This is a genomic window from Thermosyntropha lipolytica DSM 11003 (genome assembly GCF_900129805.1).
Classification (GTDB): Bacteria; Bacillota; Syntrophomonadia; order Syntrophomonadales; family Syntrophomonadaceae; genus Thermosyntropha; species Thermosyntropha lipolytica.
The window spans coordinates 1-56,065 of the sequence record NZ_FQWY01000011.1 but is presented as its reverse complement, the minus strand read 5'-3'; the positions used below and the strand labels follow the sequence as shown (position 1 = coordinate 56,065).

The window sequence follows — 56,065 nt, the reverse complement described above, 5'->3', positions numbered from 1 at the left end:
ACTTCACCATTTTTAACTGTGGCATATGCATCTTTAAGATTGCCTTTTCCCAGGCGCAAAGATTTTACCTCGGTTCCTACCAGGACCAGGCCCGCTTCCATCGTTTCCTTTATATGATAGTCATGCCGGGCCTTGCGGTTATCTATAACCTGTTTAATTCCTTTTTCTTTAGCCATACTGCACCTCAAAAATAATCCCTCGCCCTTCCTCCAGGACCAGGGAATCTATATCCAGGCACTTTATATTGTATCCCTTTTTTTATTACCTGTCAAGAATATATGTTCGGTTTAATATTCGGTAAGCTCAAAATCAATCTTGGCATCATCTACATCTACCCTTACCAGCTGCACCTTTACCTCGTCTCCAACGGAGAATTTGCGTCCCCGGTGAACTCCTATAAGGCTGCATGAGCGTTCATTGAACTCATAGTAATCATCTTCGATAGTCGAAATATGCACCAGCCCTTCCACTGTATTATCAAGTTCGACAAAAAAGCCAAAAGGCTGTACCGAAGATATCCGCCCTACAAATTCCTCACCTATAAACTGCTGCATATACTGAGCTTTCTTGATACTCTCAAGTTCTCTCTCCGCCTCCTCGGCTCTTATCTCCTGCTGGGTAGACTGTTCTCCATAAAGAGGCATCTTTTTTTCCAGAGCTATCCTCTTCCTGCCTTTCCATCCGCCTTCTAAAAGCAGGGTTAAGACCCGGTGGACGATAAGATCAGGATACCTCCTTATCGGGCTCGTAAAATGACAATAGTATTTGGAAGCCAGGCCAAAATGTCCCAGAGGCTCCGGCATATAGCGCGCATGCTTCATAGAGCGCAGGAGTATCATAGAAAGCAGTCCTTCTTCCGGCTTGCCTTTTATCTCCTCCAGTATCTTCTGATAAATCCTGGGTTCTACCCGGGCATGAGGAGGTATTTTATAGCCAAAAACCCCTAAAACCAGATTTACTTTGGCTAAAGCCTCTTCATCCGGCTTTTCATGCACCCGGTACAGAATGGGAACTTCCTGCCAGTACATATGTTCAGCTACTACCTCATTGGCCCTGATCATAAAATCTTCGATAAGCATCTCGGCCGGTCCGCGCTCCCGCTTCTTTATTTCGATAGGCCGACCTTTTTCATCTACTATTATTTTAGCTTCCGGAAAATTAAAATCTAAAGCTCCTCTTTTCATGCGCTCGGCGCGGATTATATCGGATAATTCCTTCATCAGGAAGAAATCTTCCACCAGGTAAGCATATTTGGCCTTCGTCTCTTCATCATTTTCTACCAGGATTTTATTCACATCCGTATAAGTCATGCGTTCATTAACATTTATGACTGATTTGCACAGATCATAAGCAACAACCCGTCCTTTTTCATCAATATCCATAATGCAGCTTATAGCCAGCCGGTCCTCTCCGGCATTAAGGCTGCATATATCATTGGAAAGCTCCGGAGGCAGCATCGGCAAGACCTTGTCCACCAGATAAACACTGGTTCCCCGGAGGAAGGCTTCCTTATCCAGCTTGCTGCCTTCCCTTACATAATGGGAAACATCCGCAATATGCACCCCTAAACGGTAGCCTTTTTCGGTTTTTTCGATCGATACGGCATCATCTAAATCCTTGGCATCCTCACCATCGATAGTTACCATCCGCACATGCCGCAAATCTTTGCGCCGGGCTATCTCTTCCCGGCTAACAGGTTTGGCAACTTCCCTGGCTTCTTTTATTACCTCCGGGGGAAATTCTGCCCGCAGGTTATGCTTCTTTATAACTACCTGCACATCAAGTCCTACTTCCCCTTTACGGCCCAATACTTCCAGGATCTTGCCCTCCGGATACCTGTCTTTATCCGGCCAGGCGGTTATCTTTACCAGAACTTTATCGCCATGGCTGGCCTTTATTTTACGGGAGGGCTTAACATAAATAGGATAGATCTGGCGGGGATCATCAGGCACTACCTGCAGGGTATGCTTGCCTTTCTTTACCGTCCCTACCAGTTCTTTGTTAGCCCGGCTTATAGCTCTTACCACTTCTCCTTCCGGCCTTTGTCCCCCTATCCGCTCCAGGCTGTGTACCCTGACCATTACCTTATCGTTGTGCATGGCTCCATTAAGATTCCGACCATAAACAAATATTTCCCCTATCCGGGGGTTATCCGGCACCAAAATACCATAGCCCCAGGGGCTAAGCCTCATAGTCCCTTTAACCAGATTCATCATCTCCGGCAGCCCGTATTTGTTCTTGCGGGTTTTTACTATTTCGCCCTCTTTTTCTAAACGCCCCAGGAGCTTGGCAAATTTAACCATGTCTTCTTCCTTAATAGCAAATACCTCCAGCATCTCCTCATAAGTAAGCGGACGGTAGCTTTCCTGCTGCATATACGCAAGCACTTCTTCTCTCGTAACCATATAATCCTCCTTAATCTGCCTCCATGAGCTTTTTACTATATTAATCCCCTTGGAGAGCGGTTTTTAATCTATAAACCTAAATCATCAGCAATCTTCTGCATACTTCTTAAAGCAATTTCTAAAAACTCATCTAATTCCAGTCCCAATTCGCTACAGCTGGCCATTTGCTCCCGGCTGGCCCCTTTAGCAAAAGCCTTTTCCTTAAACCGCTTTTTAAGAGATTTTACATCAACATAAGCCAGTTTTTTCTCTGGCCTTATGAGAGCTGCTGCGATTATAAATCCGCTTACCGGATCTGCTGCCCACAAAGCCTTATCCATAAGGCTTTTTCTTTCCAGATCATGATATTCATTGTGAGCTTCTACCGCATAGGCTACATCTTCCGGCACCCCATGATCCCTTAATATTTGAGCCCCCAGCAAGGAATGCAGCTTGGGATCATCAGCTGTGCTGTCATAATCTATATCATGCAAAAGGCCAGCCAGGCCAAATTTCTCCACATCTTCCCCCAGCCGCTCGGCCAGACCGCGCATAACAGCTTCTACCGCCAGGGAATGTTTAATAAGATTTTCATTTTTAAGATACCCTTTTAAAAGGTCTAATGCTTCATTTCTTTCCACAACCATTCTCCTCCTATCTTATTTTTTTCCCTCATATAAAGCTGATGATTTCTTCAGCTACCTTTTCCGGCTCTTCCATAGTAGCTATATGTCCGGAATGATAAAGCTTTACTCCTTTGACTTCCGCTTTCTTGATATTTTCAATTATAAAAGAGAGGCTTTTTACATCTACTGCCTCATCATAAACCGACTGCAAAGCCAAAACGGGAACTTCTATAAAAGGAAGCTCCTTTACCACCAGAGCCCGCAAATCCTGCATACTGCGGAAAGCCCTGACTGGATGGCATCTATAGGCAAATCTACCCTTCCTTTCTAGCTCCTGCATCCTTTTATCCTTTTTTTTGGGAAAATACGGCTTTATCCACTGTATAACCGGAGCCAGCCAGGTCAAAACCGGATAGCGGTTATATATAGGGGCATTTATAGTTATAACCCCTTTTATCCCGGGTAAAGAAGCGGCCGCATGTAAAGCCAAAAGCCCTCCCATGGAAAGTCCAGCCAGATAAACTTCGGCATAATGGGCCAAAAGATAAGACGCTTCTTGTTCAACAGCTCGGTACCAATCCTGCCAGGTAGTCTGGTTTAAAAATGCGGGATGAGTTCCATGCCCGGGGAGCAAAATCCCGCTTACCGTAATCTTCTGCTTTTGGTGCAGAATCTGCGCTACAGGCAAAACTTCGGAAGGCGAAGCCGTAAAGCCGTGTATAAAAAGGAGTCCTATCTCTTTTCCTCCGGCCAGAAAAAAAGGCTTTGCCTGAGGATGGACATAAATCATATCTTCCCTCTCCACCTTTTTTCATGATCATATGCTAAAAAGCAGGCAGAAAAATTTCCACCTGCTTTTTATCGCTCTTTTATAGTTCCTCAATTTTATAATAACGGGGCCATCAATACCAGAGAAACTATAGCCATAAGTTTCAGAAGGATGTTGAGAGACGGCCCGGCCGTATCTTTACAGGGATCGCCGACGGTGTCTCCTACTACCCCGGCAGCATGGGCTTCACTGCCTTTACCTCCATGGTTGCCAGCTTCGATATATTTCTTGGCATTATCCCAGGCTCCACCGGCATTAGCCAGCAAAATAGCCAGGCAAACCCCAGCAGCTATTGCTCCGGCCAGCATTCCTGCCAGAGCTTCTCCTCCCAGCAGCAGTCCTACTATGATAGGGGCAACTACCGCCAGCACGCCGGGGAAAATCATTTCTTTTATCGCTGCAGCAGTACTTATATCTACACAGCGGGCATAATCGGCTTTAGCCTTTCCTTCCATGAGCCCAGCAATTTCTCTAAACTGCCTTCTTACTTCGTCTACCATCTGGGAAGCAGCCCTTCCTACTGCTCCCATAGCTAAGGCACAGAAGAAGAAAGGAAGCATAGCTCCGACAAGAAGCCCTATAACTACATAAGGATCAAGCAGATTGATATTTTCAATACCGGCTACATTGGCAAAAGAAACGAGCAGGGCCAGAGCTGTTAAAGCTGCCGAACCTATGGCAAAACCCTTCCCGATAGCAGCCGTAGTATTGCCTACCGAATCAAGCCGGTCCGTAGTCTGTCTTACATGGGCAGGCAGTTCTGCCATCTGGGCAATCCCACCGGCATTGTCGGCAATAGGCCCATAAGCATCAACTGCCACTACCATGCCCGTAGTAGCCAGCATACCTACTGCTGCCAGGGCTATGCCATATATCCCAGCAGTAAAGTAGCCCAGGAAAATAGCAGCTACGATAATCAAAATCGGAATCATGGTCGAGCGCATTCCTACTCCCAGTCCGGAAATGATAGTTGTAGCCGGCCCGGTAGTACAAGCCTGAGCAATTTCCCTTACCGGTTTATATTCATCCGAAGTATAATATTCAGTTACAAAACCTATCAGCACACCTGCTACCAAACCGCCCACCAAAGACCAGAATACGCTGAACATATCAGCTGGCAGTATATATCTTACCGCAAAGAAAGCGCCAATAACCAGAAGAACAGCCGAGCTTACCGTACCGGCATTAAGCGCTTTAAGCGGATTAGAATTCTCATCTGTGCGCACAAAGAAGGTTCCTATAATAGAAGCTACTACACCGATAAAGGCGATAACCAGAGGCAGGATTACCGGTCCTAAGCCTAAAACCGGAGCTTTAGCTACCATAACTGCTCCCAGGGTCATAGCTGCTATGATAGAACCGACATAAGATTCAAAGAGGTCAGCTCCCATTCCCGCTACATCGCCTACGTTATCTCCCACATTGTCGGCAATAACAGCCGGATTGCGGGGGTCATCTTCCGGAATGCCTGCTTCAACTTTTCCTACCAGGTCAGCCCCAACATCAGCAGCTTTCGTATATATACCTCCACCTACACGGCCAAAGAGGGCAATAGAGCTTCCCCCCAGAGCAAAGCCGTTTACTATGGTCGGATCTTTAAATATAAGGTAAAGTATACCTAATCCTAAAAGCCCCAGACCAGAAACAGACATGCCCATTACCGCTCCTCCGGAGAAAGCTACTCCCAGAGCGGCATTCTGGGAAGTCCGGGCCGCGCTGGCCGTACGCACATTAGCTCTGGTAGCTATGGACATGCCTATGTAGCCTGCGGAAGCAGAACAAACCGCCCCTACCAGGAAGCAAACCGCCGTCTGCCAATCGATAGCCAGAAGAAGCACCACAAATATTATAGCCACAAACACGGCCAAAGCTTTATACTGCCGGGAAAGAAAGGCCATAGCTCCTTCATGGATATAATCGGAAATTTCCACCATTCTCTCCGTTCCCGGATCCGCCTTTTTTATTTTCGAAGCCAGATAAACCGCAAACAAAAGGGCTAATGCCCCTCCGGCTGGAGCAAACATGACCAGATTATCCATAAACTTCCCAACTCCTTATTAAATTTTTATGTGTATATGTGATTAAATTAAAGCTAAAGCCAGAGTAGTAATTATAAAAACTGCTGCCACCCATCCGGTTATCTTTTCTAGAAATTCGTTTACCGTCTTGGCTTTGCTGCCAAACAAGGCTTCACTTCCTCCTGCTATGCTGCCAGATAATCCCGCACTCTTACCCGGCTGCAGCAGAACAACGGCTATAAGAGCCAGAGCCGAAATTATCTGCAGGATAAGGACTAATACTTTCATATATTCACCTCCATTACCTTTTACCAGGCCAAACTATATTCTAACACAGGTATACAAAATTCAACAAGATTTATCCTGTTAAGTTTAGCGGTACAAATTATAAAAAGCCTTCAGGCCTGGATATCTGGCTACCAGGTCCAGATCTTCTTCAATCCTTAAAAGCTGGTTGTATTTGGCCACCCGGTCGGTGCGGGCTGGAGCCCCGGTTTTTATCTGTCCCGCATTCACTGCCACTGCTATGTCGGCAATAGTAGAATCTTCCGTCTCTCCGGAACGATGGGAAATTATACAGGTATAGCCTGCTCTTTTGGCCATTTCTATCGTTTCCAGGGTTTCCGTTAAGGTGCCAATCTGGTTAACCTTTATAAGTATGCTATTACATACCCCTTCTTTGATACCCCGGGAAAGCCTTTCCGTATTGGTTACAAAAAGGTCATCTCCTACCAGCTGGACTTTATCCCCCAGTCTATCTGTAAGCTCTTTCCATCCCTCCCAGTCATCTTCCGCTAGTCCATCTTCGATGGATATTATCGGGAACTTATCTACCAGTTTAGCATAAAAATCGACCATTTGCGAAGAAGTTAAAACTTGACCTGTGCTGCTCAAGTGATACTTGCCATCTTTATAAAGCTCGCTGGCTGCTGCATCAATGGCCAGGTATATATCTTTTCCCGGCTGGTATCCGGCAGCATGAATAGCCTCCACAATCACTTCCAGAGCTGATTCATTGGAAGGAAGATCGGGAGCAAAGCCTCCCTCGTCTCCGATAGCGGTAGATAAATTTTTGCTGCTCAATACCTTCTTTAAGGCATGGTAAACTTCTACCCCCATACGCAAAGCTTCGGCAAAAGTTTCCGCTCCTACTGGAACAATCATGAATTCCTGGATGTCCACATTATTATCAGCGTGTTTCCCGCCATTAAGTATGTTCATCATAGGAACGGGAAGCTCTTTGCCATTAACCCCGCCGATATACTGATAAAGGGGAAGGCCCAGATAATTGGCAGCTGCTCTGCTTACCGCCAGAGAAACCCCTAAGATAGCATTAGCCCCCAGCCTTGATTTGTTCGGGGTCCCGTCCAGTTCTAAAAGGAGGGCATCGATTTCTGCCTGTCTGGTTACATCCATACCGATAACTTCTGGAGCAATAATGTTATTTACATTATCAACCGCATTAAGAACCCCTTTGCCATTATACCGGCTCTTATCTCCATCCCGCAGTTCTACTGCCTCATAAGCCCCGGTGGAAGCACCGGAAGGAACTATAGCCCTTCCCATAGTACCATCTTCCAGAACTACTTCTACCTCCACCGTGGGATTTCCGCGGGAATCCAGCACTTCGCGGGCATAAACATCAACAATTGTGCTCATATCGGTAAAACCCCTTTCTTTTATTATTTTCTCCTCAACAGCGGTTTTCCTGTCATTTCCTGCGGTATTTCTATTCCCAGCAAATGGAGCATAGTAGGAGCAATATCCCTTAAAGCTCCTTCCTCTTGCAAATTATATCCTATATAATCATCATCTACCAGTATAAAAGGAACTTTTTCACAGGTATGGGCCGTAAAAGGCTGTCCCGTAACCGGACAAACCATCACCTCACAATTGCCGTGATCAGCTGTAATTATGAGGCTTCCTCCCTTTTCCCTGACCTTTTCTATTACCCTTCCTAGGCATTCGTCAACCGCTTTAACCGCCTTTACCGCCGCTTCTAAAACCCCGGTATGTCCTACCATATCCGGATTGGCATAGTTGAGGATTATCACATCATAGACGTCTTTGTCTATTTCTTCCAGTACCCGCTGGGTAACTTCATAAGCACTCATTTCCGGCTTCAGGTTATAGGTTTCTACTTGGGGAGAAGGAATAAGTATGCGGTCTTCTCCCGGGTTAGGCTCTTCCACGCCGCCATTAAAGAAGAAAGTCACATGAGCATATTTTTCCGTTTCCGCAATCCTTAACTGTCTTAAACCTTCTTTCGCCAGGACTTCTCCCAGAGTATTGCTCAAATCCTGCGGGGGAAAGGCTACCGGCGCATCTATGGTTATATCATACTGGGTCATGCAGACAAAATAAACCCGGGGATGTTTTTCTCTTTTAAAACCGCTAAAATCCTGATCAACAAAAGCCCGGGTAATCTGCCGCGCTCTATCGGCCCGGAAATTAAAAAATATTATGCTATCCCCATCTTTAACTAAACCTACCGGTTCTCCCTTTTCATCCGTTATTACCGTAGGTTCTACAAACTCATCGGTAACCCTTTTTTCATAACTGGCCTGCAAAGCAGCGTAAGGATTAGGAGCTTTAAGCCCTTCTCCCATAACCATAGCCCGATAAGCCTTTTCTACCCTTTCCCAGCGCTTGTCCCGATCCATGCCGTAAAAACGGCCGCCGATAGTAGCAATTTGGCCTACTCCCATAACCTGCATCTTCTTTACCAGTTTGTCTATGTATTCTTCTGCCGTCTTAGGCCCTACATCCCTTCCATCCAAAAAAGCATGAATATACACCTTATCTAGGCCCTGCATTTTGGCAAAGCGCAAAAGAGCAAAAAGATGATCAATATGGCTGTGCACTCCACCATCAGATAAGAGCCCCAGCAAATGCAAAGCCCCTCCATTAGTGCGCGCATATTCAGCTGCTTTTAAAAACTGGGGATTGGTAAAAAAGGTTTCATCTTCTATGGCCCGGGTTATACGGGTTATTTCCTGGTAAACTATCCGTCCCGCCCCTATATTGAGGTGTCCTACTTCCGAATTCCCCATCTGTCCGGCGGGCAAACCTACATCCAGACCTGAACATCGCAAAAGCGTATGAGGATATTTTTCCCAACAGGAATTAAAATTTTCCGGACGGGCCAGATAAACAGCATTAGCCTCTTCTTCCTCCCGATATCCCCAGCCATCCAGAATAACCAGCATCATCGGTTTTTTACGCATAAACACTCAACCTCACTATCTCGGCAAAGGAATAAGGATCAAGGCTGGCTCCTCCTACCAGGGCTCCATCAATATTTTCTTTCTGCATGAAAAGGGATATATTTTCAGGTTTTACACTTCCTCCATATAGTATGCGTAGGCGGGAGGAAATTTCTCTATCCCACCAATCAGCCAGCAAACCTCGGATAAAAGAAGCTATTTCTTCAGCATCTTCCGGACTGGCATTAAGGCCACTGCCAATAGCCCATACCGGTTCATAAGCAATAACCAGATTTTCGGTCTTTTCTACTCCCTCTAGAGCCTCTTGAAGCTGTTTTCTTACTACTTCCTTCGCCTTTTTTTCCTGCCTTTCTTTCAGGGTTTCTCCTACGCAGAGGACCGGCAGCAAACCGTATTGCAAGGCAGCTTTTACCTTGCAGTTTATCATGGCATCAGTTTCGCCCAGAATAATTCTGCGCTCGGAATGGCCTATTATGACCAGCTCACATCCTGCATCTACCAGCATAACTGGAGATACCTCACCGGTATAGGCCCCCTTTTCCTCCCAGAACATATTCTGGGCTCCCAGCTTTACCGGAGAAGATGCCAAAAAGCTTTTGACATGAAAAAGGCAGGTAAAAGGAGGGCATATCGCTATATCTACCCTCCCGCCATCTTTTACCCGCGGCAAAAAATCCCGACAGAAGCTTTCTGCTTCCCCCAGAGTTTTGTGCATCTTCCAGTTAGCAATCAAAAAAGGCTTTCTTATTTTAACCACCACGCTTTCCTTAACTTGGGATACAAAAAAGCTCTACTTTTATAAACCCCTAAACGGTATACACTTCAGAAATATCTTCTCTTTCACATACAGCTACCCCCGGAAGCTCTAGCCCTTCCAAAAACTCCAGAGTAGCTCCTCCTCCTGTAGATATATGAGTAATAGCCGAAGCCAGGCCCAGTTTTTGCACGGCAGCAGCTGAATCTCCTCCGCCGATCACGCTTACGGCATCAGACTCGGCTACGGCTTTAGCCACTCCATAAGTACCCTGAGCAAACTGCTCATATTCATATACTCCTAAAGGCCCGTTCCACACAATAGTATGGGCTTTTTTAATAGCTTCGCCAAATATTTTCACCGTTTTGGGACCTATATCTAAAATCATCATATCATCAGGGATATTATCTACATCTACGACTTTTCCTTCCGCCTCAGCTGATAGTTTAGCCGCTACTACCGCATCAACTGGCAGCAGGAATTCTACCCCTCGCTTAGCGGCTTCTTGCAGTATCCTCTTTGCCTCATCTAAAAGCTCATCTTCGCAAAGAGATTTGCCGATATTTTTTCCCTGGGCCTTGAGGAAAGTATTGGCCATCCCGCCTCCAATAAGTATTATATCCACTTTTTCCATAAGATTATTAATAAGGCCCAATTTGTCTGCCACCTTAGCTCCCCCCAGTATAGCCATGCGCGGGCTTTGCGGAGCATCAAGGACGGCTCTTAGCATCTTTACTTCCTTTTCCATCAGGAGTCCAGCATAGGCCGGTATAAAACGGGCAATCCCTTCGGTAGAAGCATGAGCCCGGTGAGCCGTACCAAAGGCATCATTTACATATATATCTCCCAGCAAAGCCAGTCGGCGCGCAAAAGAGGGGTCATTTTTCTCCTCTTCCTCATGAAAACGCACATTTTCCAGAACCAGAATTTCTCCCGGCTTCAGATCAGCAGCTAAAGCCTCGACTTCTTCACCCACACAATCAGGTGCCATTTTTACAGGATAAGATACCAGACCGCTTAAACGCTCAGCCACCTTTTTAAGGCTGTATTTCTCATCTCTTTTTCCTTTCGGTCTTCCCAGGTGGCTCATCAGAATAAGAGCCGCTCCCTCACGCAAAATATATTCAATAGTAGGCAAAGCAGCCCTGATCTTGGTGTCATCAATGATTTCATTATCTTCATTCATCGGCACATTAAAATCTACCCGCATTAAAACCTTTTTCCCCTTAATATCAGCCTGGCGCAAAACCCGCATAGCTAAACCTCCCATTTAGTATAACTCTTCCCCATTAAAATCCTTGCGCAGCCATATAGAGAACTACATCTACTACCCGCATGGAATAGCCCCATTCATTATCATACCAGGCAATAATCTTGGCCATATTATCTCCCATGGTCATAGTTAGAAGCCCATCTACTACTGCCGAATGATTTTCTCCCCGGTAGTCGCTGGACACCAGTGGTTCTTCCGTATATCTCAATATCCCTTTAAGATAAGTCTCGCTGGCTTCTTTAAAAGCCGCGTTGATTTCTTCCCGGGTCCCCCTTTTTTCCAGTTCTACAGTCAAATCAACCATAGATACGGTAGGGGTAGGAACCCTCACTGCCATGCCATCCAGTTTGCCCTTAAGTTCAGGTATTACCAGCCCTACGGCAGTAGCTGCCCCCGTGGTGGTGGGAATCATAGAAAGACCTGCCGCCCGGGCTCTTCGCAAATCATCATGCTCCAGATCCAAAACCCGCTGGTCATTGGTGTAAGAATGGATAGTATTCATAAGCCCTTTTTTAATGCCGAATTTATTGAGGAGGACTTTGGCCACCGGAGCCAAACAGTTAGTGGTACAGGAAGCATTAGATACTACATGGTATTCCGGCTTATAAGCCGTATGATTTACTCCCATGACTATAGTTAAATCTACATCCTTACCCGGAGCGGTGATAACTACTTTTTTGGCCCCGGCCTCCAGATGCTTAGCAGCTTTATCCCGTTTTCTGAATACCCCGGTGCTCTCCACTACTATTTCTACCCCTAGATCTTTCCAGGGAAGATTTACCGGGTCTTTTTCATTAAGGTATTTTATCTTCTTCTCATCAATCACCAGATAATCCTCATCTGCTCTTACCTCACCCGGATAAGCTCCATATAGAGAATCATACTTGAACAGGTGGGCAGCTGCTTTTATATCCCCTAGATCATTTACCGCCACCAGCTCAATATCTTTATTACTAAGAGCAATCCTTGCCACCAGACGTCCAATGCGTCCAAAACCATTAATCGCTATTTTAACCGCCATTTAAACATCCCTTCCCTTCATCATACTCACTATTTTGCTCGCTGCTCCTTCATCAGTTATCAAAACCTTGGGCCCCCCATGGCGCAAAACGGCCGCAATCGCTTCCGCCTTGTTTCTCCCTCCCGCTACGGCAATAACCTTTTTAATATGCAAAAGATCTCCCAACTCCAGCCCTATGCCAGGTACGGCATAAACAATATTACCATCTCCATCCAGATAATAACGCAAAGCCTCCCCTACCGCTCTCTTTTCTTCCAAACGGTTTATCTCCTCCAGGGTAAGCCCGCGGCGGGCTGCCATTTCCATAGCTGATCCTATGCCGTGAATCAGGATATCACATGCTTTTATCCGGGCCACTACATCTTTTATGTGCACATCTTCCTTAAGTATCTCGGCGGTATTCTCTTCCAGATTATCCGGAATATGAAGCAGCCTGTACTGAGCTCCTATGGCTTTAGCTATCTTGGCCGCAATGGTACCTGCCTGCAGCTCCATTTCTTCACCCAACCCTCCCCGGGCTGGAACTACCAGGATATCCGGGTATAAAACATCCGAACCGACAGCTTCTGACATTTCCGCCAGGGTAGTTCCCCCGGTAACCGCTATAACGGCACCTGGATAGAGCACCTTTTGCAGATAGCGGGCCGCAACCCGCCCCAGATCTTTTTTCGTTACATAATCCGCAAACGAATCGCCGGGAACAATAATGACCTCTTCCAGGCCGAAGCAGTTTTTTATCTGTTTAGCCAGATACTGGGTATTGAACAAAAACGGCATTACTTCATCAATTTCCCGCAAAAGCTCTTCCCCATATGGAGTTAAAATAATGCCGGCCGGTAAAATATTAACTGCACCCCGCGCCTTAAGCATATCTATTTCGCGGCGTATGACCCTTTCAGTACAATCCAGATCCTTTGCAATCTGCCTGCGTCCTACTGGCGCCTTATGCTTTATCTGCCTTATAATCTGATACCTTATCTCCAGCATCTCCTTAGCTTCCGGTACCAGACGTTCCAGGATAGTAAAAATCCTCTCCATAAATAGCATCCTCTTAGTATTGATATTCCAAGCAGGACAAAAATGTCCCTGTGGGATAAATGAGTCCCATTGGCTCGAAAAAAAACATCTCTTCCGTTGCCTAATTATTATATCATATTTATACTAAAATGATACACAAAAAAGCCAAATAAGTTCAATAAATCGTCATAATGACACTTTGATCACTAAAGGGACGGTTTGCGTGGTCCCCTATTACAAATTTTCAATGTATATATAAAAATCAGATATTATATTGATTACCTTTAATTATTTGGGCAAAATATATATGTAAATTTTTCTGCCTTTATTATTTTTAAAAGGAGGAGTATATCATGTCTGGTACCAAAAGAAAAATACTATCTCTTCTGCTTCTCGCCGTTTTCCTTCTCACATCAACGGTTGGATGCGGAAAACAAACCCAAACCCCACCCCCTGCTACCCCGGAAGTAAAAACCATCACCAGTGAAGAGCTAAAAGCTAATCTGGACAACCCGGAGTATGTAATCGTTGATCTTAGGCCTGATGAAGCCTATAACGGATGGAAAATCGACGGAATCAGCCGGGGTGGACATATCAAAAATGCCGTGCATTTTACTTCTTCCTGGCTTAACGAAGTACAGGAAAATGAACTCCCCAAACTTTTGGAAGAAAAAGGATTGAAAAAGGATAAAAAAATCGTCCTTTATCACAGCCAAAAAGAAGAAATTGACAAAATGGCAGAAAAACTTGCCAGTTTAGGTTACACAGAAGTCTATAAATTTGAAGAACTTAAAAAATGGGCTGATGAAGATATGCCTATGGCATCACTCCCCAATTATCAGATACTGGTTTATCCAGAATGGGTAAACCAGCTGATAAAAGGGGAAAAACCTGATACCTATCAGGGCAAAAATTTTGTCATCCTTCATGCTTCCTGGGGCGAAACTTCTGAGGATTATAATAAAGGACATATACCGGGATCTTTTCATTTCAACACTGATAACATAGAAACTGAACCGGACTGGAATTTAGGCCCGGCCGATAAGGTTAAAAAATCTCTGGAAAAATTCGGCATAAGCACTGATACTACAGTGGTAGTCTATTCCGAAGATATATCCGCCGCTTCCCGGGTAGTTTTCGCTCTCCTCTGGGCCGGGGTAAAAGATGTAAGGCTTTTGAATGGAGGCATGAAAGCCTGGCAGGAGGCAGGACTTGAAGTAGAGACCAAAGAAAACAAACCTACTCCGATTGCTGATTTTGGGGCTAAAGTTCCAGCACGTCCCGAATTATCACTTCCTTATCCTGAAGATGTGCTGGCTAAGCAAAAAGATCCTAATTTCCGTTTAGTCAGCATAAGAAGCTGGGATGAATTTATCGGCAAAACCAGCGGCTATGACTATATTGAAAAAGCAGGCGAACCTAAAGGAGCTGTCTGGGGACATGCCGGAAGCGATGCTTACAGTATGGAAGATTACCTTGATGTTGACGGCACCCTTCGCAATCCTTATGAAATCGAAAAGCTGTGGGCTGAATGGGATATTAAGCGGGATAATGAAGTAAGCTTCTACTGTGGAACCGGCTGGCGGGCAACTGTTGCCTGGATAGTAGCCCATATGTTAGGATGGGAAAAAATAACAGTATATGATGGCGGCTGGCTCTTATGGTCAAAAGACCCTAAGAACCCGGTACAGATTGGAGACCCCAGGAAACAATAACTCTGGCTGGACAGGGGACTACGATCCCCTGTCTTTATTTTTTATCCTGCCTTATCTGTTTCAGCATAAAAAGCAAAGCACTCAGGGCAAAAAGGGTTAAAAGCCCCCAGACCAAAGTTCTGGCACTTCCTGCCAGCATATCTCCTGCATATGAATAGATAAGGGTAGCAGGAAGCTGGCCTAAACCGGTTGCCCACATAAAAGACCAGAAGCTCATGCTGGTAAGGCCGGCGGCATAGCTTACGATATCAAATGAAACAAAAGGTAAAAGCCGGGCCATAAGTACCGCCCATTTGCCATAATGCTCAAAAAATATATCGACTTCAGCCAGAGCTTTAGAAGGAACCAGTTTTTCTACGGCTCCCCGTCCATAAAAACGGGCAATAGCAAAACAGAGAGCGGCTCCTGCCATAGCACTGGTCCAGGAAAGAATAGCCCCTTTAACCCAGCCAAAAAGCCCGGCATTAGCAAAAGTTATGAGAAAAGCCGGCAAAGGAGCTGCTACGGACTGCAAAACCATGAGCAAAAACGAGATCACCGGTGCCCATATGCCAAAAGAAAGAATATATTCTTTAACCCCCTCCAAATCGAGGCTGGTGAGAACTACAACTCCCTGGCGGACAGCTTCTCTTAGCGGGGATATAAAAAAATAGGCTAAAATCAAGACTACAAGAATCCCAATTTTTATAGCTAAACTTTTCCTTTCCTTTTTCTCCATTGCCATATCTTACTTCTCCTAAATAGCTAATTTTTAAGGCTTATAAAAACCCTTATAAACTGCACCACCAGGCTGGCTCCCAAAGCGATCAGGAGATAATATAAACCCCGTACGGCATTTACATCTCCTGTAAAAAGGTAAAACCCGGTCATAAACAGCAAAAATAACAGCAAAACTACATTAATCCAGCGGTAATATCCTTTGATATTTATCCATTTTGTAATAACCAAAACCACAGCTCCTGCTGCTAAAACCAGCCACAAGCCTTTATATACCGTCATCCAGTCAGGAGTAAAAAAAGGTGCCCACTTCTGGTTTTTATACACCAGATAGCGAAACATCCCCATACGACGGGTAGAAAAATACTGCACGATAAAAGCCCCGGTTATTAAAAGCAGCTGCAGGACATAAACCAAAACATCCAGCCCTATTTTAAGCTTTTTATCCAAATCCTTTAGCCTCCCTCACAGCTTTTTTACATCCTCTAAATAAGTTTATCCTTAAATGCACATATTAGGGTATAACATTATTTTATTTTATCATTTACTTTATTTAATGCTATAATTCTTATGCCGTAAAACACAATAAAAATAAAACCTTTAAATCATGGATAGCTAAATAATTTTTTCAGGGTGAAAGTATGTCGTCTATAATCTTATCAGAAAATTTAACCGGCCTTTTTTTTAAGGAAGCGGAAAAATGCATTAACTGCGGGGCATGCACTGCCGGCTGTCCCCTTTATGCATATTCCGGCTTAAGCCCCCAGGACTTGCTTTCCCAAATAGCCAGAGAGGGGCAAATAAGCCTTGATATCCCTTATTCCTGCACCCTGTGCGGATACTGCAGCCATATCTGCCCGGAGGGAGTAAAACTAGACCAGTTAATGCGCGAACTTCGCTCTTATGCCTTTAACGAAAAAGGCAGGCCAGCCAGAGGAATAAACTATGCCCCGGTGAAATCTCATCAAAAGTACAGTTTTTCTCCTCTATTCAGCACTACCCGGGTTCCTTCCAACTATAATGGGGTAGTTTTTTTCCCGGGCTGCAGCCTGCCCTCCTTCCGGCCGGATTTAACGGAAAAGACTTATCTTTATCTGCAGGAGAAAATGAGCGGTACCGGCATAATGCTCAAATGCTGTGCCGGGCCTACTTTAGCCATGGGAGATGAGAAAAAATTCCAGCAATATTACCATGAACTAGAACAGGAATTTGCCCAATGGGGAGTAAAAAAGGTCATCACTGCATGTCCTAATTGTTATAAAACTATAAAAGAAAACAGCGGGCAAATAGAAGCAGTTTCTCTCTGGGAAATATTAAGAGAAATCGGCATTCCTGAAGGTGCGGCAAACAGAAAAAATAAACCTCATCTTAGCCTGGCTCTGCACGACCCCTGTCCTACCCGCAGCTATCCGACGGTTCATGATAGTGTTCGCTTTATATTAAACCAGTTAGGGATAGATTTTGCCGAGTTTAAGTTTAACCGGCAAAAAACATTATGCTGCGGAGCAGGAGGCATGCTGGGCATAACTAATCCCCCTGCCGCCTTATCCTGGATGAAAAAAAGAGCCGGGGAAACAAAGGCTGAAATAATCATAACTTACTGCCAGGAATGCGCCGTATCTATGCAAAAAGGAGGCAAAAAATCCCTGCACCTCCTGGATCTGATTTTTAACCCCGGCGTCTGGCCAAATGAGAAGAAAAATCCAACTTCTCTTCGGCGGTGGTACAACCGCTACCGAATAAAAAAAGCTTTTAATAAATTTAACCCTGGAGGAAGCAAAGATGGATAAAAACAGCCCATGCGCTAAAATACTCCAAAACCTTCTGGCCGTATTTTTTCTGGCTCTTCTTATCTATTTTATAAATTACTATATGAACCAGACCGGCTATACGGCGGAAGACATAAAAAATTACATCACTTCCTTCGGCATCTGGGCTCCCCTGGTATTCATCATACTATTTACCCTGGTGCCCCTAACTTTATTTCCCGATGCCCTTCTGGCCATCGCCGGCGGTATGGTTTTCGGCCTTTTTTACGGCTTTATCTATACCATGATCGGGGCAGCATGTGGAGCAACCCTGGCCTTCATGATTGCCCGCCTGGCAGGAAACAGCCTGCTTAAAAAACTAAAAAACCATAATATAGATCATTTGCAAAACCTGCTTAACCGAAACGGTTTCTGGATTGTACTTTATTTGCGGCTCATCCCCCTTATTCCTTTTGATATCATAAGCTACGGGGCCGGCTTAGCCCGAATAAAATACCGGGATTTCATCCTGGCTACCCTTTTAGGCATAATCCCCGGGGTGCTGGTTTATGTCAACCTGGGTGATAAATCGCTATCTATCGGCTCTACCGATTTTTACATAGCCCTGGCTCTGCTGATAGGGCTTACCAGTCTGGCCTGGCTTTTTAAACGAAAAATAAAACTGCCATCCCTTGAAAAAACCGAAAAATAGGAGGTGCATAAAATGTTTAAAAAAATCCTGGCCTTATTTTTAACCCTGGGCTTACTAACTGCTCCTTTAGCCGGCTGCCGGCAAACCGCAAGCCTTTCCCCTGATAAAGAGCTCCTGCAAGCTGATTTCAGCCAAATCCAAAAAGAAGCCCGCGGGCAAACGGTGGCCATCTACATGTGGGGAGGAGATGAATCTGTCAACCGCTACATGGACGAGTGGGTAGCCCCGCGGGTAGAAAAAGAGCTGGGAATAAAACTCAAGCGTGTGCCGATAAATGACGCCCGGGAAATGATAAACAAGCTCCTTACGGAAAAAGAAGCTGGTAAAACTAAAGGAAGCATAGATATCATGTGGATAAACGGAGAAAATTTCAAATTAGCCAAAGACAACGACCTTCTCTGGGGACCTTTTGTGGATAAATTGCCCAATTACAACAGATACATAGATGGAGAAGATTATCAGATAAAATACGACTTCGGTGAAGATACGGAAGGATTGGAGGCTCCCTGGGGTAAAGCCCAGTTTGTCTTTATATATGACAGCAATAAGATAGCTTCCCCGCCCGATACAGTAGAAGCTCTAAAAGCATGGATTAAGGATAATCCCGGCCGCTTTACCTATCCCGCCCCGCCCGATTTTACGGGAAGTGCATTTATCCGCCAGATCCTGGCCGGCGTAAGCAGTAATTATGATAGATACCTGACCGCTTCCCTGGACCGGGAAAGCCTGGAAACAGAAATCACGCCGCTCTGGGATTACTTAAACCAGATAAAACCTTATCTCTGGCAAAAAGGCATAACCTATCCGGAAAATATAGCTAAACTGAATGAGCTTTATGCCCAGGGGGAAGTATATATGACTATGTCCTATAACCCTAACTATGCAGATAATATGATAAAACAGGGACGCTTCCCGGCAACTACCCGTACCTTTGTGCTTAAAAACGGCAGCCTTGCCAATACCCACTACCTGGCTATACCTTTCAATGCCCCCCATAAGGCAGGAGCTATGGCGGTAATAGATTATCTCCTCTCATTTGAAGCCCAGCTGGCGAAATTTGATCCGGCTAACTGGGGAGACGGTCTGGCTATATCCCTTGCTAAGCTGAGCCCGGAAGAAAAGGAAAAGCTCAAACAAATTAAGCCGGGAAAAGCTGCCCTTTCCCCGGAAGAGCTGGAAAAATATAAACTGCCCGAACTATCCGGGGCCTATGTTGACATAATAGAGGAAGGCTGGTTTAATCATGTGGCCAAAAATTAAACCTTATATCCTTATCCTGCCTGCCCTTTTAACTACCATAACCCTTTTTTTAGGCGGGATCTTCGGCGGTATAATAAGAAGCCTCAGCGCAGGAAAACCGGGAGAAATAAGCTTTTATGCCTATGCGCAAATATTTTCCTCCCAGGATTTCTGGGCTTCTTTCCTGTTTACCCTGCGCTATGCAGCCCTTTCCGTCTTAATAGCTTCTTTTTTGGGTTTGGCCATCGTTTTTGGCCTTTTCTATGTGCGCATGGAAATAAACAGCCGCCTTTCCCTTTTTCTGCAGCGGCTTTTGCAGCTTCCCATGCTGTTTCCTTTTCTGGTGGCTGCCTATATTATTTTTATACTCCTTTCCCCTCACGGCTGGCTGGCGCGCCTGCTTTTTAAACTTAACCTGGCCGGCGAAAACAGTTTTCCCCTGCTGGTAAACGACCCTTTCGGCTGGGGGATAATCATAGCCTATGTTTTTAAAACCTGTCCTTTTATAATTCTCATGCTCTATCCGGTAATACTTAAAATACCTAAAGCCTGGCTGGAGGCAGGCAAAGTTCTGGGCATAAGCCAGGCCGGCTTTTTCAGAAAAGCTGTTTTTCCCCTGCTTATACCTCCTTTAAAAACGGCATCTTTCATCGTATTTGCCTACACCTTTCTAGCTTTTGAAATACCCTATATTCTGGGCATAACTTACCCTAAAGCGATAGCGGTATATGCCTACCAGCTCTATACCAGCGGCAGTCTATCCGATCGGCCTTTAGCCCTGGCTATCATCATAACCTCGCTTTTGCTGATCGCAATGATAAGCTGTCTTGTCCATATTATCACCCGCAGATGGGGAAAAACTATAAAACCAGGGGGAAAAGAAAATGGTTTCCAGACTGTTTAAACTCCTTATCCCGGTATTTTTGACCGGTATGGTACTCCTAAATATAATCCCTTTATTATTGTTAATATTCTTAAGCCTGGGCAGCAGCTGGATGTGGCCCCATCTTTTCCCCGGGCCTATTTCCTTATCATCCTGGAAATATGTAATAAATCCAGCTGCCGGAAGCCTTCCCGCCCTTAAAACCAGTTTGCAAATCGCCCTTACAGCTACTCTCATCAATCTTATCCTGGCAATGCCGGCGGCCAAAAGCCTGGCTCACTACCATTTCAAAGGGAGAAAAGCTTGCGAGCTTATACTGCTTCTGCCCGCCCTCATTCCTCCCTGGGCAGTCATAACCGGCATACATAAAACCTTTATCTATTTAAACCTTACTGATACTATGTCCGGAGTAATCCTGGCCCATTTGCTCCCCACCTTACCTTATATGGTAAGAGCCTTAACCATAAGTTTTGCCAGTATAGACTATTCCCTGGAAGAGCAAGCTTATCTGCTGGGAGGAAATAAAAGCCAAACCTTTTTCTACATAACCCTCCCCCAGCTGCTTCCCGGCATAGCCGCCGGCAGCATATTATCTGTACTCATATCTTTAAGCGAATACTTAACTACCCTTATTATAGGAGGGGGCCAAGTCCTAACCCTGACCCTGGTCATGTTCCCTTTTGTAAACGGGGGAAATCCCTCCATAGGAGCTGCTTATTCGCTCCTGTTTGCCCTTATGGCACTAATAACCCTTTTTTCCCTGGACACCTTTATAAACCGCTATTATAGTGAAAATAAACTTTATTAAAGGAGAACTGCTATGGCCAGTATAACCATAAAAAATTTATATAAATATTTTCCTCCTTCCTTTGCTCTGCAGATCGATGAGCTTATGATAAAAGAAGGAGAATTTTTCGGCATTATTGGCCCTTCCGGCTGCGGCAAGACTACCCTTTTAAGGCTTATTACCGGCCTTACCGCTCCGGATAGGGGAGAAATCTGGCTTAATGGCAGGGAAATAACCAAAACTCCTCCTGAAAAACGCAACATCGGGCTCATCTTTCAGGAACCCCGGCTTTTTCCCCATTTTACCGTAGAAGAAAATGTAGGCTTTGGCCTTAAAATGAAAAAATCGCGCCGCAGAGATATAAAAGCTAAAATAGATGAAGCTCTGGAAATGGTGGGCTTGACAGGATTTAACCGCCGCTATCCTTCCGCTTTAAGCGGTGGGCAAAAACAGAGGGTGGCATTGGCAAGGGCCCTGGTTTTAGAACCTAAAGCCCTTTTGATGGATGAGCCTTTCAGTGCCTTAGATCCGGAGCTGAGGGTAGAGATGCGCTTCCTTATCAAAAAACTGCAGCAGGAGAAAAAAATAACCATCATCTTTATAACCCATGACCGGGAAGAAGCATTTACCCTGTTTGAACGCATGGCAGTCATGCAGGAAGGAAAAATCCTGCAAACAGGTACACCTCTTCACATATATAACCAGCCGCAAAATATCAAAGTCGCAAATTTTCTCGGCATAAACAATATCCTGCCCGGTTACATAGAAGGAAACTATTTTTATACGCAGGGCTTCCGGATCCTTTTAGGTGCTGCAAACCAAAACCAGACAGCTAAATACCTGCTTTTAAAACCAGAAAGCCTTAAAATAGTTAATGGAGAAGAAGATGCTCGCCCTTTTCTTACCGGGACTATTGAAGAAATAACATTTCAGACAGGTTTTTATCATATTAAAGTTAAAGTCCAAAGCCAGTCACTTAATATAATACAAAAATACCAGCCTGGTAAGAACTTTACCCCGGGAGCAGAGGTTAAAATCCTCTACCATCCGGAAGAAATTATCTTACTATAAGGAGGCTCCAACATGCTCGATACCTATGGACGCAAATACATAAATCCCCTTATCGACTTTCTGGCCAGAAAACTGATCCAAAAAAACATAAAACCTGATCATATAACTATAGCTGCCCTTATTACCGGCCTTTCCTGTTTCTTTTTTATACTGGCAGGCCAAAACCTTATAGCCTTTTTTCTGCTCTGGCTTTCCGGACTTCTGGATACCCTGGATGGCGCAGCCGCGCGCCAAATCGGAAAACCTACCGCCTGGGGTACCTTTCTGGACATCACCTTTGACCGGCTGGTAGAAGCCGGGATAATATTAGCCCTGGCTGTCAAAAACCCCTCTTCCCTTTTGGTCCTTTTAGTCCTTACTATTACTATTCTGTTATCTATGACCATATTTCTAACCGTGGGGGCTTTAGCCCGGCAAAAAGGCATAAAATCTTTCTATTACCAGGCCGGCCTTATGGAGCGTACCGAAGGCTTTATCCTTTTTTCCCTTATGCTCCTTTTCCCTTCCCATCTAACCCTCATAACCTGTATATTCGCCGCCCTTATCGGCATAACCATCCTGCAGCGAGCCGCCGAAGCTCGAAAAATCCTACCCTAATTTTTTAAATCCGGGACGGTTCTAAAATGTAAAACCGTTTCGATTCGTAATATTTATGGCTCCCTTGCAATTTTATCCGGACTTTAAAATTTTTTTATTTACTTGCAAGCCCATGCTGACACTTGCGTATTAAGATTAGCAGCAAACATATATTGCCAAAAAATAGGAACAGGCTTATTATGAGAGAGGATAGGCAGTTTTATTTTTTAATACAGTCAGGGAGGGATAGTTATTAAAAATGCAGTAGAAATAGCTAACCTGCGTAAAGTCTATAAAGTAGGGGAAGAAAAAATAGTCGCCTTAAACAATATAAATCTGGTCATTCCTCCCGGGGAAATAACCGCCATATTAGGCACCTCCGGTTCAGGCAAGTCTACCCTTCTTAATATGATGGCAGGCCTGGAAAAACCTACCCGAGGAACTATAAAAATCTACGGGCTTCCGGTAGAAAAAATGAATGAAAATAATCTGGCCCTGTTTCGCCAAAAATACATAGGTTTTATCTTTCAGTCATATAACCTGCTCCCCTCTCTTACCGCTCTGGAAAATGTCGCTCTTCCCCTCGTTTTCCGGGGCATTCCTCGTCAGAAACGCGAAAAATTAGCCTTAGAAATGCTAAAAGCAGTAGGAATAGCCAAATACGCCCACCATAAACCAGCGCAGATGAGTGGAGGTCAGCAGCAGCGGGTAGGCATAGCCCGGGCTTTTGTTACCCGCCCTAAAGTAGTCTTTGCCGATGAGCCAACCGGCAACCTGGACTCTAAAACTACCCGGAAAGTTATGGAGCTCATGCTCAGAATAACCCGTGAAAATAACCGCAACCTTATTCTGGTCACCCATGATATAAATGTCGCTTCATACGCCGACCGCATCATTCACATCCTGGATGGTGATATAGAAAAAATCGAAGAAAATACTTTTAAAAAGGAGGACTCATCGCATGCACATCAATAAATATCTGGCTGCTGTTACTCTTTTATTTTTCTCTCTTTTTTGTCTGCCGGCTTACCTAACAGCAGACGAACTACCCGAACAAACCAAAGAAGAACCGCGCCTTTTTATCGCGAAAGATACCTGGATACCTGAGCTTAGTGCAGGGGAAAAGGTCACCTTATCCATACCGATTGAAAACCTATCCAGCGCTTCTGCCCGTGATGTCACAGTTTCTATAAGCAAAACAGCTGATTTACCTTTTCAGACAGACAAAATGTCTCTTACCCAGTTTGCTTATTCAGTAAGCGGGGGCAGCCGTTCCCTTTTCAGTTTTAATCTTTTTATTCCCCCCACAGTTAAGCCAGGTACTTATCCGGTAAATGTCAGTGTATCTTACCGCAGTGATACCGGCATGAGCGGAAGTGCCAGTGAAACCGTCTATATTAAAATAGTTAACCAGAAAAAAGCCCCTTCCCTGAAATACCAGGGAGTGGAAATCGCAAACGACAAGCTGACAGCTGGCCAAAGCGGTATCATTAAACTTAAGCTGCAAAATGACAGCGATTTCACCTTAAAAGATATCGAGCTTAAGCTGGAAGGGTTCTCCCCCAACGGCATCAACCTGGATAACTGGCCGGAAAACCAGTACATAAAGAGCATGAAACCTAAAGAATTCAAATTAGTTGAATACCGTCTAATCGCCGATTCCAAAATGGAAAGCGGCATTCATCCCCTGACCTTAAACTTAAGTTATAAAGATGAATTTGAAGGTGCTTACACCGGGCAGGCCAAAGTATATATCCCGGTGGCTGGCAAAAACGACAGTGAAGATGAACTTACCCCCCGGGTAATAATAGACAATTATGATTTTCCCTATGGTATAGAAGCCGGGCAGGAGTTTCCCCTCACCCTTTCTTTTCTCAATACCAGTGAAACAACGGCAGTGCGCAATATGAAAGTAAGCCTTACCTTTGAAAACCAGATTTTTATTCCCGTCGGCAGCAGCAGTTCGCTCTACATTGCCCGAATCGATCCTGGACAGCGTATCAGCAAAACTATCCTGCTCAAATCAAAAGCCGATGCCGAAAACAAAATCTATGCGGTAAACATCGATATCGATTATCAGGATAGCAAAGGAAATAAATATAATGAGAAAGAAATAATAAGCCTGCCGGTAAACCAGGATAGTATCTTAAAAATAGGTTCGCTGGAACTGCCATCGGAAATCTATGTAGGTTCTCCTGTCAGCCTCAGCATCGATTTTTACAATACGGGACATACCATTATTCGCAATCTTTTTATAACCACTGAAGGGAATTTTGAGGTGCAGGACGGCACCTTATTTGTAGGCAATCTGGAACCGGGCAAAAGCAGTTATTATGATGTAACTATCTTCCCCCAGCAGGAAGGTATTCTTGAAGGCAAAATAATCTTCAACTATGAAGATAGTGAAGGACGGAGCTATACCATGGAAAAGCCTTTTAAACTTAATGTAATGGCAGCACCCGAAATGCCTATGCCGGAAAATGAATTTCCCTTGCCGGAAAAACCCTTCAGCAAATCTAAAAAATTCTTCCTGGGCGGCGCAGCCGGTTTCCTGGTTCTAGCTGCAGGAGGCATAGTCATTTACCGCAGGCGTAAAAAAAGAAAAGAAATAGAGGAAGTAGATAGTTATGAAGAATTATGATCTTATCCTGATGAGCTGGCAAAACCTTAAAAGGCGCAAGGTGCGCACCTTCCTGACCATTACCGGGGTAGTAATAGGTACGGCATCTATAGTTATAATGCTGTCCCTGGGCTTTGCCATGGACCAAGCATTTAAAGAACAGGTAGCTTCCATGGGAGACCTTACTATCATCGATGTAAACAGCAATTTTTATTATGGGAGCCCTGCCGGCAGCTCATATAGCCGTTCAGGCCCAAATCCTCCACTGCTCGATGATAATGCAGTAGCTGCTTTTTCCCAAATTCCTGGAGTTAAAGCCGTTATGCCTCAAAAATACGGCTATTTTCGGATTGTAGCCGGTAAAATGGTAAGTGATGTCCAGGTTATAGGTATCGTTCCAGAAAAGCTGGAAGATTTCGGATTTGAAGTGGCCGAAGGACGGCTTCTTAACCCGGGCGACAAAGAAGCCCTGCTGTTTGGCAGCTATGTAAGTCAAAATTTTTACAACCCCCGTCTCAAAGACCCTTATATGAACGGTCCGGTGGCGGTAAATCTTTTAAATGACAAGCTTCTGCTCACCGCCGATTTCGAATACGGTCAGCGGCAGCGCAGCAATAACGACCCCAGCTTCAAGCCGCCTCCCCTGCATGAAGTAAAAGGGGTAGGCATACTCAAGGAAAGTTACGATGAAAAAGGTTATAGTGCCTACATCAATATATCTTACCTGGAAAAAATACTTAAAGAAGACCAGAAGCAAAGCTTAAAGGAGCGGCAGCGCGGCAGTTTTAACCAGAATCAGAACCAGAACAAATATGATGTGATAAAAGTAAAATGCCATGATTTTAAACAGGTACAAGAGGTGCAGGAAAAAATCAAAGCCATGGGTTATCAAACCTACAGCTTGACCGACATGATAGAGTCCATGAAAAAAGCTTCCCGCACCATGCAGCTCATACTGGGCGGCATCGGAGCCATAAGCCTTTTAGTTGCTGCCCTGGGCATAACTAATACCATGATAATGAGCATATATGAACGTACCCGGGAAATAGGTATAATGAAAGTTCTGGGAGCAAAACTTGCTGATATCAAAAAAATGTTTTTACTGGAAGCAGGCATGATTGGTTTTATCGGCGGGATAGCAGGACTAGCCTTAAGCTATCTGGTATCTTTCCTCCTGAATAAAATCGGCAGCAGCATGATGGGCAGCATGGAAGGTGCAGCCAAAATATCAGTAATTCCGGTTTATCTGGCCATAGGTTCAGTAGTTTTTGCTACCCTGGTAGGCCTAATATCCGGTTATTCCCCAGCCAGAAGAGCCATGAAACTCAGCGCACTGGAAGCTATAAGGATAGAATAAACAGCATATGCTTTTAACCGATCAGATTATCAGCAGCAAAACACGGCCCGTGCGCCGGATAAACCGTTTCCACCCCTTCCCCCCTTATCTTCTGCCAGCTCTTATACACCTCATCTGGCAGTTCGGCAAAAATAGGATAATTAGTCCAGGTAAGCGGAAAATTCATAGCCAGGTCTCCTACCATGGCCCGGCCGTCATCCAAAACGACAGAAAGCGAACCCGGAGTATGTCCGGGAGTAGGAATAACCTTACCTTCCACTCCATACGGCCTTAAATCAAATTCCCCTTCACACCTCAGCTCAGCACTAACCGGTTTAAAGCGAAACAAAAACTTAAAACCTTTCCCTATCCCGCTTATCATCCTGCCTGCCGGATTGGTGCCGGGAGGAATTACCACCTCTCCCCGGGCTAAAATATCTGCTTCATGCGGATGGATTAAAACCGGGCATCCGCATATTTCTTTAATATCTGCCAGGCTTCCTATATGGTCAAAATGGGCATGGGTTATTATGATAAGATTGATCTTTTTCGGATCAATAGCCAGATTCCTGGCCTGTTTCACAAAACTCTTCACCCTTCCCAATTCCCCGGCATCTACCATTACATAGCCATTTTTTCCTTTTATTATATAAGTATTAGTTATTCCCAGAGTTATTATATTGAGATCCATCCTTAATCTCCCTCTCCCGCTTTTTTTCCATTATACCCTTCCCGTTTAAAAACTTAAAGCAATTCCCAATCCCAAACTATTTCGGTTTATATTAGAAAATTCCCCCGATTTAAAAAGCCGGGGGATTATTCCCCCGGCTCGTTTTACAAACTCACATTTCTCATCTTCTCCAGCTCTTCCTGCAGCTTCTGAGCAATTAATGCCAGTTCCTGGCCTACCCTGGCCACTTCCTGCATAGACTGGTTTTGTTCCTCACTTATGCGGGAAGTGTGACTGGCTGCATCATTTATAGCCTGTATTAAATTAAGACTCTCATCCGAACTCCTGGCTATTTCAACAACCAGGCGGGCAAGCTCTTCTATCCTTTTTTTCCCCTCTTCCAGCTCTCTGGCTGTATCTAAAAGATACTGGGTAGCCTGGGCTACCAGGCCGGTTATCTCATCTATTGTCCCTTTTATTTCCTGAGCTGATAGATTGGAGCTTTCTGCCAGCTTGCGGATTTCATCTGCCACTACGGCAAAACCTTTGCCGGCTTCTCCGGCACGGGCCGCTTCAATAGAGGCATTAAGGGCTAAAAGGTTGGTCTGGGAGGCTATGTTCTGAATAGAAGTTACGATATTAATGATAAATTCCGATTTCTGCTTTAAAACCTCGGTTTTGGCAACTGATGCCTGCATGGACTGGTTTATTCGCTCCATGTTCTGCCTTATATCCTGGGCAAACTCCTGGCAGTGCTGAGTTTTTTCATTAATCTGCCGGGTATTTTTCACTCCTGCTTCGGTAAGCTGCAAAACTTCTGCTGAATTATCGCTTACCTTTTCCGAAAGGGCACTTACCTCCTGTGAAGAAGCCGCCAGCTCTTCAGAAACTGCACTTAATTGCTCTGCTTGCTCGGCTACAGAAGTGATAAGGTTGTTATATCTGGTAATATCCTTGCTTATCTCAATAGCTCCTAAAGGATTTCCCTCTTCATCATAAACCCCTCCATTAGATACCAGACATATCCTGGGGTTCCCATAGCGGTCATACATGGTATCCTGAGCATCTTTGACAAAACCTGATTTATTCAAAACACACTTCTGGGTAGGACAGTCGTTGCAAACCGGGGCTTTTATAATATCATAGCATTTTTTCCCTAAAACCTCGCTTTCCCGGTAGCCAGTCAGCTCTTCCATCGCTTTGGACCACATGATTATATTGTAGTCCATATCCCTTATGTAATAGGCATCAGGCATGGCATTCTGGACTGCCTTTAAAATACTTATCTCTCTTTTGAGGCGGGCTATCTCTTCTTCTTTCTTCTTAAGCTCTTCTTCCCACAACTTGCGGCGATTCAGCATAATACCCCTCCTATTCTGCAGCCATACTTTACGAACCAAAATATTACGAATATACTGTATATTCCGAACTTCTTACCGTTCTTTTTTCGCCATCTTCCAACATAATCCTGCATTAAGTAAATTAAATCTTTTTCTATGTATTCCATAATATTACTTTATGGCCAAAAAAATAAAGCCGATTCTAATCGGCCGGCTTATACAAAAAAATTATTTTCTTTTCTATCCACTTTAAGGCTGGAATACTACTATAAGCGGCATCTTAAACTGTTCTTTGGCTAAAAGCGCATGAGGAACATTAGCAGGCATAACTATGGCTTCACCTTTTTTTCAAAAACTTCTTCTCCCATAGTTATCTCAGCCTGACCATCTAGTATATAAACAAAAGCATCTCCACTGGATGAATGTAAACTTATCTCTTCGCCCTTGTCAAAAGCAAATAAAGTTAAGCTCATATTTCTGCCCTGCGCCAGGGTACGGCTTACCACCTGTCCTGGCTGCTAAGCTTAAGCTACTAAACCATCTAATTCTAATACCTTGCCTGATTCAACATTTTTTATAAGCTGCTTCATAATATCCTCCCTATTCAATATTTATTCAATTCTGCTGCTAAACCCCTTTAAACTCCACCTTCTCCTTGTTTATAAAAGCCTTCATGCCTTCCTTCTGGTCTTCGGTGGCAAAACATAAGCCAAAAAGGTCAGCTTCTATGGCCATGCCTGTATCTATATCGGTCTGCAAGCCTTTATTTATGGCTGCTTTGGAGAATTTTACCGCCAAAGGTGCATTCCGGGCAATCGTTTCTGCCAGCTTTTTAGCTTCTTCCATCAGTTTATCCGCCGGGTAAACTGCATTTACCAGGCCTATGCGCAAGGCTTCTTCGGCTCCAATCATCCTGCCGGTCAAGATAAGTTCCATAGCCCGGCCTTCGCCAACCAGTCTGGGCAGCCGCTGGGTTCCGCCAAAGCCGGGTGTAATGCCTAACGTTACTTCCGGCTGTCCGAATTTGGCCTTTTCCGAGGCAATTCTTATATCAGCTGCCATAGCCAGCTCACATCCCCCGCCTAAAGCAAATCCGTTTACTGCTGCAATAACCGGCTTTTCCATGTTTTCAATACGGCGAAATACCTCCTGTCCCAGCTTACCAAAACTTCTTCCCTCTACAGCATTTAATGGCTGCATCTCCTTAATGTCGGCTCCGGCTACAAAAGCTTTTTCTCCCGCTCCGGTTATGATTACTACCCTCACCTCATCATCTTTTTCCATATATTCGGCCGCTTCTTTTATCTCCTGCAAAACTTCACGGTTTAAAGCATTCAAAACTTCCGGCCGATTAACGGTAATAATGCCGATATAGCCTTCCTTTTCCACTTTTAAGTATTTATAACCCACTACCCTCACCCCTTTATATTTTCTATCTCTATCTTATAATAAGATTACAAATTTTAGAATATTTCTGTAACTTTTTTCTCGGTGTATTCATATATTAAACTGTGGGTATGCTAAATAATGAACAGCTTCCGGTTTTCTACCGGAGGCTTTCATATAGATGGGGAAAGCTTTTTGGTAAGCTTTCCCTTATCTTTTTACATATTACTTACATAACGATATAAGAAAGCTCTTCGCCGCAAAAAGAACACCTGCCATCCCTGATGCCAACGGGGAAAACCTGGTATATCCGGCGCCTTATAAGCAAATTTTGGCACTTTAAACATACGGTATCATTTTCTTCCCCCGGCAGGTTGCCTAAATAGACAAAATGGAGGTATTCCCGGGCTGTATCCCGCGCCTGGTGCAGAATCTCTTCCGGAGTGGGAGGCAGGGTAAATTTATAGGCCGGATAATAGCGGGAAAAATGCAGGGGAATAAAAGGGCTTATCCGGGCTAAAAAAGCAGCTAATCCTTTTATCTCTTCTCTAGCATCATTTTCTCTGGGTATAAGAAGACTGGTAACCTCGACATGAGCACAACTAGCAGCCAGCTCTACATTATCAAGAACGGTTTTCAGATCACCCCGGCAGTGGCGGCGGTAAAATTCTTCGTTAAAAGCTTTTATATCAATATTAAGGGCATCGATTAAGGGCAAAAGCTTTTTAAAAGCCTCTTTATTTATATAGCCGTTGGTAACCAGAACGGTTTTTAAACCATGACTTTTTAGCTTTTCCGCTGTATCCATTATATACTCATACCATATCAGAGGCTCGTTATAGGTAAAGGCAACCCCTACTGAATCCCGGCTTTGCTCTTCTAAAGCCAGGGATAAAAGCTCGTCGGGAAAGATTTCATATAAGGCCGGCTCTCCATGAGCTATATGGTAATTTTGGCAAAAACCACAGGAGAAGTTGCAGCCCAAGCTGCCTAAAGACAGAATATTCCTGCCGGGAAAAAAGTGATAAAGAGGCTTTTTCTCTACCGGATCCAGGGCTAATGCAGTAACCTTGCCATAGTTAAGGCTTACCAGCCTGCCAGACATATTTTTTCTTACCCTGCATATTCCGTTTTTTCCCGGGCTTATGACACATCCATGCGGGCATAAAAGACATTTTACCTTCTTTTCTTCCCGCCTGGCATAAAAAACCGCCTCTCTAACCACCGTTTAAAGCCTCCTAACTATACCTGGTTACAGTAAACCGTTCGATGCGGTAATCTTCATCTTCGCCTATTCCTGCCTTTTGCAGGGCAATCTTAAGCTGTTCTTCTACTGTATCTACCCCTTCCAGATCAGGTAAGAGAAGCCCTTTCCTATTTCCTTTGCTTACTATAACCCCGTATTTTTTAGGATCTAGATCTTCCCTGGTGCAGGGTTCCGGCTTTTCCAAAACATCTACCGAATAAACTATTTCCTCCAGTTCATCTTCTTCTACCGGTAAAAACCGAGGGTCCCTGGTAGCTGCACTTATGGCATTATAAGCTATTTCTTCCGCCAGATTATCGTAGCAGGGAAAGATTGTCCCTATGCAGCCCCTCAGCCGTCCGTCTTTCTTCAAGGAAACAAAAGCCCCTTTGCGCTCTTTTTTAAGGCTTGCCAAATCCGGCGGAAGTTCCGGGATAACGCCTTTTTTAACATAGCTTTCTATCACCTGCCGGGCCCATCTTACCGGCATAGACTCATTTTCCCGCCTCTTCTTGATAAGTTCTTCTCTCTCTTTTTTCAGCCGGGAAAGAAGGCTTTCTCTTTTTTCCCCGGGTATTATCCCGGCCGTAAGGTATCCTACCCCAAAAGGTCCGGCATATTCTACATGCTTGACGGTAAAATCTCGCCCATCTAAAGCTCCCAGCATAATAACCAGTGAGCGATAGCCGCACTCTCCAGCTTCTTCCCTTACTTCTTCCGGTATATTGAGGATAGCTTCAACATCTCCTTTTTCCAGATACTCTTTTATCATCCTGTCAAAGCGGGGGCCCTGGGGATGATAGCCATAAGGGCCATCTTCCTTAAGCCGGTGGGACATATCACCAGATGCTATAATTGCAATCCTGCGCTTTATGCTGGCAGCCGCTTTTACTATGGCCTGTCCAAAAGCATAAAGTTTTAAAAGAGGAAGCCCTCCAGTGCTTATCGGGAGGAGCCTTGTCTTTTCTATCCCGGCTTTTTTAAGAAAATAAAGCGGTACTAATATCCCGTGGTCAAGTTGAAGGCTAAGCCTGTACTTTCTCGCCTTTTCCTCATCAACAGGGAAAAAGTCTATCCCTTCCTCAAGCGCCATTCGAGCCAGCTCATAAAGAAGCTCCCTGTCATTTTCCCCTTCTATTTTGACTCCCGGACAGCCAAAAGAACGCAAATCACCATAAAGATGAGGCAAAGCCAAACAGGTTAATACATCGGCAAAAACATTGCCATGGGGAGTTATAAAAACCAGGGTATCAATTCCCGTTTCCCTTATGTCCTTTCCTATGTTTTCCATAGACCCGGCTATGTTGTCTATCCGCCGGCTGTTTTCTCCTCCTATTTCCGGAATTATAATAGGAGGATGAGGCATAAGAGCAGCATAGGCCAGCATAGTCTCTATCTCCTTTCCTTTTGGGCGTAAAAATAAAGGATTACTCTCCGGCAGAAAAATACTTTTCTATACCTTGACATATGGCATAGGCTATTTTCTGCTGATATTCGGCATCACATAAAAGTTTCCCTTCTTCCGGATTAGATATAAAACCAACTTCTACCAGAACCGCCGGCATCTCGGTATTGTTCATGACAAAATAGTCGCCGGCCAAAGCGCTGCGGGAGGTATTTTTAAGATAATCCTTTATCGCTTCCTGTATAGCTTCTGCCGCCTTTTTGCTTTCTATGCTGTCCGGATGATAAAAAGTTTGTGCTCCCCGCCAGCGCGGATCAGGATCGGCATTGGTGTGAATACTTACAAAAAGATGGGCTCCACTCTGGTTGGCCTTCTCCACCCGGTGGCTAAGCCCCAGGCGGTGCCTTTCCTTATAACTCCCTTTAAAATTCTCCTCCACCAAATCCGTATCTCCCTTGCGGGTCATAATCACGGCAGCTCCGTTTTTAGCCAGTTCTACGGCCAGTCTTTCCGCAATTCTCAAAGTTATATCCTTCTCGACTATATCTCCCCGGGTAGCACCTGTATCTACACCACCATGTCCAGGGTCAACGACGATTATCTTGCTGACCAGGTTGTAGGCCGCAATTTCCTTTCCCCTTTCGTCTCCCCAGACAGCAGCCAGCATGCACAGGAGAAAAAAACCGCTAAAGACTATAATAAATTCCGGCCTGGGCCTACTTAAAAATTCCCGGTATTTTTTCACTCATTTTCCTCTCCCCGCGACATATTATTAGCTTATATATGCCCGAAAGAAAGATTTCATTACCGATGCCAGGGAAGAAAAATCCCGCCTTACAGGTTTTGGATAATCTTGATAAAAATATCTGCTATGCGGGGATCAAACTGACTGCCCCGGTTTTTTCTTATTTCCAGAAGGGCCTCTTCCTTGCTCAGCGCTGGCCGATAAACGCGGTCCTGGGTCATGGCATCATAAGCATCTGCTACGGACAAAATGCGGCAAAGCAGCGGTATCTCATCTCCTCTTAACCCCTGGGGATATCCTTTCCCATCATACCGCTCATGGTGATAAAGTATGTATTCGGCAATAAACGCCAGTTCCGGGGTGTTAAGGGCTATGCGATAGCCTATTTCCGGATGTTTTTTCATAATCTCCCATTCTTCTTCGCTAAGAGGACCCGGCTTAAGGAGTATATTCGCTTCTATTCCTACCTTACCTATATCATGCAAAAGAGCCAGGAGAATAAGCTCATCTTTTTCCCGGCTGGAAAGCTGCAATTTTTCCGCCGTGAGCAGGCATAAATTTTTAAGCCTTTCCGTATGCTCCCTGGTTTCCATGCTTTTCACAAAAAGGGTGGCTAAAAGGCTTTCAATTATCCCATGCCGGTAGCTTCTGCCCTCAATCAGCTTCTGCCGGTACATCCTCTCTTCAGCTTCCTTGATTTTGGCCTGCAGTTTTTGCCCTCCATTGCCGCGAAAAGCGCTGCCCAGTGATATGCTGAGCCTGACTTCCCCTATTTTAGACTCCTCGCACCTTTCCCGTATTTTCCTTATAATTTCTTCTCCTTCCCCCGGCATAGAATGGGGAAGTAAAAGTAAAAACTCATCCCCGCCCCAGCGGGCAATAAGAGCTTTTTCCCCGCAAACCTCTTTAAAAATCAGGGCTGCCCCTTTTAAAAGCCCATCCCCGGCCTCATGGCCAAAAACATCATTGGTAAGCTTAAGTCCGTTAACATCTCCCATGATAACCGTTACCGGAAGCTTCTCTTCATCCAGCTGCTTTATCTTCTCCTCCATAAAACGGCGATTATAGAGATCGGTCAAGGTATCATGATAACTTAAATATATTATCCTTTCCCTCTGTTCTTTTTCCCGGCTTACATCCCGTAAAACGATGACTGCTCCCCAGATGCTGCCCTTTTTGTCTTTTATGGGAGCTGCACTGTCGGCCACCGGCAGTTTATCCCCATTTTTGCGGATTAAACAGATGTGATTGCCCATTTCCCAAACCTGGCCGCTTTCTATGACCTTTAATGCCAGATTTTCCTCTTCTTTTCCCGTCTCTTCATCTATCAGGCGAAAAACTGCAGAAAACTCCTTTCCTTCCGCTTCCTCCCGGGAAAAGCCGCTTATCGCCTGTGCCGCCGGGTTAACTGAGGTAATGCGCCCTTCTTTATCGGTGGTTATTACCCCATCTCCGATCGAATAAAGGGTAGTAGAAAGGAGATTCTTTTCCGCTTCTAATTCACACGTTTTGCGGCGCACTTCTCTTTGCAGGAGGTAATTCCACAGAATAATCAGGGAAAACAGCAAAAGAGAGGCTAAAACAACATGAGGTAAATAGCGAAGATAGAGATGGCCTCCAATAATCTCCCCCATCCATTTTTTCTCAATTCTAGCGTATTCCTGCCGGGAAATAAGGGAAAATCCTTTCTCTACCGTCTGTAAAAGCTCAGTATCCCCTTTTTTCACCGCCCGGTGAAATTGTCCGCTATACAAAGGGGGGCTCATCCTGAACTCATCGCTCAGCCCGTATTTATATAAATAATAAAGGGCAGGAGGCTTGTCCATAACAAATACTAATATCTCCCCGTTTTTAACCCCTTTGATTATTTCTTCATAGCTGTCATAGGTTACCAGGTTTTTAACCCCTTTTTCCCGCAAAAAAGCTTCACTCGCATCTCCTCTTTTAACTCCTACTATAAATCCTTTTAGGGAGTCTACATTACTTATGCCGTAAAAATTCTGGTGAAAAAAGATAGGCACTTCGATAGTGGTATAAGGCTGGGAAAAGTCGTAGAGGCGGGCTCTCTCTTCATTGTAGAATATGGTGTCTATAACATCATAGCGTCCCTTAGCCATATCATCCAGGGCTTTTTTCCAGTCCTTAGCTTCCAGGTGGACTTTTATCCCGGTTTTCTCCTCCCAGAGCTTCCAGTAGTCGATTAAAATCCCCTCCAGTTTTCCATCTCCGGTGCGAAAAACATAAGGTGGATAGTTATCATCCATCACTACCGTTATCTTGTCATAACGGGCATCAAATCTTTTCTCCGGCTGGTTAAAAAAGAAATTATACCCCAGAAGTAAACCAGCAATAAAGATTAAGATTAAGCCTGCCCTTACCAGGGCTTTTTTCTTCATAAACTCCTCCCCACTTCCCATCAGCTTGACTGAAAATATGTTTTTTTGTCAATTTTTAGATGATTTTATTATAACTTATTAAGCCTCCTTCCGGGTAGTCAAAAGATAAAAATAAAGGAGACATTCTCGCAAGAGAAATGCCTCCTTTATAGCTTCTGTACCATATTTTAGCGTTTGGAATACTGCGGTGCTTTTCTGGCTTTGTGCAGACCGTATTTCTTTCTCTCCACCATACGCGGATCGCGGGTTAAGAAGCCTGCTTTCTTGAGCTGAGGCCGCAAATCAGGGTTGGCCTTCACTAATGCTCGGGCAATACCCAGGCGTACTGCTCCTGCCTGTCCGCTTACCCCGCCGCCATGCACCCGGCAAATCACATCAAATCTGCCTTCCATGCCGGTTAATACCAAAGGCTGTTTAACAATCAAGCGGCTTACTTTGTTGGGAAAGAAATCTTCAAATTCCCGGTTATTTATGATTATCCTGCCTTCACCAGGTATCAGCCTTACTCTGGCTACCGCTGTTTTTCTCCGCCCGGTTCCCCAGTACTGTACCTTTGCCATCTTCATCCTCCTTACCCTCTAAGCTCGCGAATTTCCGGTTTTTGAGCCTGATGTGGATGTTCGCTTCCCCGGTATACTTTAAGTTTTTTAAACATCTTGCGGCCTAAACGGTTGTGGGGAAGCATACCTTTCACCGCCAGTTCAATAGCCTTCTCCGGTTTCTTTTGCAAAAGGTCCCGATAGCTCATCTCTTTCAAGCCACCCGGATAACCGGAATGGTGGCGGTACATTTTCTTGTTCAGTTTATCTCCTGTCAATACTATCTTTTCGGCATTTATTACGATAACATAGTCACCAGTATCTACATGGGGAGTATATATAGGTTTGTGTTTTCCTCGCAAAATCGCAGCTACTTCGGAAGCCAGCCTTCCTAAAGGCTGCCCACTGGCATCTATTACATACCATTTGCGTTCAATTTCCGCCGGTTTTGCCATGTAGGTTTTCACAGTTTTCCCTCCTGTTTCTGTCTTAAATTTAACAGTATCTTCTATCTCAACTATGCCTGCTAACGGGGCCAAGCAGGCATATAGATAAGCCTACCTAATTATATTAGCTAAATTCCACTGTTCTTGTCAAGAAAAGGACCAATTTAAATTTCAGTATTTTACTTCTATCAAATATAGTCCCTGGGGAGGAGCAGTAGCCCCAGCCCGCTTGCGATCTCGTGCCTTAAGGATATCCTTCATGGCTTGTGCAGGATAATCCCCTTTGCCAATTTCGGCTAAAGTGCCGGTTATTATCCTTACCATGTTGTATAAGAATCCATCTGCTTCTATCTTGAGCAGTAAAAAAGGGAATCTGTCTGTTATTTCCAGCCTTTTGACCGTGCGGGTGAAATTTTTTACCGGGGAGCCGCTGCTGCAAAAAGAACGAAAATCATGGGTACCGATTATATAGCCAGCAGCCCTCTTCATCTCTTCTATATCCAAAGGATCGGTGTTTACCCAGGCATAACGGCGATAAAAAACTGCTCCTTTTTCCTGCCGGTAAATGATATAATGGTAAATCTTGCTTTGCGCATGGAAACGGGGATGGAAATCCCTGTCCACATAAGTGCTTTCCCTCACCCTTATGTCAAACGGCAATACGCTGTTTAAGGCATATTTCCACCTTTCGGGCGGTATGCGGGAAGCCGTGTCAAAAGCTACCACCTGGCCTAAGGCATGTACTCCGGCATCAGTCCTTCCCGCCGCTATCAGGGATACTTTTTCCCCGGTAAGCCTTATAATAGCCTTTTCTAGTTCTGCCTGTATAGTATGCGCGTTTTTCTGCACCTGAAAGCCGTGATAATTGCTCCCATCATATTCTATTATCAGCTTTACCCTTTTTGTTTCTTCCCTATTCATAGGCATATGCTTATACAAGCTATTCCTCCTGCTACTGCTATCCAAAAAAGATCTTTACCGGTTATCTTTAAGTCATAAAGGCAGGTTCTTCCTTCTAATCCCCGATAACACCTGGCTTCCATGGCTAAAGCCAAATCATCTGCCCGCTGAAAAGAGATCCTGAAGAGGGGAACTAATATAGCCATAAGATTTTTTAACCTTTTTATTAAACTGGAATGATAAAAATCTATCCCCCGGCTCATCTGGGCCCTTTTTATGCGCTCCCATTCCTCCATATAAAGGGGAATAAAGCGCAAAGCTATAGTCATTATCATCATAAGCTCCGGTAGGGGAAGTTTTAATCTCTTAAGAGGCATCAGCATCTTTTCCCCTCCTGCCATTAAAGCTAGAGGGGAAGTAGTAGCCATCATTACCTGTAACACCATAATAACACCGGTTAAACGCCAAAAGAGGCTAAAGGCATTTACTGCCTTTCCTCCCAGGAGAAGCTGCAAAAAAACGGTAAGCAAAACTAAATATAGCAAAGGCTTAGCCGACCGCAAATAATAAGCTATACCTACCCTGCTTAAAATGACTTCCAGCATAATCACCAGGAGCACAGCGATAAGAGGAAAAGGAAAATCAGCTACCAGTACTGATATTACCAGCAGCATGGTAGACACCAGTTTGCTGCGGGGGTCTAGGCTGTGCAAAAAAGAATTTCCCGGCACATACTGCCCTATACCTGCTCCTATCTGCACCTTATTCTCCTTCCTGCAAAGAGGGAAATAATTTTTTAACTGCGCAAGCTGCTTCTTCCCGGGTTTTAATATAAATATTTATATCTAAACCTTTTTTCTGCAGCTTATGCACAACCTGATGATGAAAAGGCGGATAAATACCAAGCCTTTCCATCTCTTCGGCGTAAAGGGCTAGTTCCTCCAGCTGTAAATCGAGAGCTACCCTGCCCTCCTCCAGTATTATTATGCGGTTGCAGACATTAGCCAGATGCTCCAGGTTGTGAGCCACTATAATTACGGTAGTACCCCTTTTATTGGCCTCTCTTATTATCGCATATATTTTTTCTCTTCCCTCATAGTCTAAAGCTGCTGTCGGCTCATCCAGTAAAAGATATTGAGGCTTTAGGGCTAATACCGTAGCTAAACCTACACGCCTTTTTTCCCCACTGCTTAAAGTATAAAGACTTCGTTCTTTGAAGGAGGCATAATCTAAGCCTACTTTGTCCATGGCATCTTTTACCCGTCTTTCTACTTCCCCGCGGGTAAAACCTGCATTATGCAGAGCAAAACTTATTTCCTCATATACCGTGGGAGCAAAAAACTGCTCTTCGGGAAACTGAAAAACTAATCCTACTTTCTGCCTTAAAAAAGCCATCTTATGAGCAGGTAAAGAGGTTACATCTATACCATCTACAATTACTCTGCCTTTTTGCGGTTTTAAAAGGCCGTTTAAAACCGCAAGCAGGGTAGATTTTCCCGCACCTGCTCGCCCCATAATGCCCACACAATCACCTTTTTTTATGGCAAGTGATACATCACAAAGAGCAGTTTTTTGCCAGGGGGTTCCGCTCTGGTATACATAAGTTACCTTTTCCAATAGTATCGACATAGGTTATCCACCATTTCTTCGGCTGTAAAATCACTAGGAAGGGGAAGAGATTCTTTAAGGCCTAAGAGCTCTGTCATGCAGGCATAACTTAAAGGTTCTATCCCTGCCTTCTGCCACAGCTCTGTCTTAAGGAGGAGCAGCTTTATATTCCGGTACTCGTTCAAGCTTCCTTCTTGCAGTACCATTATTCGCTCAGCATGTATGATCTCTTCCAAATTATGCGTTATCCATATAAGGGCAACCCCTGATTCCCGGTTTATTTTCTGCAATATACGGACTACTTCTTTTTGCCCTGCCGGTTCCAGCATAGAAGTAGGTTCATCCAGAACCAGGTAATCAGGTTTTAAAGCCAGAATACCGGCCAAAGCCACCCTTTGTTTTTGTCCTCCGGATAAAAGATAAGGAGGATGTTTTTTAAACTCCTCCATCTCTACCAGTTTTAGTGCTTCATCTACCCTCTGCCTTATTTCCCGGGAATCAAGGCCCAAGTTGGCTGGCCCAAAAGCTACATCATCTTCTACGACACTCGCTACTATTTGATGGTCGGGATGGGGTAGGAGCAAGCCTACCTTGCGCCTTATATCATAAAGCCGGGAAGCTGATCTGGTATCCCATCCATCCACCAGAACTTTTCCGCAAGTAGGGAGTAAAAGCCCGTTGAACATACGGGCTAAAGTTGATTTACCAGAGCCATTTTTGCCTACAATTCCTACAAAATCGCCTTTTTCTATATTAAAACTTACCTTGTTAAATACCCATTCGGCATTTTCCGCATACCTGTAGCCGACATCGATAAATTCAATCATGGCTCTCTTATTCTACTAATTCTAATACCGCCATGGGAGCTCCGTCTCCTCTGCGGAATCCGGTTCTTATTACCCGGGTATAGCCCCCCTGTCTGTCCGCATAGCGTTCAGCCAGCTCCGTAAATAATTTGTAAACAACATCTTCACGCATGATATAGGCATAAGCCTGCCTTCTAGCATGTAAGTCTCCCCGTTTACCCAGGGTAATCATTTTATCAGCTATGCGCTGAATCTCCTTGGCCCTGGTTTCGGTAGTAGTTATGCGGCCATGTTCCAAAAGAGAAGTAACAGCATTGCGCAGCATGGCTTTTCTGTGATCACTTCTTAATCCTAATTTACGATAGCTCAACCTTATATACCCTCCTTTCTCAGTCCTCTGGCTGTTTAAAGCCCAGACCCAGCTCTTTGAGCTTCCTTTCGATCTCTTCCAGGGATTTTTGCCCCAGATTCCTTATCTTGCTCATTTCTTCACGGGTCTTATTGATTAAGTCGCCTACGGTATTGATATTGGCTCTCTTAAGTCCATTGGAGGCACGTACGGAAAGTTCCAGTTCTTCAATGGACATTTCGAGGATCTTATCTTTCTTTTCTTCCTCTTTTTCCACCAAAATCTCTACCTCAGCATAGGTATCATCCATTTCGGTAAAAAGCTTAAGATACTCTATCAAAATTTGTGCCGATAAGCTTATAGCCTCTTCAGGAGTAATACTGCCGTTAGTCCACACCTCCAGGGTAAGACGGTCATAATCAGTACGCTTCCCTACCCTGGCATTGTCCACCGTATAATTTACCTTCTTTATAGGTGTATAGATGGAATCAATAGGAATTACCCCTACTATTTCTTCTTTCTTTATCGGCTGTTGATCTGCGCTTACATAGCCCCGTCCTCTCTCTACTGTCATCTCGATGTTCAATTTAGCTCCTTCATCAAGGGTAGCTATATGCAGATCCGGGTTCAATATGGTAACTTCCGCATCAGGTTCGATATCGCCGGCTGTAACCTTCTTAGGACCTGTCTGCTCCAGCCTTATTATTTTACGCTCATTTCCAGTATAGCTTACTACCAGCTGCTTTATATTAAGGATTATTTCCGTAGTATCTTCTACTACATGAGGAATAGTAGAAAACTCATGCAAAACCCCATCAATCTTTATGGAAGTTACAGCCGCACCCGGAAGTGATGAAAGCAAAACCCTTCGCAAAGAATTGCCCAGGGTAGTTCCATAGCCTCTTTCTAGAGGCTCAATGACAAATTTCCCGTAGTTTGCTTCCTCATTCCTCTCTACACATTCGATACGGGGCTTTTCCATCTCCAGCATTTATTTAATCCCCTCCTTCAGAGGTCTTTATCTTGAATACAGCTCAACAATAAGCTGTTCCTTAACTGGAGTATCAATCTGGTCTCTAGTCGGATAAGCTAAAACCGTGCCACTCATGTTTTCTACATCGACGCTGAGCCATTCCGGAACCGTCTTATAAGCAGCCTGTTCCTTGAGTTCCTGGAACTTGGGAGAACTTTTGCTTTTTTCTCTTACCTGGATGACATCTCCCACTTTAACCAGCATAGAGGGAATGCTGGCTTTCTTCCCATTAACCGTAAAATGTCCGTGGTTTACCAGCTGACGCGCTTCCTTGCGGGAAGAAGCAAAACCTAAACGGTATACAACATTATCTAATCTTCTTTCTAACAATATCAGAAGATTTTCCCCGGTTATACCTTTCTGACGCTCGGCTTTTTCAAAGTAATTGCGGAATTGTCTTTCCTGAACCCCATAAATTCTCTTGGTTTTCTGTTTTTCCCTGAGCTGGATACCATATTCACTAAGCTTTTGTCTGCGGCCTTGCCCGTGTACTCCCGGAGCATAAGGACGCCTTTCTAGAGCACACTTATCAGAATAGCATCTATCTCCTTTCAGATACAGCTTTTCTCCTTCCCGACGGCACTGGCGGCAAACTGCTTCCGTATATCTTCCCACTTAAACCACTACCTCCTTAAACCCTTCTTCTTTTCGGCGGTCTGCATCCATTATGTGGAATAGGTGTAACATCCTTAATCAGGCTTATTTCCAGTCCGGCAGCCTGCAGAGACCTTATAGCTGCTTCTCTACCTGCCCCCGGTCCCTTTACATAGCACTCAACTTCTTTCATACCATGCTCCATAGCTGCTTTAGCTGCTGCCTCTGCTGCTTGCTGGGCAGCAAAGGGAGTACTTTTTCTGGAACCTTTGAAGCCAACTGTTCCCGCACTAGCCCAGGCAATAGCATTGCCGTTTTTATCGGTTATGGTAACAATAGTGTTGTTAAAGGTCGATTTTATATGGGCAATACCGTGTTCGATATTCTTCTTTTCACGCCTTTTAATCCTGGTACTTGTCTTTTTGGCCACTAAATATCCCCCTTTTCTCCTACTAGCTATTTCTTCTTACCGGCTACCGTACGCCGCGGTCCTTTACGGGTACGAGCATTAGTCTTGGTTCTCTGTCCTCTTACCGGTAGGCCACGACGGTGACGCAGGCCTCTATAGCATCCTAAATCCATCAATCTTTTTATATTCATGCTCACTTCCCGGCGCAGGTCACCTTCTACCGTATACTCGCGATCAATAATTTCTCTCAGTTTGGAAACTTCTTCCTCAGTTAAATCTTTGACCCTGGTATCAGGATTTATACCTGCCTTGGCCAGTATTTTCTGGGAAGATGGCCTTCCTATACCATATATATAGGTTAAAGCAATTTCTATCCTTTTATCACGCGGTAAGTCTACACCCGCAATTCTTGCCAAAACTATTCACCTCCAAATTATTAACCTTGTACCTGTTTGTGCTTGGGATTTTCGCATATAACCATAACTTTTCCTTTGCGTTTTATTACCTTGCACTTTTCACACATAGGCTTTACTGATGGTCTGACCTTCAACTTTATTCCCTCCTTAATCAGCCTTACGGGACCTCTTATTTGAAGCGGTAGACTATGCGGCCACGATTCAAATCGTAGGGCGATAATTCTACCATTACTCTATCTCCTGGTAATATCCTTATAAAATTCATACGCATCTTTCCCGATATATGGGCGAGGACTTTATGGCCGTTTTCCAGTTCAACGCGAAACATAGCATTAGGCAATGGTTCTATAACCGTACCCTCGACCTCAATAACATCATCCTTAGCCATTATCAGACCTCCTTCCCATCTCTTTCTCTAGCTTCCTCAATCCGCTTAAGGTTTTTCCTGATTACATGGTTTTCCGGCATCTTGCCTTCCCTCAGATATGCCATGACATCTTCGGCTATCCAATTCGTAAACTGCAGATGTCTGCCATTCTTGAGTTTAGGCTTTTCTATCTTGCGCAGATCCCCATCAGCTATAAGGCAGTAATTTTCATTCACTACATCAACTACTACAAACAACCTGCCTTTATCTCTGCCCCGTTTAGATATAACTACCCGGCCTATCCTTTCATCCAAAGCAACCGCCTCCTAGTTTCTTAAAGTCAATATCTCTGGACCATCGGCGGTTATCGCAACAGTATGTTCGAAATGAGCGGAAAAACTGCCATCCAGTGTCCGGGCCGTCCATTGGTCAATATCCACATATACCTTATAGGTTCCCATATTAAGCATAGGTTCAATCGCTAGGGTCATCCCCTCTTTTAAGAGAGGTCCCCGATCAGGACGACCAAAATTAGGTACAGGTGGATCTTCATGCACACTTCGTCCTATGCCATGCCCAACAAATTCCCTTACTACCGAAAAACCATGCTTTTCAGCATAAACCTGTATAGTATTGGATATCACACCTAACCGATTACCAGGAACTGCTTTTTCTATTCCTCTATAAAGGGCTTCTTCGGTTATCTTTACCAGTTTTAAGACTTCAGGTGGCACTTCTCCTACCGGAACGGTAATGGCAGAATCCCCGGCAAACCCGTTAAGCATAACCCCAAAATCTATGCTTATAATATCGCCTTCTTTTAAAACTCTATCCGATGGTATTCCATGCACTACCTCATCATTTACCGATGCACAGATAACACCCGGAAAAGGACGGCCGCGCCGGGGATTAGGGTAATTCTTAAAAACGGGAATGGCTCCCCTTTTTTTACATTCATATTCCGCTATCGCATTAAGATTAGCAGTAGTTATCCCCGGCTTCACCTTTTCTTCCAGTATGCTTAAAATTTCCGCCACCGCTCTTCCAGCTTTGCGCATTTTTTGGATTTCCTGGGGAGTCTTCAGTATTATCATCCAAGATTCTCCAATACCTTCTTTATATCAGCAAAAACTTCTTCCGTCCCCCGGTTACCATCTATATTATAGAGGATCCCCGTTTTAGCATAATATTCGATAAGAGGATTAGTCTGTTCATTATAGACTTCCAGACGTTTCTTCACTATATCCCCTCTATCATCACTGCGGGCTACCAGTTCCCCACCACACCTGTCGCATACATTTTCCTTAGCAGGGGGATTAAATTTCAGATGGTAAACGGTTTTGCATTCTTTGCAGGTTACCCTGCCGGTCACACGCTCAATCAGTATTTCATCAGGAACCTGAATATTTATAGCTGCTTCCAGCTTTTTACCGATTTCGGCTAATAACTGGTCAAGCGCTTCCGCCTGCACTACGGTTCTAGGGAATCCATCCAGCAAAAATCCGCTTGCACAGTCAGGCTGCATAAGCCTTTCCTTAACTATGCCTATGGTCACTTCATCAGGAACTAATTTGCCTTCATCCATATACTTTTTGGCTTCCATCCCCAGAGGGGTTCCATTACTTACGGCTTCTCTAAACATATCCCCGGTAGAGATATGGGGAATAGGATAGGAAGCTTTAATTTTTTCTGCCTGGGTCCCTTTTCCGGCACCTGGAGGCCCCATTAAAATAATATTCACTGCCGATCATCTCCTGTTTTGTTTGATAAAACCTTCATAATTTCGTAAAAGGAGGTGAGCTTCAATCTGCTTCATAGTATCAAGGGCCACCCCAACTACTATAAGCAGGGCTGTTCCTCCAAACCATATCCCCTTTACTCCCGTTATGGCAATAACTATGGTAGGCAAGACCGCAATCAGAGCCAGGAAAACTCCGCCCGCCAGCGTGAGCCGCGACAAAACCTTATCAATATACTCGGCCGTAGGCCTTCCCGGTCTTATTCCTGGTATAAAGCCCCCATATTTCTTTAGATTCTCGGCTACATCCAGGGGATTGAATATTATAGCCACATAAAAATAGGTAAAGAATACAATTAAAAAGGCATAAAGTATATTATATGCCGCAGTTCCAAAATGGAAGTAATGGTTTAAAAACTGGTTAAGGCTGGACTGGGGATTAGTCCAGGAAGCTATCGTTGCCGGAAACATCATGAGCGACATAGCAAAGATTATCGGAATAACCCCGGCTGAGTTTACCTTGAGCGGCAAAAAGGTGCTCTGTCCGCCATATAACCTGCGGCCCACTACTCTTTTAGCATACTGAACCGGGATTCTTCTCTGCCCTTCATTAACGGCAATAATAGCAACTATTATCGCCAAAGCTATAACCAGGAACAGAATTATATTGAAAAACCCGATTATCCCGCCCGAAATCTGCTCAATGACGGCCGCAAACTCACCCGGCAACCGGGATACAATCCCAGCAAAAATTAAAAGAGATATTCCGTTGCCAATTCCTCGTTCGGTAATCATTTCCCCGATCCACATCAGGAATGCTGTCCCGGCGGTAAGCGATAGCGCAATCAGCAGATACGAACCTAAACCTGGATTTTCCAGAGCTCCATAGCGTCCTAAAGCAATAGACATCCCTATAGCCTGGATAAAAGCCAGTATAACTGTCCCGTACCTAACATATTGCGCAATGATCTTGCGCCCTTCTTCTCCTTCTTTAGACAGCTCTTCCAGGCGAGGAATAATAACCTGTAAAAGCTGCATTATAATAGACGCATTAATATAGGGTGTGATGCTCATAGCAAAAATACTGAACTTTTTAAATGCACCACCAGAAATTATATCAAAAAAACCAAACAGCTGGCCACCCAGGAGTTCCTGTATGGCTTGTGAATTTATACCTGGAACAGGTATATGAGCCCCCAGCCTGAAAACCAGGAGCATAAGTAAGGTAAATAATATCTTCGTACGCAGGTCTCCTATCTTTGCTGCCTGCCCTAAAGAGCCAAACATTAAATCACCTCAACCTTGCCGCCCCTGGCTGTTATCTTTTCTTCGGCCTGTTTGCTTACTTTATGCGCTTTGACGATGAGGCTTCTTTCTAATTCGCCATCACCCAGTATCTTTACCCCATCTTTTATCTTTCTTATCAAACCATTTTCGATAAGAAGTTCGGGCGTGACTTCTGTACCATCAGCAAAAATGTTTAAATCGCCAACATTTACAATGGCATACTCTTTCTTGAATATATTAGTAAAACCGCGCTTAGGTATGCGCCTTTGTAAGGGCATCTGGCCACCTTCAAATCCAGGTCTTACCCCACCGCCCGAACGGGCTTTTTGCCCTTTATGTCCGCGGGTAGAAGTTTTTCCGTGTCCAGATCCCGGGCCTCTTCCTACTCTCTTCGGACGCTTGTTAGCACCAGGTGGAGATTTTAGTTCATCCAACCTCACTATAAAACCTCCCTTTAAGTTTAATCTATTTCCTCTACCGTGAGTAAGTGTTTTACTTTATTTATTTGCCCTCTTATCTGGGGGCAATCTTCTTTAATTACTGACTGATTAAGTTTTCTAAGGCCTAAGCTTTTAATAGTCGCTCTCTGCGTTTGAGGGCAGCCTATGGTACTCTTACTCCAAGTAATCTTAAGCTTCTTAGGCAAGTTTATCCCTCCCTAATTCAATATCTCATCGATAGTTTTGCCCCGCAGTCTGGCTACATCTTCAGCTCTCTTCAGTCCTTTTAAGGCCTCAATAGTTGCATAAGCCATATTTATAGCATTATTGGAGCCCAGGGACTTGGTCAAAATATCTTTTACCCCGGCTGCTTCTAGAACGGCGCGTACAGCACCGCCGGCAATAACACCTGTACCAGGAGCTGCAGGCTTCATCCATATTTTGGCGGCTCCAAACTTAACTGTCTGCTCATGCGGAATAGTTCTGTCATCAACCAGAGGTACAGTAATCATATTTTTCTTGGCATTTTCTATTGCTTTACGAATAGCTTCCGGAACTTCCGAGGCCTTTCCTTTACCTACACCAACCTTACCCTGGCCATCGCCAACTACTACCAGAGCGCTGAAGCTGAATCTGCGTCCACCCTTTACCACTTTGGCTACACGGCGGATATTGATAACTTTTTCTATCATTTCCGGAAGAGCCTGTCTATTATCGCTCATCGTTTCCCTCCTAGCTCACACAGTTTATAGACTAGAAAATAAGCCCTTTTTCTCTTGCCGCATCGGCTAAAGCAGCTACTTTGCCATGATACTTATAACCGCTGCGGTCAAAAACTACTCGGGTTATACCTTGAGCTAAAGCCTTTTCAGCGATGGCAGCTCCTACCTTTTTAGCGGCCTCCATATCTCTGGTGGAAGGAAGCCCACGCAGATCCTTGTCTAAAGTAGATGCTGCTACCAGTGTAACTCCGCGCTCATCATCGATTATCTGGGCATATATATGATTAAGGCTTTTATAAACACAAAGCCTGGGAGCTTCGGCTGTACCAAAAACTTTTTTGCGTACCCGCTTATGCTTTATTTTCCGCAATTCATTCCTGCTGGGTTTTTTAAACAAGTCTCTCACTCCCTCCTAAACCTATTTCTTAGCACCGGCTTTACCAGCTTTGCGCCTGATCTGTTCATTTTCATATTTGATACCTTTTCCTTTATACGGTTCAGGCTTCCTTATGGCTCTGATATGAGCTGCAGTATTACCAACCAGCTGCTTGTCAATTCCCTTAACTACAATCTTGGTAGGAGCAGGAACTTCAAACTCAATTCCTGCCGGGGGTTCAACTTCTACGGGGTGGGAAAAGCCTATGTTTATCACCAGCTTTTTGCCCTGCATTTGCGCACGATACCCTACTCCGACCAGCTCTAAACGTTTTTCAAAACCGTTGGTGACACCTTCTACCATGTTGGCAACCAGAGCACGAACTAATCCATGATAAGCCCGGTTTTGTCTTGAATCATTCTCTCTCGTTACAATGAGCTGATCCTCTTCTCTGGTTATAGTTATATCACCTGGAATCTCCTGGGATAATACCCCTTTAGGTCCTTTCACCGTTATAACCTTGTCTTTTATCGTAACTTCTACTCCTTTGGGTAGACTGATAGGCTTTCTACCAATTCTTGACACGTATTTCCCCTCCTTCAGCTACCATATATAGCAGATTACTTCTCCGCCCAGGCCTAACTTGCGGGCTTCTTTATCAGTCATTACACCTTTGGAAGTGGATATGATGGCAGTTCCCAGTCCACCCAAAACTTTAGGAACTTCATCTTTCTTCACATATACCCTCAGCCCAGGCTTGCTTATCCTCTTAAGCCCGGTAATAACCTTTTCCTTATTAGGACCATACTTGAGGTATATTCTGATTATTCCCTGTTTGCCATCTTCAATATATTCATAATCCTTGATGTACCCTTCATCTTTCATAATTTTAGCAATAGCAAGTTTCATTTTCGAACTGGGTACCTCAACGGTTTCATGCATCACCATATTGCCGTTTCTGATACGGGTCAGGAAATCGGCTATGGGATCAGTCATGACCATATTTTATACCTCCTTTACAATAAAAGCCCTACCAGCTTGCTTTTTTAATTCCTGGAATTTCGCCTTTATGAGCAAGTTGACGGAAGCAAATTCTGCACATTCCGAATTTGCGCATATATGCTCTAGGCCGTCCACAAATCTTGCAGCGATTATATTCACGGACCTTAAATTTTTGCGGTCTCTGCTGTTTTATTATCATAGCTTTTTTAGCCATTTATTCTTTTACCCCCTATCTCTAAATGGCATTCCCATAAGTCTTAAAAGCTCACGTGCTTCTTCATCGGTTTTGGCCGTGGTAACAATAGATACTTCTAAACCTCTTATCTTGTCAATCTTGTCATATTCGATTTCTGGGAAAATAGTCTGCTCTTTTATTCCCAGGTGATAGTTGCCTCTCCCATCAAAAGCATCCGGGGAAACTCCTCTAAAGTCGCGTACCCGGGGTAGAGCAAAGTTTATAAGCTTATCGAGAAAATCATACATCCTTTCCCCGCGCAAAGTAACTTTACATCCAATAGGCATTCCTTCACGCAGTTTAAATCCAGCAATTGACTTACGGGCTCTAGTTATTACCGGTTTTTGACCGCTTATAGCCATAAGATCATTTACGGCTCCATCTAATGCTTTGGGGTTTTGAATAGCTTCTCCCACCCCAATATTAAGAACTACGCGATCTATTTTAGGAACCTGCATAATATTCTTATATCCGAACTTTTCCATAAGCTTAGGTACTATCTCTTGCTTGTACAGTTCCTTCAACCTGGCCATGTTAGTATTTAAGCCTCCTTTCCGGGAGCATTAGTCTATTATCTCTCCACATTTTTTACATACCCTTACCTTTTCTTTGTTATCCAGAATCTTAGCCCCTACGCGGGTTGGCTTATCGCATTTGTTGCAGATAAGCATTACATTCGATGCATGTAAAGGTGCTTCTATCTTGAGAATTCCTCCTTGCGGGAAAGCCCGAGAAGGTTTCTGATGTTTTTTCACTTTATTTACACCTTCGACTACCACACGATTTTCTTTAGGAATAACTTTTAAGACCTTACCTTTTTTGCCGGCGTCCTTTCCTGTGATAACCATTACATTATCGCCTTTTTTAATGCGCATATTTCACACCTCCATGCTTAAAGGACTTCCGGAGCTAGGGATACTATTTTCATAAAATTCTTTTCTCTGAGTTCCCTGGCTACAGGCCCAAATATACGGGTCCCTCTAGGATTATTATTATTGTCGATTATCACTGCCGCATTTTCGGAAAAAGATATATAGGAACCATCTTCACGTCTTATTTCTTTTTTGGTACGGACTACTACTGCTTTTACCACATCACCTTTTTTTACTATGCCTCCCGGGGTAGCTTCTTTTACGGAAGCTATTATAACATCACCCACGGTAGCATATCTTCGGGTAGATCCTCCAAGAACCCTTATGCATAAAAGCTTCTTAGCTCCTGTATTGTCTCCTACCTGAAGAATAGTTTCCTGCTGAATCATCGTGTAAACCTCCCTTCATGCTGCAGGCCTACTCTAAAGTCTTGGCTCTTTCGATAATCTCTACCAGTCTCCATCTCTTTTCCTTACTCAAAGGACGGGTTTCCATAATCCTTACCACATCGCCGACTTTAGCCTCATTATTTTCATCATGAGCCTTATATTTTTTACTGGTCTTTATTGTCTTTTTATATAAAGGATGCTGCTTGACTGTTTCTACCCTTACTACGATGGTCTTATCCATCTTATCACTTACAACAGTCCCCACCCTTACCTTTCTATGTCCACGGTTTTCAGCCACCCTTAGACCTCCTTTGTTTTAATTACTTTTGCGCAAGCTCTCTTTGCCTTAAAACCGTCTTGCACCTGGCAATATTTCTTTTCACTTCTCTTATACGCATGGGATTATCTAACTGACCGGTAGCCAGTTGAAACCTTAAATTGAATAATTCTTCTTTATAATCATCAAGCTTTTTCCGCAGTTCCTGATCGGTTAATTCTCTCATTTTTTTAGCTTTCACTAGCCTCACCACCCATTTCTTCACGTTTAACAAATTTGCATTTAACCGGCAGTTTGTGAGAAGCTAGCCGCATAGCTTCTTTTGCCACTTCTTCACTAACACCGGAAAGTTCAAACATAACCCTTCCCGGTTTAACTACTGCTACCCAGTGTTCAGGGGAACCTTTTCCTTTACCCATACGGGTTTCTGCAGGTTTTACCGTGATCGGACGGTCCGGGAAAATTTTTATCCACACTTTACCGCCTCTTTTTACATGCCTGGTTATGGCCACACGGGCAGCCTCAATCTGACGGTTGGTAATCCATCCTGGTTCTAAAGCCATAAGTCCATATTCGCCATAAGTTACTGTATTCCCCTTATTAGCCCGACCTGTAAGTTTTCTAGGTCTGTGCGGTCTTCTGTATTTTACTCTCTTCGGGGTAAGCATTAGTTATCTGCCTCCTCCACTACTTTCTGCGGGGGTCTCTTTTTTGCTTCCGGCAAAATTTCGCCCCGATTTATCCAAACCTTTATCCCGATTTTCCCATAAGTTGTGTTGGCTTCCGCAAATCCATAATCGATGTCGGCCCTCAAGGTATGCAGAGGAACTTTGCCATCGGAAATCCACTCGGTTCTTGCTATTTCAGCTCCTGCCAGCCTTCCGGACACGGCAACTTTCATCCCTACTGCTCCTGCCCGCATAGTTCTGGCTAAGGCCTGCTTCATGGCTCTACGAAAAGCAACTCTTTTTTCAATCTGCTGAGCAATAGTTTCCGCTACAATTTGGGCATCTAATTCGGGTTTCTTGATTTCCTGAATATTTATGCTTACATTTTTACCGGTCATCTTGGTTAATTCATCTTTCAGCACTTCAACTTCATTTCCGCCCCGGCCGATTATAATGCCAGGTTTAGCGGTATGAATAGTTACTCTAACCCTGTTTCCGGTACGCGCAATCTCTATGCGGGAAATACCTGCAACATAAAAACGTTCTTTGATAAATTTGCGAATCTTATAATCCTCATGGAGCAGATCGGTATAATCCCGGTCAGCATACCAGTTGGAATCCCAAGTTCTTATTACCCCAAGCCTAAATCCTTTCGGATGAACCTTCTGACCCACTATTTAACCTCCTTTTCCCTTAAAACAACAGTTATATGGCTGGTTCTGTGACGCCTCAGATCTGCTCTGCCATAGGCCCGCGGACGCATACGCTTGATAATCGGCCCTTCATCAACATATATTTCCGATATATATAAATCATCAGAATCCATATCATAGTTGTGTTCAGCATTAGCGATAGCAGATTTCACAAGCTTATAGATCATAGGAGCAGACCTTTTATTAGTATATTTGAGTATGGCCAATGCTTCGTGCACATCTTTCCCTCTAACTAAATTGGCTACCTGACGAGCCTTAAGAGGTGATATTCTGAGATAACGAGCAACTGCCCTGGCTTCCACAACGGCTGCCTCCTTTCTTATCTTGCTTTACTTGCTCTTTCATTCTTAGATCCTGCATGTCCTCTGAATGTACGGGTAGGAGCAAATTCCCCCAGCTTCATGCCTACCATTTCCTCGGTTATATAAACCGGCACATGTCTGCGTCCATCATGCACCGCAATCGTATGTCCAATCATCTGCGGCATAATAGTAGAACGCCGCGACCAGGTTTTTATAACCCTTTTTTGCCCGGATTCGTTCATGGCTTCTATCTTTTTCAAAAGTTTTTCATCACAATAAGGTCCCTTTTTAAGTGATCTAGCCATCTAAAGACCTCCTTAATTATTTGCGTTTCTTTACTATCATCTTATCAGAAGGTTTCTTCTTGCGGGTCTTACCACCAATAGCAATTTTACCCCAAGGAGAAACCGGATATTTTCTACCTACAGGAGCACGACCTTCTCCACCACCATGCGGATGGTCAACCGGGTTCATAGCTGCCCCACGTACCGTCGGTCTTCTTCCCAGCCAGCGGGATCTCCCGGCTTTCCCGATGGTAACATTTTCATGGTCGAGGTTTCCTACCTGTCCAATAGTTGCCCGGCAGTTTAAATGAATAAGCCGAACTTCTCCCGATGGCAGTCTTACATGAGCATAGTCGCCTTCCTTAGCCATAAGCTGAGCTACGGATCCGGCTGCTCTAACTAATTGACCACCTTTACCCGGTCTTAATTCGATATTATGAATAAGGGTACCTACTGGTATATCCCTTAAAGGTAAGGCATTGCCTGGCTTTATATCGGCATCAGGACCTGATTCCACTATATCGCCCACTTTTAATTTGTCAGGAGCAATTATATAAGCCTTATGCCCATCCAGATAGTGTAAAAGGGCGATATTAGCTGAACGATTGGGATCATATTCGATAGCAGCTACTTTAGCCGGAACCCCATCCTTAGTCCGCTTAAAGTCGATTATACGGTACAAGCGCTTATGTCCGCCGCCTCTATGCCTTACGGTAATACGTCCTTTGGCATTGCGGCCTGCCTTGCTTTTAAGGGGAACCGTCAAACTCTTTTCCGGCTCCTTTTTAGTTATCTCTTCAAATGACATAACTGTCATGTGTCTTCTGCTAGGTGTTACAGGTTTAAAGCTTTTTACCGGCATTTTACTTTCCCTCCTTACTGCACAGCCAAACACCTATTACATGCCTTCAAATAAACGTATCTTATGTCCTGGTTTAAGAGTAACAATAGCTTTTTTGCGGTCCGGGGTTTTCCCTTCAAACCTTCCCATGCGCTTGGTCTTGCCTTTTACATTCATGGTGCGCACTTTTTCTACCCTGACATTAAAAATCTTTTCCACAGCATTTTTTATTTCGGTTTTATTAGCCTTCTTATCTACGATAAAGGTGTATTTGTTGTCGGCAAGAAGTTCCATCGATTTTTCCGTTACCACCGGCTTAATTATGATATCACGAGGGTCCTTCATTATGCGAACACCTCCTCTACCTTGGCTACGGCATCTTTAGTTATAAGCAGGGTTTCATATTTCAAGAGATCATATACGTTTATAAAATCAGCTCTTAAAGGTTTAACCCCTGGTATATTGCGTGCGGATTTTACCACATTGCTATCGGCAGAATCCAGGGTTACCAGCAGAGTCTTTTTCCCTGCATTCAAAGCTTTTAAAACTTCTACCATTTTCTTGGTCTTAGGCTGGTCAAAAACCAGTTTATCAACAACAATTATGTTATTATCCTTTACTTTAGCTGATAAGGCAGAACGCATAGCCAGCCTTCTAACCTTCTTCGGCAAGCGATACGAATAATCGCGAGGTTTGGGTCCAAAAACTATACCGCCACCTCTCCATATCGGATTACGAATGCTACCTACACGAGCACGGCCTGTTCCCTTTTGTCTCCACGGCTTTTTGCCGCCTCCACTTACTTCTCCTCTCGTCTTGGTCGAAGCAGTTCCTACCCTTTTATTGGCCAGCTGCATCTTTACAAAGTCAGCCAGAACAGCTTCATTAGGTTCTATGCCAAAAACACTATCACTTAATTCGATTTCGCCTATTTGGGCCCCACTCATGTCATACAGTGCTACCTTAGGCATCCTCACAACCTCCTCTTTTCCAGTTCAGCTCAAGCAAAACTTTTACGCTTTAACTGAGTCTTTTATCATAACCAGACCTCTTTTGGGCCCCGGAATTGCACCCTTAATCAGGATAAGATTACGTTCCGGATAGACTTTTACTACCTTCAAGCCCTGAACAGTAACCCTTTCGCCACCCATACGTCCGGGAAGTTTCCGCCCCTTAAATACGCGAGCAGGCCCTTTAGCTCCCAGAGAACCTGGACGACGATGATATTTAGAACCATGCCCCATAGACCCGCGGGCAAAATTGTGCCGCTTTACTCCACCAGCAAAGCCTTTACCCTTGGAAGTCCCTACTACATCTACTATATCGCCCGGGGCAAAAATATCCACCTTGATTTCCTGCCCCACTTCATAAGCATCAGCATCACTTACCCTAAACTCTTTTATGAAACGTACAGGTTTTACATTGGCTTTTTTGAAGTGTCCCATAAGCGGCTTATTAACTTTCTTCTCTTTCAGGTTGTAAAAGCCTACCTGAATAGCGTTGTACCCATCAGTTTCCACTTTCTTTTTTTGAATAACTACACAGGGACCTGCCTCCACTACCGTAACCGGTATAGCTTTACCATTTTCATCGAATATTTGGGTCATGCCCACTTTAATACCCAGTATGCCTTTTTTTATATCTCTAGCCACTTTTTTTACCTCCTAACTTCTTGGTGATTGGTTGGAAGTGGGTACTCCAACTTCACTTTCTATGGACTCTTTAGCCTCAAGACCTTAACACCCACTAGTCTTTCAGCTTTTGCCTCAAGCCAGAATTAAAGCTTGATCTCTATATCTACTCCAGAGGGCAGATCCAGATGCATCAAAGCATCAATAGTTTTGGGGTTAGGATCTAATATATCAATGAGGCGTTTGTGGGTCCTCATCTCAAACTGCTCCCGGGAATCCTTATTTACATGGGGAGATCTTAAAATAGTATATACACTTCTTTCCGTAGGCAGCGGAATAGGCCCGGAAACCCGAGAACCATTCTTTTTCGCCGTCTCTACGATTTTCTGTGCTGACTGGTCAAGCAGCTTATGGTCAAAAGCTTTTAACTTGATTCTTACTTTCTGCTTAGCACTCACCCTAGCATTAACCTCCTTAACTTGGCTTAATTGTTACACGCAGCCAGGTGTTTTGCAGGAACAAACCTGATCGCTCCTCAAAAGAACGATCAGGTTTTCATCCTTATTCAATTATAGAAGTAACTACACCGGCTCCTACCGTTCTCCCGCCTTCTCTTATAGCAAATCTTAACCCTTCTTCTATAGCTATCGGGGTGATAAGTTCTATGGTCATCTGCACATTGTCTCCCGGCATTACCATCTCTACACCTTCAGGAAGTGAAATTACTCCGGTTACGTCCGTTGTGCGGAAATAAAACTGCGGCCTGTATCCGCTGAAGAACGGAGTGTGTCTTCCCCCTTCTTCCTTGGTTAATACATATACCTCAGCATTGAATTTGGTGTGCGGCTTTATGCTGCCAGGCTTGGCTAATACCATTCCTCTTTCTACTTCTTTCCTGTCCACACCTCTTAATAAGGTCCCTATGTTGTCTCCTGCCTGAGCAAAATCAAGCAGCTTCCTGAACATCTCTACTCCGGTACATACCGTCTTCTTGGTCTCTTCTCTTAACCCTACTATCTCTACTTCGTCCCCTACTTTTACTGTTCCTCTCTCTACTCTCCCGGTGGTTACCGTTCCTCT

General features: G+C 44.3%; 71 protein-coding genes and 1 pseudogene (1 of these 72 cut by a window edge). 11 read left to right on the top strand and 61 right to left on the bottom strand.

Annotated features, from left to right (window positions below; genetic code table 11):
- The 12 genes from smpB to BUB92_RS04580 form a co-directional block, all read right to left on the bottom strand.
- Nucleotides 1-176, bottom strand: the beginning of a protein-coding gene (smpB, locus tag BUB92_RS04635; RefSeq protein WP_073090760.1) for an SsrA-binding protein SmpB. Its footprint begins 295 nt before the window's first position; the window shows 176 of its 471 coding nt (coding positions 1-176); its start codon is at nt 174-176; its stop codon lies off the left edge, out of view.
- 111 nt (nt 177-287) lie between these two features.
- Nucleotides 288-2,405: a ribonuclease R gene (gene rnr / locus BUB92_RS04630; RefSeq protein WP_073090757.1), complete on the bottom strand. Its 2,118-nt coding sequence runs from the start codon at nt 2,403-2,405 to the stop codon at nt 288-290.
- 68 nt (nt 2,406-2,473) lie between these two features.
- Nucleotides 2,474-3,025, bottom strand: a complete 552-nt coding sequence (locus BUB92_RS04625) for an HDIG domain-containing metalloprotein (RefSeq protein ID WP_073090754.1) — start codon at nt 3,023-3,025, stop codon at nt 2,474-2,476.
- A gap of 31 nt (nt 3,026-3,056) precedes the next feature.
- Nucleotides 3,057-3,800 (bottom strand): alpha/beta hydrolase, encoded by a 744-nt coding sequence (locus tag BUB92_RS04620; RefSeq protein WP_073090751.1) that lies wholly within the window; start codon nt 3,798-3,800, stop codon nt 3,057-3,059.
- Between the two features lie 95 nt (nt 3,801-3,895).
- On the bottom strand, nt 3,896-5,878 hold the full coding sequence (locus BUB92_RS04615) for a sodium-translocating pyrophosphatase (RefSeq protein WP_073090749.1): 1,983 nt from the start codon (nt 5,876-5,878) through the stop codon (nt 3,896-3,898).
- 42 nt (nt 5,879-5,920) lie between these two features.
- On the bottom strand, nt 5,921-6,145 hold the full coding sequence (secG, locus tag BUB92_RS04610; RefSeq protein ID WP_073090744.1) for a preprotein translocase subunit SecG: 225 nt from the start codon (nt 6,143-6,145) through the stop codon (nt 5,921-5,923).
- An 84-nt stretch (nt 6,146-6,229) separates the two neighbouring features.
- On the bottom strand, nt 6,230-7,516 hold the full coding sequence (eno, locus tag BUB92_RS04605) for a phosphopyruvate hydratase (RefSeq protein WP_073090741.1): 1,287 nt from the start codon (nt 7,514-7,516) through the stop codon (nt 6,230-6,232).
- A 23-nt stretch (nt 7,517-7,539) separates the two neighbouring features.
- Entirely contained in the window at nt 7,540-9,084 is a 1,545-nt protein-coding gene (gpmI, locus tag BUB92_RS04600) for a 2,3-bisphosphoglycerate-independent phosphoglycerate mutase (RefSeq protein WP_073090738.1), read from the bottom strand.
- Nucleotides 9,077-9,841 (bottom strand): triose-phosphate isomerase, encoded by a 765-nt coding sequence (gene tpiA, locus BUB92_RS04595; protein ID WP_341372071.1) that lies wholly within the window; start codon nt 9,839-9,841, stop codon nt 9,077-9,079. The genes gpmI and tpiA overlap by 8 nt, the downstream gene beginning before the upstream one ends.
- A gap of 49 nt (nt 9,842-9,890) precedes the next feature.
- Entirely contained in the window at nt 9,891-11,093 is a 1,203-nt protein-coding gene (locus tag BUB92_RS04590; RefSeq protein WP_073090736.1) for a phosphoglycerate kinase, read from the bottom strand.
- A gap of 34 nt (nt 11,094-11,127) precedes the next feature.
- Nucleotides 11,128-12,132: a type I glyceraldehyde-3-phosphate dehydrogenase gene (gene gap, locus BUB92_RS04585; RefSeq protein WP_073090733.1), complete on the bottom strand. Its 1,005-nt coding sequence runs from the start codon at nt 12,130-12,132 to the stop codon at nt 11,128-11,130.
- Nucleotides 12,133-13,170, bottom strand: a complete 1,038-nt coding sequence (locus tag BUB92_RS04580; protein WP_073090730.1) for a sugar-binding transcriptional regulator — start codon at nt 13,168-13,170, stop codon at nt 12,133-12,135. It abuts the gene before it with no gap.
- Between the two features lie 332 nt (nt 13,171-13,502).
- Here BUB92_RS04580 and BUB92_RS04575 point away from each other — a divergent pair, with 332 nt between their 5' ends.
- A complete protein-coding gene (locus BUB92_RS04575) occupies nt 13,503-14,864 on the top strand; it encodes a rhodanese-like domain-containing protein (RefSeq protein WP_073090727.1) in 1,362 nt (453 codons plus the stop codon).
- Nucleotides 14,865-14,898: 34 nt separating this feature from the next.
- Here the strand turns inward: BUB92_RS04575 and BUB92_RS04570 are convergent, their stop codons facing one another.
- Nucleotides 14,899-15,582 carry a TVP38/TMEM64 family protein gene (locus tag BUB92_RS04570; protein ID WP_073090769.1) on the bottom strand — a complete coding sequence of 228 codons (684 nt, stop codon included), beginning with the start codon at nt 15,580-15,582 and terminating at the stop codon, nt 14,899-14,901.
- Between the two features lie 26 nt (nt 15,583-15,608).
- Complete coding sequence (locus BUB92_RS04565) at nt 15,609-16,031, bottom strand: hypothetical protein (protein ID WP_073090724.1); 423 nt, start codon at nt 16,029-16,031, stop codon at nt 15,609-15,611.
- A 191-nt stretch (nt 16,032-16,222) separates the two neighbouring features.
- Between BUB92_RS04565 and BUB92_RS04560 the strand changes: the two genes are divergently transcribed.
- The 10 genes from BUB92_RS04560 (at nt 16,223) to BUB92_RS04515 (ending at nt 26,574) form a co-directional block, all read left to right on the top strand.
- Nucleotides 16,223-17,371: a (Fe-S)-binding protein gene (locus tag BUB92_RS04560; RefSeq protein WP_073090721.1), complete on the top strand. Its 1,149-nt coding sequence runs from the start codon at nt 16,223-16,225 to the stop codon at nt 17,369-17,371.
- Nucleotides 17,364-18,041 carry a TVP38/TMEM64 family protein gene (locus BUB92_RS04555; RefSeq protein ID WP_073090718.1) on the top strand — a complete coding sequence of 226 codons (678 nt, stop codon included), beginning with the start codon at nt 17,364-17,366 and terminating at the stop codon, nt 18,039-18,041. Before BUB92_RS04560 ends, BUB92_RS04555 begins: the two co-directional genes overlap by 8 nt.
- Nucleotides 18,042-18,053: 12 nt before the next feature.
- Nucleotides 18,054-19,301 (top strand): ABC transporter substrate-binding protein, encoded by a 1,248-nt coding sequence (locus tag BUB92_RS04550; RefSeq protein ID WP_073090716.1) that lies wholly within the window; start codon nt 18,054-18,056, stop codon nt 19,299-19,301.
- On the top strand, nt 19,285-20,184 hold the full coding sequence (locus BUB92_RS04545) for an ABC transporter permease (RefSeq protein ID WP_073090713.1): 900 nt from the start codon (nt 19,285-19,287) through the stop codon (nt 20,182-20,184). The genes BUB92_RS04550 and BUB92_RS04545 overlap by 17 nt, the downstream gene beginning before the upstream one ends.
- A complete protein-coding gene (locus BUB92_RS04540; protein ID WP_073090711.1) occupies nt 20,165-20,971 on the top strand; it encodes an ABC transporter permease in 807 nt (268 codons plus the stop codon). The genes BUB92_RS04545 and BUB92_RS04540 overlap by 20 nt, the downstream gene beginning before the upstream one ends.
- Nucleotides 20,972-20,983: 12 nt before the next feature.
- A complete protein-coding gene (locus BUB92_RS04535) occupies nt 20,984-22,021 on the top strand; it encodes an ABC transporter ATP-binding protein (protein WP_073090708.1) in 1,038 nt (345 codons plus the stop codon).
- Nucleotides 22,022-22,033: 12 nt separating this feature from the next.
- The gene (locus BUB92_RS04530) at nt 22,034-22,618 is read left to right on the top strand and encodes a CDP-alcohol phosphatidyltransferase family protein (protein WP_073090705.1); all 585 of its coding nucleotides are present in this window, start codon (nt 22,034-22,036) and stop codon (nt 22,616-22,618) included.
- 336 nt (nt 22,619-22,954) lie between these two features.
- On the top strand, nt 22,955-23,572 hold the full coding sequence (locus tag BUB92_RS04525; RefSeq protein WP_242939003.1) for an ABC transporter ATP-binding protein: 618 nt from the start codon (nt 22,955-22,957) through the stop codon (nt 23,570-23,572).
- A complete protein-coding gene (locus tag BUB92_RS04520; RefSeq protein WP_073090698.1) occupies nt 23,559-25,238 on the top strand; it encodes a COG1361 S-layer family protein in 1,680 nt (559 codons plus the stop codon). The genes BUB92_RS04525 and BUB92_RS04520 overlap by 14 nt, the downstream gene beginning before the upstream one ends.
- Nucleotides 25,225-26,574: an ABC transporter permease gene (locus tag BUB92_RS04515; protein ID WP_073090695.1), complete on the top strand. Its 1,350-nt coding sequence runs from the start codon at nt 25,225-25,227 to the stop codon at nt 26,572-26,574. Before BUB92_RS04520 ends, BUB92_RS04515 begins: the two co-directional genes overlap by 14 nt.
- Before the next feature lie 13 nt (nt 26,575-26,587).
- Here BUB92_RS04515 and BUB92_RS04510 read toward each other — a convergent pair whose 3' ends face one another.
- From BUB92_RS04510 to BUB92_RS04280, 47 genes and pseudogenes are all read right to left on the bottom strand, one after another.
- Nucleotides 26,588-27,244, bottom strand: coding sequence for an MBL fold metallo-hydrolase (locus BUB92_RS04510; RefSeq protein ID WP_073090692.1), 657 nt, complete (start codon nt 27,242-27,244; stop codon nt 26,588-26,590).
- Between the two features lie 143 nt (nt 27,245-27,387).
- The gene (locus tag BUB92_RS04505; protein WP_073090688.1) at nt 27,388-28,584 is read right to left on the bottom strand and encodes a methyl-accepting chemotaxis protein; all 1,197 of its coding nucleotides are present in this window, start codon (nt 28,582-28,584) and stop codon (nt 27,388-27,390) included.
- 228 nt (nt 28,585-28,812) lie between these two features.
- A pseudogene (locus tag BUB92_RS04500) lies at nt 28,813-29,081 on the bottom strand (cupin domain-containing protein); the annotation flags it as partial.
- Nucleotides 29,082-29,190: 109 nt separating this feature from the next.
- On the bottom strand, nt 29,191-29,973 hold the full coding sequence (locus BUB92_RS04495; protein WP_073090685.1) for a short-chain-enoyl-CoA hydratase: 783 nt from the start codon (nt 29,971-29,973) through the stop codon (nt 29,191-29,193).
- Between the two features lie 205 nt (nt 29,974-30,178).
- Nucleotides 30,179-31,174 carry an AmmeMemoRadiSam system radical SAM enzyme gene (gene amrS / locus BUB92_RS04490; RefSeq protein WP_073090682.1) on the bottom strand — a complete coding sequence of 332 codons (996 nt, stop codon included), beginning with the start codon at nt 31,172-31,174 and terminating at the stop codon, nt 30,179-30,181.
- A gap of 13 nt (nt 31,175-31,187) precedes the next feature.
- Nucleotides 31,188-32,582, bottom strand: coding sequence for an AmmeMemoRadiSam system protein A (gene amrA, locus BUB92_RS04485; RefSeq protein WP_073090679.1), 1,395 nt, complete (start codon nt 32,580-32,582; stop codon nt 31,188-31,190).
- Nucleotides 32,583-32,622: 40 nt separating this feature from the next.
- Nucleotides 32,623-33,345 carry an N-acetylmuramoyl-L-alanine amidase gene (locus BUB92_RS04480; protein ID WP_073090674.1) on the bottom strand — a complete coding sequence of 241 codons (723 nt, stop codon included), beginning with the start codon at nt 33,343-33,345 and terminating at the stop codon, nt 32,623-32,625.
- 89 nt (nt 33,346-33,434) lie between these two features.
- Nucleotides 33,435-35,741 carry an HD domain-containing phosphohydrolase gene (locus BUB92_RS04475; RefSeq protein WP_073090671.1) on the bottom strand — a complete coding sequence of 769 codons (2,307 nt, stop codon included), beginning with the start codon at nt 35,739-35,741 and terminating at the stop codon, nt 33,435-33,437.
- A gap of 167 nt (nt 35,742-35,908) precedes the next feature.
- Nucleotides 35,909-36,301 carry a 30S ribosomal protein S9 gene (gene rpsI / locus BUB92_RS04470; RefSeq protein WP_073090668.1) on the bottom strand — a complete coding sequence of 131 codons (393 nt, stop codon included), beginning with the start codon at nt 36,299-36,301 and terminating at the stop codon, nt 35,909-35,911.
- An 11-nt stretch (nt 36,302-36,312) separates the two neighbouring features.
- Nucleotides 36,313-36,735, bottom strand: a complete 423-nt coding sequence (gene rplM / locus BUB92_RS04465; protein ID WP_200774201.1) for a 50S ribosomal protein L13 — start codon at nt 36,733-36,735, stop codon at nt 36,313-36,315.
- Nucleotides 36,736-36,897: 162 nt separating this feature from the next.
- Nucleotides 36,898-37,665 carry a tRNA pseudouridine(38-40) synthase TruA gene (gene truA / locus BUB92_RS04460; RefSeq protein WP_242939002.1) on the bottom strand — a complete coding sequence of 256 codons (768 nt, stop codon included), beginning with the start codon at nt 37,663-37,665 and terminating at the stop codon, nt 36,898-36,900.
- Nucleotides 37,644-38,387, bottom strand: coding sequence for an energy-coupling factor transporter transmembrane component T family protein (locus tag BUB92_RS04455; RefSeq protein WP_073090662.1), 744 nt, complete (start codon nt 38,385-38,387; stop codon nt 37,644-37,646). The genes truA and BUB92_RS04455 overlap by 22 nt, the downstream gene beginning before the upstream one ends.
- A gap of 1 nt (nt 38,388) precedes the next feature.
- Nucleotides 38,389-39,255 carry an ATP-binding cassette domain-containing protein gene (locus BUB92_RS04450; protein WP_073090659.1) on the bottom strand — a complete coding sequence of 289 codons (867 nt, stop codon included), beginning with the start codon at nt 39,253-39,255 and terminating at the stop codon, nt 38,389-38,391.
- A complete protein-coding gene (locus tag BUB92_RS04445; protein ID WP_073090655.1) occupies nt 39,231-40,061 on the bottom strand; it encodes an ATP-binding cassette domain-containing protein in 831 nt (276 codons plus the stop codon). The genes BUB92_RS04450 and BUB92_RS04445 overlap by 25 nt, the downstream gene beginning before the upstream one ends.
- Nucleotides 40,062-40,068: 7 nt before the next feature.
- On the bottom strand, nt 40,069-40,410 hold the full coding sequence (gene rplQ / locus BUB92_RS04440; protein ID WP_073090652.1) for a 50S ribosomal protein L17: 342 nt from the start codon (nt 40,408-40,410) through the stop codon (nt 40,069-40,071).
- A gap of 19 nt (nt 40,411-40,429) precedes the next feature.
- Nucleotides 40,430-41,380 carry a DNA-directed RNA polymerase subunit alpha gene (locus BUB92_RS04435; protein WP_073090649.1) on the bottom strand — a complete coding sequence of 317 codons (951 nt, stop codon included), beginning with the start codon at nt 41,378-41,380 and terminating at the stop codon, nt 40,430-40,432.
- Between the two features lie 27 nt (nt 41,381-41,407).
- Complete coding sequence (gene rpsD / locus BUB92_RS04430) at nt 41,408-42,037, bottom strand: 30S ribosomal protein S4 (protein WP_073090646.1); 630 nt, start codon at nt 42,035-42,037, stop codon at nt 41,408-41,410.
- A 16-nt stretch (nt 42,038-42,053) separates the two neighbouring features.
- Nucleotides 42,054-42,446 carry a 30S ribosomal protein S11 gene (rpsK, locus tag BUB92_RS04425; RefSeq protein WP_073090643.1) on the bottom strand — a complete coding sequence of 131 codons (393 nt, stop codon included), beginning with the start codon at nt 42,444-42,446 and terminating at the stop codon, nt 42,054-42,056.
- A 26-nt stretch (nt 42,447-42,472) separates the two neighbouring features.
- Nucleotides 42,473-42,841: a 30S ribosomal protein S13 gene (gene rpsM, locus BUB92_RS04420; protein ID WP_073090640.1), complete on the bottom strand. Its 369-nt coding sequence runs from the start codon at nt 42,839-42,841 to the stop codon at nt 42,473-42,475.
- A 20-nt stretch (nt 42,842-42,861) separates the two neighbouring features.
- The gene (gene rpmJ, locus BUB92_RS04415; RefSeq protein ID WP_073090637.1) at nt 42,862-42,975 is read right to left on the bottom strand and encodes a 50S ribosomal protein L36; all 114 of its coding nucleotides are present in this window, start codon (nt 42,973-42,975) and stop codon (nt 42,862-42,864) included.
- A gap of 35 nt (nt 42,976-43,010) precedes the next feature.
- Complete coding sequence (infA, locus tag BUB92_RS04410; RefSeq protein ID WP_073090634.1) at nt 43,011-43,229, bottom strand: translation initiation factor IF-1; 219 nt, start codon at nt 43,227-43,229, stop codon at nt 43,011-43,013.
- A gap of 2 nt (nt 43,230-43,231) precedes the next feature.
- On the bottom strand, nt 43,232-43,522 hold the full coding sequence (locus BUB92_RS04405; protein ID WP_073090631.1) for a KOW domain-containing RNA-binding protein: 291 nt from the start codon (nt 43,520-43,522) through the stop codon (nt 43,232-43,234).
- Between the two features lie 12 nt (nt 43,523-43,534).
- Complete coding sequence (map, locus tag BUB92_RS04400) at nt 43,535-44,302, bottom strand: type I methionyl aminopeptidase (RefSeq protein WP_073090628.1); 768 nt, start codon at nt 44,300-44,302, stop codon at nt 43,535-43,537.
- The gene (locus BUB92_RS04395; protein ID WP_073090625.1) at nt 44,299-44,949 is read right to left on the bottom strand and encodes an adenylate kinase; all 651 of its coding nucleotides are present in this window, start codon (nt 44,947-44,949) and stop codon (nt 44,299-44,301) included. Before BUB92_RS04395 ends, map begins: the two co-directional genes overlap by 4 nt.
- A 6-nt stretch (nt 44,950-44,955) precedes the next feature.
- Complete coding sequence (gene secY / locus BUB92_RS04390; protein WP_073090622.1) at nt 44,956-46,233, bottom strand: preprotein translocase subunit SecY; 1,278 nt, start codon at nt 46,231-46,233, stop codon at nt 44,956-44,958.
- Entirely contained in the window at nt 46,233-46,673 is a 441-nt protein-coding gene (gene rplO, locus BUB92_RS04385; RefSeq protein WP_073090619.1) for a 50S ribosomal protein L15, read from the bottom strand. Before rplO ends, secY begins: the two co-directional genes overlap by 1 nt.
- A gap of 20 nt (nt 46,674-46,693) precedes the next feature.
- The gene (rpmD, locus tag BUB92_RS04380) at nt 46,694-46,879 is read right to left on the bottom strand and encodes a 50S ribosomal protein L30 (protein WP_073090616.1); all 186 of its coding nucleotides are present in this window, start codon (nt 46,877-46,879) and stop codon (nt 46,694-46,696) included.
- 12 nt (nt 46,880-46,891) lie between these two features.
- Nucleotides 46,892-47,395, bottom strand: coding sequence for a 30S ribosomal protein S5 (gene rpsE / locus BUB92_RS04375; RefSeq protein WP_073090613.1), 504 nt, complete (start codon nt 47,393-47,395; stop codon nt 46,892-46,894).
- A 31-nt stretch (nt 47,396-47,426) separates the two neighbouring features.
- The gene (gene rplR, locus BUB92_RS04370; RefSeq protein WP_073090610.1) at nt 47,427-47,792 is read right to left on the bottom strand and encodes a 50S ribosomal protein L18; all 366 of its coding nucleotides are present in this window, start codon (nt 47,790-47,792) and stop codon (nt 47,427-47,429) included.
- A 21-nt stretch (nt 47,793-47,813) separates the two neighbouring features.
- On the bottom strand, nt 47,814-48,356 hold the full coding sequence (gene rplF, locus BUB92_RS04365; RefSeq protein WP_073090606.1) for a 50S ribosomal protein L6: 543 nt from the start codon (nt 48,354-48,356) through the stop codon (nt 47,814-47,816).
- A gap of 18 nt (nt 48,357-48,374) precedes the next feature.
- Complete coding sequence (rpsH, locus tag BUB92_RS04360; RefSeq protein WP_073090603.1) at nt 48,375-48,773, bottom strand: 30S ribosomal protein S8; 399 nt, start codon at nt 48,771-48,773, stop codon at nt 48,375-48,377.
- A 28-nt stretch (nt 48,774-48,801) separates the two neighbouring features.
- Nucleotides 48,802-48,987, bottom strand: coding sequence for a type Z 30S ribosomal protein S14 (locus tag BUB92_RS04355; protein ID WP_073090600.1), 186 nt, complete (start codon nt 48,985-48,987; stop codon nt 48,802-48,804).
- Nucleotides 48,988-48,995: 8 nt separating this feature from the next.
- Entirely contained in the window at nt 48,996-49,541 is a 546-nt protein-coding gene (rplE, locus tag BUB92_RS04350; RefSeq protein WP_073090597.1) for a 50S ribosomal protein L5, read from the bottom strand.
- A 30-nt stretch (nt 49,542-49,571) separates the two neighbouring features.
- Nucleotides 49,572-49,883 carry a 50S ribosomal protein L24 gene (gene rplX, locus BUB92_RS04345; RefSeq protein ID WP_073090594.1) on the bottom strand — a complete coding sequence of 104 codons (312 nt, stop codon included), beginning with the start codon at nt 49,881-49,883 and terminating at the stop codon, nt 49,572-49,574.
- A 17-nt stretch (nt 49,884-49,900) separates the two neighbouring features.
- A complete protein-coding gene (gene rplN, locus BUB92_RS04340) occupies nt 49,901-50,269 on the bottom strand; it encodes a 50S ribosomal protein L14 (protein WP_073090591.1) in 369 nt (122 codons plus the stop codon).
- A 28-nt stretch (nt 50,270-50,297) separates the two neighbouring features.
- Nucleotides 50,298-50,567, bottom strand: coding sequence for a 30S ribosomal protein S17 (gene rpsQ / locus BUB92_RS04335; protein ID WP_073090589.1), 270 nt, complete (start codon nt 50,565-50,567; stop codon nt 50,298-50,300).
- A gap of 22 nt (nt 50,568-50,589) precedes the next feature.
- Nucleotides 50,590-50,787 (bottom strand): 50S ribosomal protein L29, encoded by a 198-nt coding sequence (gene rpmC / locus BUB92_RS04330; RefSeq protein ID WP_073090586.1) that lies wholly within the window; start codon nt 50,785-50,787, stop codon nt 50,590-50,592.
- The gene (gene rplP / locus BUB92_RS04325; protein ID WP_073090583.1) at nt 50,777-51,214 is read right to left on the bottom strand and encodes a 50S ribosomal protein L16; all 438 of its coding nucleotides are present in this window, start codon (nt 51,212-51,214) and stop codon (nt 50,777-50,779) included. Before rplP ends, rpmC begins: the two co-directional genes overlap by 11 nt.
- A complete protein-coding gene (rpsC, locus tag BUB92_RS04320; RefSeq protein ID WP_073090580.1) occupies nt 51,214-51,888 on the bottom strand; it encodes a 30S ribosomal protein S3 in 675 nt (224 codons plus the stop codon). Before rpsC ends, rplP begins: the two co-directional genes overlap by 1 nt.
- Complete coding sequence (gene rplV, locus BUB92_RS04315; RefSeq protein ID WP_073090578.1) at nt 51,888-52,229, bottom strand: 50S ribosomal protein L22; 342 nt, start codon at nt 52,227-52,229, stop codon at nt 51,888-51,890. Before rplV ends, rpsC begins: the two co-directional genes overlap by 1 nt.
- 17 nt (nt 52,230-52,246) lie before the next feature.
- Nucleotides 52,247-52,534, bottom strand: a complete 288-nt coding sequence (gene rpsS / locus BUB92_RS04310; protein ID WP_073090575.1) for a 30S ribosomal protein S19 — start codon at nt 52,532-52,534, stop codon at nt 52,247-52,249.
- A 16-nt stretch (nt 52,535-52,550) separates the two neighbouring features.
- Nucleotides 52,551-53,375 carry a 50S ribosomal protein L2 gene (gene rplB / locus BUB92_RS04305; protein ID WP_073090573.1) on the bottom strand — a complete coding sequence of 275 codons (825 nt, stop codon included), beginning with the start codon at nt 53,373-53,375 and terminating at the stop codon, nt 52,551-52,553.
- Nucleotides 53,376-53,411: 36 nt separating this feature from the next.
- A complete protein-coding gene (gene rplW / locus BUB92_RS04300; protein ID WP_073090570.1) occupies nt 53,412-53,699 on the bottom strand; it encodes a 50S ribosomal protein L23 in 288 nt (95 codons plus the stop codon).
- A complete protein-coding gene (gene rplD / locus BUB92_RS04295) occupies nt 53,699-54,325 on the bottom strand; it encodes a 50S ribosomal protein L4 (protein WP_073090568.1) in 627 nt (208 codons plus the stop codon). The genes rplW and rplD overlap by 1 nt, the downstream gene beginning before the upstream one ends.
- A 42-nt stretch (nt 54,326-54,367) precedes the next feature.
- Entirely contained in the window at nt 54,368-54,994 is a 627-nt protein-coding gene (gene rplC, locus BUB92_RS04290) for a 50S ribosomal protein L3 (protein ID WP_073090763.1), read from the bottom strand.
- 137 nt (nt 54,995-55,131) lie between these two features.
- On the bottom strand, nt 55,132-55,443 hold the full coding sequence (gene rpsJ, locus BUB92_RS04285; protein ID WP_073090566.1) for a 30S ribosomal protein S10: 312 nt from the start codon (nt 55,441-55,443) through the stop codon (nt 55,132-55,134).
- Nucleotides 55,444-55,546: 103 nt separating this feature from the next.
- Nucleotides 55,547-56,065 (bottom strand): EF-Tu C-terminal domain-related protein (locus tag BUB92_RS04280; protein WP_242939001.1); only part of this gene is annotated, 519 nt, incomplete at its 5' end.

What these genes read in the sequence shown, in the direction of transcription:
- BUB92_RS04545 (WP_073090713.1), top strand. Translation starts at nt 19,285, where the DNA reads ATGTGGCCAAAAATTAAACCTTATATCCTTATCCTGCCTGCCCTTTTA.
- rplN (WP_073090591.1), bottom strand. Translation starts at nt 50,269, where the DNA reads ATGATTCAGCAGGAAACTATTCTTCAGGTAGGAGACAATACAGGAGCT.
- rpsI (WP_073090668.1), bottom strand. Translation starts at nt 36,301, where the DNA reads ATGGCAAAGGTACAGTACTGGGGAACCGGGCGGAGAAAAACAGCGGTA.
- BUB92_RS04520 (WP_073090698.1), top strand. Translation starts at nt 23,559, where the DNA reads ATGCACATCAATAAATATCTGGCTGCTGTTACTCTTTTATTTTTCTCT.
- infA (WP_073090634.1), bottom strand. Translation starts at nt 43,229, where the DNA reads ATGGCTAAGGATGATGTTATTGAGGTCGAGGGTACGGTTATAGAACCA.
- amrA (WP_073090679.1), bottom strand. Translation starts at nt 32,582, where the DNA reads ATGCTGGCCTATGCTGCTCTTATGCCTCATCCTCCTATTATAATTCCG.
- BUB92_RS04505 (WP_073090688.1), bottom strand. Translation starts at nt 28,584, where the DNA reads ATGCTGAATCGCCGCAAGTTGTGGGAAGAAGAGCTTAAGAAGAAAGAA.
- BUB92_RS04355 (WP_073090600.1), bottom strand. Translation starts at nt 48,987, where the DNA reads ATGGCTAAAAAAGCTATGATAATAAAACAGCAGAGACCGCAAAAATTT.
- BUB92_RS04530 (WP_073090705.1), top strand. Translation starts at nt 22,034, where the DNA reads ATGCTCGATACCTATGGACGCAAATACATAAATCCCCTTATCGACTTT.
- gap (WP_073090733.1), bottom strand. Translation starts at nt 12,132, where the DNA reads ATGGCGGTTAAAATAGCGATTAATGGTTTTGGACGCATTGGACGTCTG.
- BUB92_RS04450 (WP_073090659.1), bottom strand. Translation starts at nt 39,255, where the DNA reads ATGTCGATACTATTGGAAAAGGTAACTTATGTATACCAGAGCGGAACC.
- gpmI (WP_073090738.1), bottom strand. Translation starts at nt 9,084, where the DNA reads ATGCGTAAAAAACCGATGATGCTGGTTATTCTGGATGGCTGGGGATAT.
- secY (WP_073090622.1), bottom strand. Translation starts at nt 46,233, where the DNA reads ATGTTTGGCTCTTTAGGGCAGGCAGCAAAGATAGGAGACCTGCGTACG.
- BUB92_RS04570 (WP_073090769.1), bottom strand. Translation starts at nt 15,582, where the DNA reads ATGGAGAAAAAGGAAAGGAAAAGTTTAGCTATAAAAATTGGGATTCTT.
- BUB92_RS04475 (WP_073090671.1), bottom strand. Translation starts at nt 35,741, where the DNA reads ATGAAGAAAAAAGCCCTGGTAAGGGCAGGCTTAATCTTAATCTTTATT.
- BUB92_RS04615 (WP_073090749.1), bottom strand. Translation starts at nt 5,878, where the DNA reads ATGGATAATCTGGTCATGTTTGCTCCAGCCGGAGGGGCATTAGCCCTT.
- rplD (WP_073090568.1), bottom strand. Translation starts at nt 54,325, where the DNA reads ATGCCTAAGGTAGCACTGTATGACATGAGTGGGGCCCAAATAGGCGAA.
- rpsS (WP_073090575.1), bottom strand. Translation starts at nt 52,534, where the DNA reads ATGGCTAGATCACTTAAAAAGGGACCTTATTGTGATGAAAAACTTTTG.
- map (WP_073090628.1), bottom strand. Translation starts at nt 44,302, where the DNA reads ATGATAATACTGAAGACTCCCCAGGAAATCCAAAAAATGCGCAAAGCT.
- BUB92_RS04540 (WP_073090711.1), top strand. Translation starts at nt 20,165, where the DNA reads ATGGTTTCCAGACTGTTTAAACTCCTTATCCCGGTATTTTTGACCGGT.
- rplW (WP_073090570.1), bottom strand. Translation starts at nt 53,699, where the DNA reads ATGAAGGACCCTCGTGATATCATAATTAAGCCGGTGGTAACGGAAAAA.
- rpsH (WP_073090603.1), bottom strand. Translation starts at nt 48,773, where the DNA reads ATGGTCATGACTGATCCCATAGCCGATTTCCTGACCCGTATCAGAAAC.
- rpsE (WP_073090613.1), bottom strand. Translation starts at nt 47,395, where the DNA reads ATGAGCGATAATAGACAGGCTCTTCCGGAAATGATAGAAAAAGTTATC.
- BUB92_RS04435 (WP_073090649.1), bottom strand. Translation starts at nt 41,380, where the DNA reads ATGCTGGAGATGGAAAAGCCCCGTATCGAATGTGTAGAGAGGAATGAG.
- rplB (WP_073090573.1), bottom strand. Translation starts at nt 53,375, where the DNA reads ATGCCGGTAAAAAGCTTTAAACCTGTAACACCTAGCAGAAGACACATG.
- BUB92_RS04535 (WP_073090708.1), top strand. Translation starts at nt 20,984, where the DNA reads ATGGCCAGTATAACCATAAAAAATTTATATAAATATTTTCCTCCTTCC.
- rplP (WP_073090583.1), bottom strand. Translation starts at nt 51,214, where the DNA reads ATGCTTACCCCGAAGAGAGTAAAATACAGAAGACCGCACAGACCTAGA.
- secG (WP_073090744.1), bottom strand. Translation starts at nt 6,145, where the DNA reads ATGAAAGTATTAGTCCTTATCCTGCAGATAATTTCGGCTCTGGCTCTT.
- BUB92_RS04510 (WP_073090692.1), bottom strand. Translation starts at nt 27,244, where the DNA reads ATGGATCTCAATATAATAACTCTGGGAATAACTAATACTTATATAATA.
- BUB92_RS04575 (WP_073090727.1), top strand. Translation starts at nt 13,503, where the DNA reads ATGTCTGGTACCAAAAGAAAAATACTATCTCTTCTGCTTCTCGCCGTT.
- BUB92_RS04550 (WP_073090716.1), top strand. Translation starts at nt 18,054, where the DNA reads ATGTTTAAAAAAATCCTGGCCTTATTTTTAACCCTGGGCTTACTAACT.
- BUB92_RS04580 (WP_073090730.1), bottom strand. Translation starts at nt 13,170, where the DNA reads ATGGAGAGGATTTTTACTATCCTGGAACGTCTGGTACCGGAAGCTAAG.
- BUB92_RS04555 (WP_073090718.1), top strand. Translation starts at nt 17,364, where the DNA reads ATGGATAAAAACAGCCCATGCGCTAAAATACTCCAAAACCTTCTGGCC.
- BUB92_RS04620 (WP_073090751.1), bottom strand. Translation starts at nt 3,800, where the DNA reads ATGATTTATGTCCATCCTCAGGCAAAGCCTTTTTTTCTGGCCGGAGGA.
- BUB92_RS04445 (WP_073090655.1), bottom strand. Translation starts at nt 40,061, where the DNA reads ATGATTGAATTTATCGATGTCGGCTACAGGTATGCGGAAAATGCCGAA.
- rnr (WP_073090757.1), bottom strand. Translation starts at nt 2,405, where the DNA reads ATGGTTACGAGAGAAGAAGTGCTTGCGTATATGCAGCAGGAAAGCTAC.
- rplX (WP_073090594.1), bottom strand. Translation starts at nt 49,883, where the DNA reads ATGCGCATTAAAAAAGGCGATAATGTAATGGTTATCACAGGAAAGGAC.
- rplM (WP_200774201.1), bottom strand. Translation starts at nt 36,735, where the DNA reads ATGGCAAAACCGGCGGAAATTGAACGCAAATGGTATGTAATAGATGCC.
- eno (WP_073090741.1), bottom strand. Translation starts at nt 7,516, where the DNA reads ATGAGCACAATTGTTGATGTTTATGCCCGCGAAGTGCTGGATTCCCGC.
- BUB92_RS04560 (WP_073090721.1), top strand. Translation starts at nt 16,223, where the DNA reads ATGTCGTCTATAATCTTATCAGAAAATTTAACCGGCCTTTTTTTTAAG.
- BUB92_RS04515 (WP_073090695.1), top strand. Translation starts at nt 25,225, where the DNA reads ATGAAGAATTATGATCTTATCCTGATGAGCTGGCAAAACCTTAAAAGG.
- BUB92_RS04590 (WP_073090736.1), bottom strand. Translation starts at nt 11,093, where the DNA reads ATGCGGGTTTTGCGCCAGGCTGATATTAAGGGGAAAAAGGTTTTAATG.
- rplE (WP_073090597.1), bottom strand. Translation starts at nt 49,541, where the DNA reads ATGGCCAGGTTGAAGGAACTGTACAAGCAAGAGATAGTACCTAAGCTT.